The 56,706-nt window shown below is 72.2% G+C and carries 56 protein-coding genes (2 of these 56 cut by a window edge); 41 read left to right on the forward strand and 15 right to left on the reverse strand.

Annotation, left to right across the window (positions count from 1 at the left end; translation table 11 throughout):
* Positions 1-368 carry the 5' portion of a MerR family transcriptional regulator gene (locus ACH0A8_RS10840; protein ID WP_058728562.1) on the reverse strand. The gene continues 13 nt to the left of window position 1, outside the view, so only the first 368 of its 381 coding nucleotides appear in the window; its start codon is at positions 366-368; the stop codon falls past the left edge of the window.
* A gap of 187 nt (positions 369-555) precedes the next feature.
* Here ACH0A8_RS10840 and ACH0A8_RS10845 point away from each other — a divergent pair, with 187 nt between their 5' ends.
* The 3 genes from ACH0A8_RS10845 to ACH0A8_RS10855 all read left to right on the forward strand — a co-directional run bounded on the left by ACH0A8_RS10845 (position 556) and on the right by ACH0A8_RS10855 (position 3,034).
* Positions 556-2,076 carry a SulP family inorganic anion transporter gene (locus tag ACH0A8_RS10845; RefSeq protein WP_209682758.1) on the forward strand — a complete coding sequence of 507 codons (1,521 nt, stop codon included), beginning with the start codon at positions 556-558 and terminating at the stop codon, positions 2,074-2,076.
* A gap of 149 nt (positions 2,077-2,225) precedes the next feature.
* Positions 2,226-2,429 carry a LacI family DNA-binding transcriptional regulator gene (locus tag ACH0A8_RS10850; protein WP_066654131.1) on the forward strand — a complete coding sequence of 68 codons (204 nt, stop codon included), beginning with the start codon at positions 2,226-2,228 and terminating at the stop codon, positions 2,427-2,429.
* A 158-nt stretch (positions 2,430-2,587) separates the two neighbouring features.
* Positions 2,588-3,034: an N-acetyltransferase family protein gene (locus ACH0A8_RS10855; RefSeq protein WP_406907189.1), complete on the forward strand. Its 447-nt coding sequence runs from the start codon at positions 2,588-2,590 to the stop codon at positions 3,032-3,034.
* Positions 3,035-3,285: 251 nt separating this feature from the next.
* On the opposite strand, the gene ACH0A8_RS10860 is transcribed toward ACH0A8_RS10855, so the two are convergent.
* A complete protein-coding gene (locus tag ACH0A8_RS10860) occupies positions 3,286-3,828 on the reverse strand; it encodes an AAA family ATPase (protein ID WP_066654134.1) in 543 nt (180 codons plus the stop codon).
* A 104-nt stretch (positions 3,829-3,932) separates the two neighbouring features.
* Between ACH0A8_RS10860 and ACH0A8_RS10865 the strand changes: the two genes are divergently transcribed.
* Positions 3,933-4,955: an App1 family protein gene (locus ACH0A8_RS10865; RefSeq protein ID WP_406907190.1), complete on the forward strand. Its 1,023-nt coding sequence runs from the start codon at positions 3,933-3,935 to the stop codon at positions 4,953-4,955.
* Between the two features lie 123 nt (positions 4,956-5,078).
* Here ACH0A8_RS10865 and ACH0A8_RS10870 read toward each other — a convergent pair whose 3' ends face one another.
* Entirely contained in the window at positions 5,079-5,918 is an 840-nt protein-coding gene (locus ACH0A8_RS10870; protein ID WP_406907191.1) for a helix-turn-helix domain-containing protein, read from the reverse strand.
* Between the two features lie 158 nt (positions 5,919-6,076).
* Here ACH0A8_RS10870 and melA point away from each other — a divergent pair, with 158 nt between their 5' ends.
* From melA to ACH0A8_RS10920, 10 genes are all read left to right on the forward strand, one after another.
* Positions 6,077-7,501, forward strand: a complete 1,425-nt coding sequence (gene melA / locus ACH0A8_RS10875) for an alpha-galactosidase (RefSeq protein WP_406907192.1) — start codon at positions 6,077-6,079, stop codon at positions 7,499-7,501.
* 169 nt (positions 7,502-7,670) lie between these two features.
* Positions 7,671-8,975, forward strand: coding sequence for an ABC transporter substrate-binding protein (locus ACH0A8_RS10880; RefSeq protein WP_406907193.1), 1,305 nt, complete (start codon positions 7,671-7,673; stop codon positions 8,973-8,975).
* Between the two features lie 10 nt (positions 8,976-8,985).
* The gene (locus ACH0A8_RS10885; RefSeq protein ID WP_406907194.1) at positions 8,986-9,915 is read left to right on the forward strand and encodes a carbohydrate ABC transporter permease; all 930 of its coding nucleotides are present in this window, start codon (positions 8,986-8,988) and stop codon (positions 9,913-9,915) included.
* Positions 9,915-10,799 (forward strand): carbohydrate ABC transporter permease, encoded by an 885-nt coding sequence (locus tag ACH0A8_RS10890; RefSeq protein WP_235426586.1) that lies wholly within the window; start codon positions 9,915-9,917, stop codon positions 10,797-10,799. The genes ACH0A8_RS10885 and ACH0A8_RS10890 overlap by 1 nt, the downstream gene beginning before the upstream one ends.
* 147 nt (positions 10,800-10,946) lie before the next feature.
* Positions 10,947-11,828 (forward strand): MerR family transcriptional regulator, encoded by an 882-nt coding sequence (locus ACH0A8_RS10895; protein WP_066654141.1) that lies wholly within the window; start codon positions 10,947-10,949, stop codon positions 11,826-11,828.
* A gap of 92 nt (positions 11,829-11,920) precedes the next feature.
* Entirely contained in the window at positions 11,921-12,532 is a 612-nt protein-coding gene (locus ACH0A8_RS10900) for a helix-turn-helix domain-containing protein (protein WP_081984835.1), read from the forward strand.
* On the forward strand, positions 12,529-12,762 hold the full coding sequence (locus ACH0A8_RS10905; RefSeq protein WP_144411295.1) for a PLDc N-terminal domain-containing protein: 234 nt from the start codon (positions 12,529-12,531) through the stop codon (positions 12,760-12,762). Before ACH0A8_RS10900 ends, ACH0A8_RS10905 begins: the two co-directional genes overlap by 4 nt.
* Entirely contained in the window at positions 12,759-13,685 is a 927-nt protein-coding gene (locus tag ACH0A8_RS10910; protein ID WP_066654142.1) for an ABC transporter ATP-binding protein, read from the forward strand. The genes ACH0A8_RS10905 and ACH0A8_RS10910 overlap by 4 nt, the downstream gene beginning before the upstream one ends.
* Entirely contained in the window at positions 13,682-14,443 is a 762-nt protein-coding gene (locus ACH0A8_RS10915; protein WP_066654143.1) for a hypothetical protein, read from the forward strand. Before ACH0A8_RS10910 ends, ACH0A8_RS10915 begins: the two co-directional genes overlap by 4 nt.
* Positions 14,444-14,498: 55 nt before the next feature.
* Complete coding sequence (locus ACH0A8_RS10920; RefSeq protein WP_268746773.1) at positions 14,499-14,621, forward strand: hypothetical protein; 123 nt, start codon at positions 14,499-14,501, stop codon at positions 14,619-14,621.
* A gap of 84 nt (positions 14,622-14,705) precedes the next feature.
* Here ACH0A8_RS10920 and ACH0A8_RS10925 read toward each other — a convergent pair whose 3' ends face one another.
* Entirely contained in the window at positions 14,706-15,935 is a 1,230-nt protein-coding gene (locus ACH0A8_RS10925) for an MFS transporter (protein WP_066658183.1), read from the reverse strand.
* A 305-nt stretch (positions 15,936-16,240) separates the two neighbouring features.
* On the opposite strand from ACH0A8_RS10925, the gene ACH0A8_RS10930 reads away from it, so the two are divergent.
* The 4 genes from ACH0A8_RS10930 to ACH0A8_RS10945 all read left to right on the forward strand — a co-directional run bounded on the left by ACH0A8_RS10930 (position 16,241) and on the right by ACH0A8_RS10945 (position 22,176).
* Positions 16,241-17,599 (forward strand): glycosyltransferase, encoded by a 1,359-nt coding sequence (locus ACH0A8_RS10930; protein WP_406907195.1) that lies wholly within the window; start codon positions 16,241-16,243, stop codon positions 17,597-17,599.
* A complete protein-coding gene (locus ACH0A8_RS10935; RefSeq protein WP_271826170.1) occupies positions 17,596-19,509 on the forward strand; it encodes a right-handed parallel beta-helix repeat-containing protein in 1,914 nt (637 codons plus the stop codon). Before ACH0A8_RS10930 ends, ACH0A8_RS10935 begins: the two co-directional genes overlap by 4 nt.
* 3 nt (positions 19,510-19,512) lie before the next feature.
* Positions 19,513-20,682 carry a right-handed parallel beta-helix repeat-containing protein gene (locus tag ACH0A8_RS10940; protein ID WP_406907196.1) on the forward strand — a complete coding sequence of 390 codons (1,170 nt, stop codon included), beginning with the start codon at positions 19,513-19,515 and terminating at the stop codon, positions 20,680-20,682.
* Positions 20,683-20,745: 63 nt separating this feature from the next.
* Positions 20,746-22,176: a UDP-glucose/GDP-mannose dehydrogenase family protein gene (locus ACH0A8_RS10945; RefSeq protein ID WP_209682735.1), complete on the forward strand. Its 1,431-nt coding sequence runs from the start codon at positions 20,746-20,748 to the stop codon at positions 22,174-22,176.
* A 117-nt stretch (positions 22,177-22,293) separates the two neighbouring features.
* Here ACH0A8_RS10945 and ACH0A8_RS10950 read toward each other — a convergent pair whose 3' ends face one another.
* Positions 22,294-23,043: an inositol monophosphatase family protein gene (locus ACH0A8_RS10950; protein ID WP_406907197.1), complete on the reverse strand. Its 750-nt coding sequence runs from the start codon at positions 23,041-23,043 to the stop codon at positions 22,294-22,296.
* A 117-nt stretch (positions 23,044-23,160) separates the two neighbouring features.
* Here ACH0A8_RS10950 and ACH0A8_RS10955 point away from each other — a divergent pair, with 117 nt between their 5' ends.
* A complete protein-coding gene (locus tag ACH0A8_RS10955) occupies positions 23,161-23,742 on the forward strand; it encodes a DUF6611 family protein (protein ID WP_406907198.1) in 582 nt (193 codons plus the stop codon).
* A 66-nt stretch (positions 23,743-23,808) separates the two neighbouring features.
* Here the strand turns inward: ACH0A8_RS10955 and ACH0A8_RS10960 are convergent, their stop codons facing one another.
* From ACH0A8_RS10960 to ACH0A8_RS10970, 3 genes are all read right to left on the reverse strand, one after another.
* Positions 23,809-24,741, reverse strand: a complete 933-nt coding sequence (locus ACH0A8_RS10960; protein WP_251155443.1) for an acetamidase/formamidase family protein — start codon at positions 24,739-24,741, stop codon at positions 23,809-23,811.
* Positions 24,738-26,186: an APC family permease gene (locus ACH0A8_RS10965; RefSeq protein WP_406907199.1), complete on the reverse strand. Its 1,449-nt coding sequence runs from the start codon at positions 26,184-26,186 to the stop codon at positions 24,738-24,740. The genes ACH0A8_RS10960 and ACH0A8_RS10965 overlap by 4 nt, the downstream gene beginning before the upstream one ends.
* A 153-nt stretch (positions 26,187-26,339) precedes the next feature.
* Positions 26,340-27,254 (reverse strand): proline iminopeptidase-family hydrolase, encoded by a 915-nt coding sequence (locus tag ACH0A8_RS10970; protein WP_406907200.1) that lies wholly within the window; start codon positions 27,252-27,254, stop codon positions 26,340-26,342.
* An 84-nt stretch (positions 27,255-27,338) separates the two neighbouring features.
* Between ACH0A8_RS10970 and ACH0A8_RS10975 the strand changes: the two genes are divergently transcribed.
* From ACH0A8_RS10975 to ACH0A8_RS11000, 6 genes are all read left to right on the forward strand, one after another.
* Positions 27,339-28,070, forward strand: coding sequence for a FadR/GntR family transcriptional regulator (locus ACH0A8_RS10975; RefSeq protein ID WP_251155446.1), 732 nt, complete (start codon positions 27,339-27,341; stop codon positions 28,068-28,070).
* Positions 28,071-28,085: 15 nt separating this feature from the next.
* Positions 28,086-28,793, forward strand: a complete 708-nt coding sequence (locus tag ACH0A8_RS10980; RefSeq protein ID WP_066654164.1) for a response regulator transcription factor — start codon at positions 28,086-28,088, stop codon at positions 28,791-28,793.
* Between the two features lie 5 nt (positions 28,794-28,798).
* Positions 28,799-30,148 (forward strand): HAMP domain-containing sensor histidine kinase, encoded by a 1,350-nt coding sequence (locus ACH0A8_RS10985; RefSeq protein ID WP_245171351.1) that lies wholly within the window; start codon positions 28,799-28,801, stop codon positions 30,146-30,148.
* Positions 30,149-30,273: 125 nt separating this feature from the next.
* The gene (locus ACH0A8_RS10990) at positions 30,274-31,728 is read left to right on the forward strand and encodes a ferric reductase-like transmembrane domain-containing protein (protein WP_209682719.1); all 1,455 of its coding nucleotides are present in this window, start codon (positions 30,274-30,276) and stop codon (positions 31,726-31,728) included.
* Entirely contained in the window at positions 31,725-32,240 is a 516-nt protein-coding gene (locus tag ACH0A8_RS10995; RefSeq protein ID WP_209682717.1) for an FMN-binding protein, read from the forward strand. The genes ACH0A8_RS10990 and ACH0A8_RS10995 overlap by 4 nt, the downstream gene beginning before the upstream one ends.
* Positions 32,237-33,067, forward strand: a complete 831-nt coding sequence (locus ACH0A8_RS11000; RefSeq protein WP_251160253.1) for an FAD:protein FMN transferase — start codon at positions 32,237-32,239, stop codon at positions 33,065-33,067. Before ACH0A8_RS10995 ends, ACH0A8_RS11000 begins: the two co-directional genes overlap by 4 nt.
* Here ACH0A8_RS11000 and ACH0A8_RS11005 read toward each other — a convergent pair.
* Positions 33,022-34,602 carry a Na+/H+ antiporter gene (locus tag ACH0A8_RS11005; RefSeq protein WP_271826157.1) on the reverse strand — a complete coding sequence of 527 codons (1,581 nt, stop codon included), beginning with the start codon at positions 34,600-34,602 and terminating at the stop codon, positions 33,022-33,024. The genes ACH0A8_RS11000 and ACH0A8_RS11005 overlap by 46 nt on opposite strands.
* A gap of 107 nt (positions 34,603-34,709) precedes the next feature.
* On the opposite strand from ACH0A8_RS11005, the gene ACH0A8_RS11010 reads away from it, so the two are divergent.
* Both ACH0A8_RS11010 and ACH0A8_RS11015 read left to right on the forward strand, forming a co-directional pair.
* Positions 34,710-36,662 carry a hypothetical protein gene (locus ACH0A8_RS11010; protein WP_406907201.1) on the forward strand — a complete coding sequence of 651 codons (1,953 nt, stop codon included), beginning with the start codon at positions 34,710-34,712 and terminating at the stop codon, positions 36,660-36,662.
* Positions 36,653-37,387, forward strand: a complete 735-nt coding sequence (locus ACH0A8_RS11015; protein ID WP_066654178.1) for a hypothetical protein — start codon at positions 36,653-36,655, stop codon at positions 37,385-37,387. The genes ACH0A8_RS11010 and ACH0A8_RS11015 overlap by 10 nt, the downstream gene beginning before the upstream one ends.
* Positions 37,388-37,418: 31 nt before the next feature.
* Here ACH0A8_RS11015 and ACH0A8_RS11020 read toward each other — a convergent pair whose 3' ends face one another.
* The 3 genes from ACH0A8_RS11020 to ACH0A8_RS11030 form a co-directional block, all read right to left on the reverse strand.
* Positions 37,419-38,543 carry a DUF475 domain-containing protein gene (locus ACH0A8_RS11020; RefSeq protein ID WP_209682714.1) on the reverse strand — a complete coding sequence of 375 codons (1,125 nt, stop codon included), beginning with the start codon at positions 38,541-38,543 and terminating at the stop codon, positions 37,419-37,421.
* Positions 38,544-38,706: 163 nt separating this feature from the next.
* The gene (locus ACH0A8_RS11025; RefSeq protein WP_209682713.1) at positions 38,707-40,287 is read right to left on the reverse strand and encodes a UDP-N-acetylglucosamine 1-carboxyvinyltransferase; all 1,581 of its coding nucleotides are present in this window, start codon (positions 40,285-40,287) and stop codon (positions 38,707-38,709) included.
* A gap of 92 nt (positions 40,288-40,379) precedes the next feature.
* A complete protein-coding gene (locus ACH0A8_RS11030) occupies positions 40,380-41,573 on the reverse strand; it encodes a hypothetical protein (protein ID WP_209682711.1) in 1,194 nt (397 codons plus the stop codon).
* Between the two features lie 115 nt (positions 41,574-41,688).
* Here ACH0A8_RS11030 and ACH0A8_RS11035 point away from each other — a divergent pair, with 115 nt between their 5' ends.
* The 13 genes from ACH0A8_RS11035 (at position 41,689) to csrA (ending at position 52,456) form a co-directional block, all read left to right on the forward strand.
* The gene (locus ACH0A8_RS11035; RefSeq protein ID WP_066654183.1) at positions 41,689-41,991 is read left to right on the forward strand and encodes a flagellar FlbD family protein; all 303 of its coding nucleotides are present in this window, start codon (positions 41,689-41,691) and stop codon (positions 41,989-41,991) included.
* Between the two features lie 2 nt (positions 41,992-41,993).
* Entirely contained in the window at positions 41,994-42,809 is an 816-nt protein-coding gene (locus ACH0A8_RS11040) for a motility protein A (RefSeq protein WP_066654185.1), read from the forward strand.
* Positions 42,810-42,811: 2 nt separating this feature from the next.
* Complete coding sequence (locus ACH0A8_RS11045; protein WP_406907202.1) at positions 42,812-43,744, forward strand: flagellar motor protein MotB; 933 nt, start codon at positions 42,812-42,814, stop codon at positions 43,742-43,744.
* Between the two features lie 153 nt (positions 43,745-43,897).
* The gene (locus ACH0A8_RS11050) at positions 43,898-44,779 is read left to right on the forward strand and encodes a flagellar motor switch protein FliM (RefSeq protein ID WP_251155453.1); all 882 of its coding nucleotides are present in this window, start codon (positions 43,898-43,900) and stop codon (positions 44,777-44,779) included.
* Positions 44,776-45,483 carry a flagellar motor switch protein FliN gene (gene fliN / locus ACH0A8_RS11055; RefSeq protein WP_066654190.1) on the forward strand — a complete coding sequence of 236 codons (708 nt, stop codon included), beginning with the start codon at positions 44,776-44,778 and terminating at the stop codon, positions 45,481-45,483. The genes ACH0A8_RS11050 and fliN overlap by 4 nt, the downstream gene beginning before the upstream one ends.
* Before the next feature lie 3 nt (positions 45,484-45,486).
* On the forward strand, positions 45,487-46,107 hold the full coding sequence (locus tag ACH0A8_RS11060; protein ID WP_406907203.1) for a flagellar biosynthetic protein FliO: 621 nt from the start codon (positions 45,487-45,489) through the stop codon (positions 46,105-46,107).
* Positions 46,104-46,928, forward strand: a complete 825-nt coding sequence (fliP, locus tag ACH0A8_RS11065; protein ID WP_251160246.1) for a flagellar type III secretion system pore protein FliP — start codon at positions 46,104-46,106, stop codon at positions 46,926-46,928. The genes ACH0A8_RS11060 and fliP overlap by 4 nt, the downstream gene beginning before the upstream one ends.
* Positions 46,928-47,200 carry a flagellar biosynthetic protein FliQ gene (locus ACH0A8_RS11070; RefSeq protein ID WP_066654192.1) on the forward strand — a complete coding sequence of 91 codons (273 nt, stop codon included), beginning with the start codon at positions 46,928-46,930 and terminating at the stop codon, positions 47,198-47,200. The genes fliP and ACH0A8_RS11070 overlap by 1 nt, the downstream gene beginning before the upstream one ends.
* A 2-nt stretch (positions 47,201-47,202) precedes the next feature.
* Positions 47,203-47,979, forward strand: coding sequence for a flagellar biosynthetic protein FliR (locus ACH0A8_RS11075; protein ID WP_251155454.1), 777 nt, complete (start codon positions 47,203-47,205; stop codon positions 47,977-47,979).
* A gap of 6 nt (positions 47,980-47,985) precedes the next feature.
* Positions 47,986-49,176 (forward strand): flagellar biosynthesis protein FlhB, encoded by a 1,191-nt coding sequence (locus ACH0A8_RS11080; RefSeq protein WP_066654196.1) that lies wholly within the window; start codon positions 47,986-47,988, stop codon positions 49,174-49,176.
* Entirely contained in the window at positions 49,173-51,227 is a 2,055-nt protein-coding gene (locus ACH0A8_RS11085; RefSeq protein ID WP_066654198.1) for a flagellar biosynthesis protein FlhA, read from the forward strand. Before ACH0A8_RS11080 ends, ACH0A8_RS11085 begins: the two co-directional genes overlap by 4 nt.
* Complete coding sequence (locus ACH0A8_RS11090; RefSeq protein WP_251160245.1) at positions 51,202-52,176, forward strand: hypothetical protein; 975 nt, start codon at positions 51,202-51,204, stop codon at positions 52,174-52,176. The genes ACH0A8_RS11085 and ACH0A8_RS11090 overlap by 26 nt, the downstream gene beginning before the upstream one ends.
* Positions 52,177-52,180: 4 nt before the next feature.
* Positions 52,181-52,456, forward strand: coding sequence for a carbon storage regulator CsrA (gene csrA, locus ACH0A8_RS11095; RefSeq protein WP_066654202.1), 276 nt, complete (start codon positions 52,181-52,183; stop codon positions 52,454-52,456).
* A gap of 114 nt (positions 52,457-52,570) precedes the next feature.
* Here csrA and ACH0A8_RS11100 read toward each other — a convergent pair whose 3' ends face one another.
* The 3 genes from ACH0A8_RS11100 to ACH0A8_RS11110 all read right to left on the reverse strand — a co-directional run bounded on the left by ACH0A8_RS11100 (position 52,571) and on the right by ACH0A8_RS11110 (position 55,893).
* A complete protein-coding gene (locus ACH0A8_RS11100; RefSeq protein WP_066654204.1) occupies positions 52,571-53,134 on the reverse strand; it encodes a hypothetical protein in 564 nt (187 codons plus the stop codon).
* Positions 53,131-53,709 (reverse strand): DNA-binding protein, encoded by a 579-nt coding sequence (locus tag ACH0A8_RS11105; RefSeq protein WP_251160244.1) that lies wholly within the window; start codon positions 53,707-53,709, stop codon positions 53,131-53,133. Before ACH0A8_RS11105 ends, ACH0A8_RS11100 begins: the two co-directional genes overlap by 4 nt.
* 84 nt (positions 53,710-53,793) lie before the next feature.
* Entirely contained in the window at positions 53,794-55,893 is a 2,100-nt protein-coding gene (locus ACH0A8_RS11110) for an acyl-CoA dehydrogenase (RefSeq protein ID WP_400338078.1), read from the reverse strand.
* Positions 55,894-56,102: 209 nt separating this feature from the next.
* Between ACH0A8_RS11110 and ACH0A8_RS11115 the strand changes: the two genes are divergently transcribed.
* Positions 56,103-56,706 carry the 5' portion of a peptide MFS transporter gene (locus ACH0A8_RS11115; RefSeq protein ID WP_209682692.1) on the forward strand. It continues 860 nt past the right edge of the window, so 604 of the gene's 1,464 nt are visible here — the first part of the coding sequence; the start codon lies at positions 56,103-56,105; the stop codon falls past the right edge of the window.

Genomic DNA, 56,706 nt, shown 5'->3' on the forward strand with positions numbered 1-56,706 from the left:
AGTTCGTCGAGGAACTCGTCGACCATGTGCAGCTGCTCCTGGAGGCGCCCTCGTCGTGTCTCAGCGTCCCGGATGAACGCAGCGACCCGCGAACGGACCGCGGTCAGGTCGACGTCGGGCTGCGCTTCGTCGAGCATCTTCACCGCGTCCACCAGGATCCCGGCCTCCCCGAGGGAGAACCCGAGCGGTTTCATCCGCCGCACCATCAGGAGTCGGGCGACGTCGTCCTCGGAGTACAGGCGGAACCCGCCTTCGGTGCGGCCGGACGGGTGCAGCACCTCGGCGGCGTCGTAGTCGCGGATCGTCTTCACACTCAACCCGGTGCGCTCGGCGACCTCGCCGATGTGCATCAGGTACTCGTTCGACATCGTCACGTCGTCACCCTCCACTTGCGCAACAACCCTTCCGTTGCGTTAGAGTCGAACCACACCAACCTTCCCGCAACGGAAGGGTTGGGCCTGGCCGGACGCTCTGCCGCCGCCGGCCGTGCGCGATGACGCGCCCCACGACAGCTCTCGCGGGCGCAGCGCCCGCACCCCCATCCGAAGGAGACCCGTGACCACCGTCACGCAGTCGGTGCCCGTCCAGGTGCACCACAGCCCCACCGTCCTGTCCGCACTGCGGAACCCGAAGATCCTGCTCCGTGAGGTCCTGGCCGGCCTCGTCGTCGCCCTCGCCCTGATCCCCGAGGCGATCTCGTTCTCGATCATCGCCGGGGTCGACCCCCGCGTCGGCCTGTTCTCGGCGTTCGTGATGGCTGTCGTCATCTCCTTCGTCGGCGGCCGCGCCGCGATGATCACCGGCGCCACCGGAGCCATCGCCCTCGTCGTCGCCCCCGTCGTCGAGGAACACGGTCTCGACTACCTCATCGCCACCGTCCTCCTCGGCGGGATCTTCCAGCTCGTCCTCGGTGGGCTGGGCGCGGCGAAGCTCATGCGGTTCGTGCCCCGGTCCGTGATGGTCGGCTTCGTCAACGCGCTCGCGATCCTGATCTTCACCGCGCAGCTGCCGAACATCATCGGCGTCTCCTGGCTCGTCTGGCCGATCGCCGCGGCCGGTATCGCGATCATCGTCCTGCTGCCCCGACTCACGAAGGCGATCCCTGCACCCCTGGTCGCGATCGTCGTCCTGACCCTGGTGACCGTGTTCGCGTCGATAGCCGTCCCGACCGTCGGCGACGAGGGCAAGCTGCCCGACAGCCTCCCGAGCCTGTTCATCCCGAACGTCCCGGTGAACCTCGAGACGCTCACGATCATCGCCCCGTACGCCCTCGCCATGGCGCTCGTCGGGCTGCTCGAGTCGCTGATGACCGCGAAGCTCGTCGACGAGGTCACCGACACCGGTTCCCGCAAGACCCGCGAAGCCCTCGGGCAGGGCGTCGCGAACATCGCCTCGGGCCTCTTCGGCGGCATGGGCGGCTGCGCGATGATCGGCCAGACGATGATCAACGTCAAGGCCTCCGGCGCTCGGACCCGCATCTCGACGTTCCTGTCCGGCGTGTTCCTGCTGGTCCTCGTCGTCGGGCTCGGCGACGTCGTCGCGATCATCCCGATGGCAGCCCTCGTCGCCGTCATGGTGATGGTGTCGGTCGGGACCTTCGACTGGCACAGCATCAAGCCCTCCACGCTCAAGCGGATGCCGGTCGGCGAGACGATCGTCATGGTCCTCACCGTCGTGATCGTCGTCGCCACCGACAACCTCGCCATCGGTGTGATCATCGGTGTGATCGCCGCGATGGTCGTCTTCGCCCGCCGCGTCTCCCACTTCACCAACGTCTCGCGGAGCATCGAGACGCTCCCGACCGGTGAACAACACGCGCTGTACACCGTCGAGGGTGAGCTGTTCTTCGCCTCCTCCAACGACCTCATCACCCAGTTCGACTACTCGGACGACCCCGAGCTCGTGATCATCGACATGACCAGGTCGCACGTGTGGGACGCCTCCACCGTCGCCGCGCTCGACTCGATCGAGACGAAGTACCACCAGCACGGCAAGCGGGTCGAGATCCGCGGCATGAACGACGCCAGCCGGGCCTTCCACGGCCGCCTCGCCGGGAACCTCGGCGCCGGCCACTGAGGCCGCTCCGACCTCCGCCCGGCCCCGACCCGGGGCACCGAGTGAACGGGCGGAGCAGCGAGGCCGGTTCCTGATCCACCGGCTTCGCGGCGGGCACCGTCACGTCGTCCACGGACGGTGCCCGCACCTCACGTCCACGGGAGCCAGCTGTGCCGAAACCACCCACCATCCACGACGTCGCCGCCGCCGCGCACGTGTCACACCAGACCGTGTCCCGCGTCCTCAACGGCGCCACCAACGTCCGACCCACGACCCGCTCGCGCGTCGAACACGCGATCCAGGCGCTCGACTACACCCGCGATGACCAAGCCGCAGCACTCGCCCGCCGCCCGCGGCGACGGACGACCGACTGACGACGGTCCCCCCCCTGACGCCCACGGCCCCTCCGGCAACTCGCCGTCAGGGGCTGTTCGTGGCTCAGCACGGTGTCGTCCGGATCGACGCGTTGCTCGTTGACCGGCGAGACGTGCGGTGGGAGGCTCGCTCGATGCGAGGGAGTGAGCGAGCGCTGATGCTCCGGCCCACCACGCCTGACGACCTCCTCGAGGTGCGGGCACTGTTCCGCGATCCGGCGTTCGAGGGATGGGGCGGGCCTGGGTTCCGGTCCGACTCGCAGCTCCGGGAGAAGTACGTGGGCGCTCGTCTCCCGGACGTCGAGTGCTTCCTCGTCGAGGTCGACGACCGAGTGGTCGGCTTCACGCAGTTGTACGCGGATGGATCGGGCGCCGGTACGGACCTCATCCTGCTGCCCGCGGAGCGTGGTGCGGGTGTCGGTCGACAGGTGGTCGAGGCCCTGCTCGAGCGGGTCCGGGCGAGCGGCAGGACCCACTTCGTGGTCGACCCGTCACCCGAGGACCGCGATGCGGTCGCGTTCTGGCGCGCTGTCGGCTTCCGAGGCCGAGGCACCCTGGCGTACCCGCTCCAGGAGACGGACGAGCAGCAGAACGTGGTGAGCTGAGGTCGTGCGCATCCGATCAGTGGCAGTCGTCGTTCGTGACGAGCGGGTGCTCGTGATCGAGCGACGCAAGGACGGGCGGTGCTACTGCGTGCCTCGGAGCGCAACGAGTACGCCCCGACCTGGATCGCCGCGACGTCGCTCGACGAAGCGCACCTCGTGCCCGCTGAGGCGGTACAGGCGGTACGCCTCGTCCTGCGCGCCACCTCGCCATCGTCCGAGCCGCTTCGGTAGCCGACCGCCCAGCGGACGGTTCAGCCGTCGGGGCTGCGCCGGGCCAGGTCGTTGCGACGGGAGAAGTCCTCGAGGGCCGCACGGTCCGGCAGGAGGACCTTCGGTCGTCCGAACTCGTCGAAGGCGTGTCGGTACCGGAGCCGGTTCGTCCTGGCGGGTCCGAGCATGAACCGGATCATCTCCATGCGGAGACGGTCGCGAGTGCCCTCCAGGCTCCCGGCGCGGTCGGGTTCGAAGAGCGTCCGGCGGACGTACCGGACGACGCTCGCTGCCGGCGAGGCATCCAGGACCACCAGGCCCGTCGCCCGCCGGAGCCGCTCGGGAAGCCAGCGGGAGTAGTTGCCGTCGATGACCCACCGATCGGTGCGCACCACCTCGTCGTGCATCAGCTCGAACTCGTCGTCCGGGCGCTCGACCCACTGTGTCCCGGGCAGGTGCCGGTACTGGTCCAGATGGATCACCGGAAGGGAACGGACTCGGCCGACGGCCGCCGCGAGGGTCGACTTGCCGCTGTTCGACGGCCCCAGGATGCAGATCCGCTGGCCGAGGTCGTCGAGGTCCATGTCGCGAGTCTTCCACGGGCACGTCGACGGTCCGGCTGCCCTGGATCGTCGGTGATCACCCGTCGGGCAGTCCCCGGTCGACCCTGCCCCCGTACGGTGGACGGGTGTCATCGTCGCTCCGCAGCCCGGGGACCTCGCGTCCGAAGCTCCTCACCGTCACGTACGTCGTCGTGACCGGTGCCCGCAAGTGGCTCGCTCGCGGACTGACGCAGCTCGGCTGGCGCCCGGCCCTGCTGCCGTACTCCGGCTACGCCGACGCGCAGCAGGGCCGTGTCCTGGCCCGGGTGGTGCTCGCGCCGGCATCGGTCGACCCGGCCGCCCGACGTGGGATCGCCGCATGGCGTCGGCTGCTGACGGTGGAGCGCCCCGACGTCGAGGTCGAGGTCGAGCTCGGCGGCACGACCACGACGGCGATCAGCGACGAGCAAGGGCTCGTGGACGTGAGCGTGGCGCTCGAGCACTCGTCGGGGTCTGCTCCCGAGGACGCCGTCCTGCGGCTGCCGGGGCGAGCGCCGACCCGTGTGCCGATCCACGCCGTCGCAGGCGGGTCACACCGGGGCGTCGTCTGCGACATCGACGACACCGTGTGGGTCACGGGCATGTCGAACCCGCTCGCAGCCGCCCGACGGACGTTCTTCGGCAGGAGTGCGACGCGGAAGGCCGTCCCCGGCATGGCCGAGCTCGTGCAGGACGTCGTCCGTGGTCAAGGTCAGCCGACGGTCGTCTACGTCAGCAACGGTCCGTGGAACTTCGCGGGGATCGCCTCGCGGTTCCTGCAGCGCAACGGGTTCCCGGCCGGCACGCTGCTCATGACGGACTGGGGGATCACGCCGACGCACTGGTTCCGGGACGGGAAGGAACACAAGCGGTCCTCCCTCCTCCGGCTGCGCGAGGACCTGCCCGACGTCTCCTGGGTGCTCGTCGGCGACGACGGCGAACACGACCCCGAGCTCTACTCGGCCTTCGCCCGCGACCACCACGACGCGGTCGCAGCGATCGCCATCCGTGAGGTGCAGGAGTCCACGTCGGGGCGTGAGCAGGTGACGCTGGTGCACGGCGTGCCCGTCGTCCGGGGCCGCGACGGGAACGCGCTGCTGCCGTTGCTGCGCCGAGCGCTCGAGCAGTGACCGGCAGGACGGCGACGTGGACGACTCCACCCGGCTCCTGCGACTCCTGACCCCCGAGCAGTCGTGGACCGAGGTCGTCAGGGACGCAACACGACCGCCCGACCTGACGGGCCAGCGCGACCGTCAGTGCCTCGGGCCCTCGCGGAGTTGTGCCCGGTACGTGCCCGGTGCCGTTCCGCAGGCCCGGGTGAAGTGCGCGTAGAAGCTCGACTGCGACCCGAAGCCCGCCGCGTGCGCGATCTCCGAGATCGTCAACGAGGTGGTCGCGAGCAACCGCTGCGACTCGGCGACCCGGCAGCGCGTCAGGTACTCGAGGATCGTCGCGCCGACGTCCTGACGGAACACCGTCATCGCGTAGTGCGGGTGCAGGTGCGCCGCGGCAGCGACGTCGGCGACGTCGATCGGGTCCTGGAACCGGTCGACGACGAACCGCACCATGTCGATCACCCGGTGCATCGCGTCCGCTGTGCCGTGTCCGTCCTCGGCGCGCAGGGCGAGGGCGTCACGGTGGTGGCGGAGGAGCCGCCGGACGAGCGCCTGGGCCTCGAGGTTCGCGATCACCTCGGCGCCGTCGTCCGCGAAGTCCCGCTGCCACGACCCCAGCATCGACTCGACGTCCCGACCGGCGGCAGCCGTGGGCACGACGACGGGCCGGTTGAGGAGCATGGCGCCCAGGTCGTGGTCGGGCAGCCCCCACGCCAGGACCTCGCCGAGCGGGATGTGCACCCAGCGGAACTGCCCGGTCCCGGTCGCGTCGCCGACGAGCTGGTGGGGTGTCCACCCCCAGAAGAGTGCGATCTCCCCGGCGTGGACGCTCACGGGCGCACCGCCGAACCGGTAGTCCAGCCGCCCCTCGAGCACGAGGTTGATCTCGAGGTCGTCGTGCCGGTGCGACGACGCCATGAGCGGCGCCGGGCCGCGATGGCTCCAGTACGCCGCTTCCACCGTCTCCACGTCGAGCACACCGCGAGCCTACGACAGCGCACCGCCCGACCGGCAGGGCCGGCACCGCCCGCTCGGCCGGGCGGGCACCCGTCGGGGAGCAGCCCGTCCGAGGATCCTGGAACCCTCCCGTCCGAAGCCGGAGGACCCGGGGGAGCCTCGCTTCCTAGCGTGACGACATGACCAAGATCACCATCATCGGCGCCGGCGGCTTCGTCTTCCCCTTCCGGCTCATCGGCGACCTCGTCAGCTTCCCCGCGCTGCAGGACGCGACGCTGCACCTCATGGACCTCGACGCGGGCAGGGTCGCCCGTACTGCGACGGCCGCACGTGAACTCGTCGCCCACCACGGCCTCGGTGTCGAGGTGCTCGAGACCACCGACCGCCGCGAAGCGCTCGACGGCGCCGACGTCGTCATCATCACGTTCCAGGTGGGGGGCGTGGAGTCGTACCGGTGGGACGTCGAGATCCCGCGGCGGTACGGCATCGACCAGGCCGTCGGTGACACCGTCGGACCCGGCGGCGTCTTCCGGTTCCTCCGCTCGGTCCGCGCCTACGAGGACATCGCCGGCGACGCCCTCGAGCTCTGCCCGGACGCCCAGTTCATCAACTACGCGAACCCGATGGCGATGGCGACGGCGTTCCTCAACGCGAAGGGGCTCCGGACCGTCGGCCTCTGCCACAGCGTGCAGGGGACGACGCGGATGCTCGCCCGGACGCTCGGCGTGCCCTACGACGAGGTCGAGTTCGTCAGCGCCGGGATCAACCACCAGGCCTGGATCCTCGAGTTCCGGCGTCGGGGCGGCGAGGACCTGTACCCGCGCCTCCGCGAGGTCATGTCCGCGAAGCACCGACGGGGTGTCGCCGCGTCCGACCTGCACGACGACGACGGGGACCACAGCGAGGCCGCCGTCGCCGCGAGCAACTACGAGGGCGGGAACGAGCAGGTCCGCACCGAGCTGATGCGCTCCTTCGGGTACTTCGAGACCGAGTCGAGCCACCATGCGAGCGAGTACGTCCCGTACTTCCGCAAGGACCCCGAGACCGTGCGCGAGTACATCCCCGAACGCTGGGACTACTACGAGATCTGCCTCGCACACGACGAACAGGGCGACGTCGACGCGCAGCTCGAGAAGCTCAAGGCCGACCTGTCGCCGAGCGTCGAGTACGGCGCGAGCATCGTGAACGCGATCGTCACCGGCGTCCCCGCGGTCGTGTACGGCAACGTCCCGAACAGCACGGGCGTCATCCAGAACCTGCCGTCGGACGCCTGCGTCGAGGTCGCGTGCCTGGTCGACGGCAAGGGCGTGCAGCCGACGTCGTTCGGCGAGCTCCCGCCGCAGCTCGCCGCCCTGAACCGCACGAACACGAACGTGCAGACGCTCGCCGTGCGCGCGGCGCTGACCGGCGACGTGGCGCACGTGCACCACGCGGTCGCGCTCGACCCGCTGACCGCCGCCCACCTCACCCTCGACCGGATCGCCGAGATGACCGACGAGCTCCTGCACGCGCACGCGGCGCTGCTCCCCGAGTCCCTCCGCCCGGCGGACGCGTCCGGTGCGACCGCGGTGACCGACCGGGAGGCCCGCCCCGCGCTCGTCTGACCCCGCACGTCCGGTGCGGGGTCACCGTCCCCGCACCGGCGCGACCACCCGGCGGGTCGCGACCACAGAACCGGTCGCGACCCGTCCACGCGGGGCGCGACGACGCGCCCACGCGGGCCGCGCCTCCCGTCCGAACGTACCCGGCACCACGACCTCGAAGGAGAGGACCATGCCGACCCGACCATTCCCCCAGCTGGCCAGACGGGGGTTCCTCGCCCTCGCCGGCACATCCATGGCCGGCGCTCTCGCCGCCTGTGCGGGGCAGGGCACGACCGCCCACGGCGGCACGAAGCACATCCGCCTTTCGACGTGGAACATCCCGACCGACATCACCAGCTACCAGGCGATCGCCGACGAGTTCGTCGCGACGCACCCCGGCACGAGCGTCGCCGTCGAGGTCACGACCGGGCAGTTCCACCAGTGGTTCATCACCCGACTGGCGGCCGACCTCGCTCCCGACATCATCCGGATCACCCCGCAGCAGATCGGTCGGTACGCCGCGAACGGCAGCCTGGTCGACATCAGCGGGCAGATCCCCGCCGACTACCGAGCCGACTACACCGACCCGTTCTGGGCCATCGGCGCCCGGAACGACGGCGTGTACGGGGTGTTCCAGCACACCGACAACTTCATCACCTACTACGACCGCCGGGTGATGGAGCGGATCGGCGTCACCCCGCCGACCGCGCTCGCGGACGCCTGGACCTGGGACGAGTTCCTCGACGTCGCCCGCGAGGTCAAGCAGGTCACGGGAAAGTACGCCTTCGGCTACGGGTGGAGCGGACCGGAGACTGCCTACCGGTGGCTGCCCTTCGTGTACCAGAACGGCGGCGCCTTCCTGGGCGAGGACGGCGCGACCCCGTCCATGGACACCCCGGAGGCGATCGGCGCCCTGGAGTTCGGCCGGAAGTGGTACGCCGAGGGGCTCGCCACGACGGGCAACCTCAGCAAGACCGGCGGCGGCGACGTCGCCCGGAACCTGTTCACGACCGGGCAGATCGGCATGATGCTCAACAACCCTGAGCCGATGGCCCAGCTCGACCAGGAGATGCCGGACGAGTGGGGGACCGCGCCGATGATCCGCAACACCGGGGAGGCGAGCGACCTGGGCGGCAACGCCCTGGCAGTCACCAAGTCGAGCAGGCACCCCGAGCTCGCCGCCGAGCTCGTCGTCATGATCACGAGCCGGGCGAACGTCGAACGGTTCTGCCACGACGGCAACTGGCTCCCGGCTCGGAAGTCCCTCGACGCCGCCGACATCGGCTACGCCACCCACTCCGACACCATGCAGCAGTTCATCGACCAGGGATCGACGATCCCGCTGTCGATGGTGAAGGCCGAGAGCGGTCAGTACTTCGCGTCGCTCAACGCGGTCTTCGCCGACTACCTCGACCTGTGTCTCCTCGGGCAGCTCAGCCCGAAGGACGCAGCGAACCAGATGATGGGGGCGATGCGCAGTGTCACTGCGAACTGAGACCGCGCCGGTGCGAACGGCGACGACCACTCCGCCGGCCGGCGGCCTGCCCGCCAGCCGCGCCACCGGCACGCGACGGGGCCGATTCGTCCCGTACGTCTTCGTCGGGCCGGCCGGACTGCTCTTCCTGGCGTTCTCGCTCGTACCGATCGTCATAGCGGTCCTGTTGAGCCTGCGGGACAGCAGCACGTCCATCGGCGGCGGCGACTGGATCGGTGCCGGCAACTTCGCGACGATGGGCTCCGACCCGCTGATCGCCACCGCGCTCGGCAACACCCTCGTCTTCACGGTCGGGACGGTCCCGACCTCGATGGCGATCGGCCTGGCGCTCGCCGTGGCGCTCAACCGTCCGCTGCCCGGCCGCGGGGTGTTCCGGGCGCTGTTCTTCGTCCCGATGGTCGCCGCCGGAGTGGTCGTCGGTGTGGTCATGTCGTGGATCTTCAACGGTGACTACGGCGTGGTGAACAACCTCCTCGAGGCGCTCGGGCTCGGCCGGCTGCCCTGGCTGACCGCTCCCGGGTGGGCGATGGCGACGCTGGTGATCGTCGTGGTGTGGACCCGGATCGGGTTCTGCATGGTGATCTACCTCGGCGCACTGCAGTCCGTCCCCGCCGAGCTCAAGGAGGCGGCGGCGATCGACGGGGCGTCCCGCTGGGCGCGGTTCCGGACGATCACCTGGCCGCTCCTCCGACCGACGACGTCGATCCTGCTCATCCTCAACGTGGTGTTCTCGCTGCAGGCCTTCGACGTCATCTACGTGATGACCGGCGGCGGCCCCGGCTTCTGCACCACCGTGCTCATCCAGTACGTGTTCCGCTCCGCGTTCGTCGACGCCCGGATGGGCTACGCGGCGGCCCTCGGACTCGTCCTCGTCGCGATCCTGCTCGTGTTCACGCTGCTCCGGCAGCGAGCCGACCGCAAGGCGGAGGAGATGCTCTGATGGCCGTCCTCGAGACCCGTGGCCGTACCGCGCCCCGCTCCGCACCGACCCGCCTGCGCGTTCGGAACCGCCCCCGCCGGTGGCTGCTCGTCGCCGTCCTGACCGCCCTGGCGGTCATCATGGTGTTCCCGCTCTACTGGATGATCGTGTCGGCGCTCACGCCCGGCGGCCAGTCGCAGAGCGGCTCCTTCTACCTGTTCCCCGCGGACCCGTCCTTCGACAACTACGCTCAGGTGTTCAGCACCCAGCCGGTGTGGCGGTGGTTGGGCAACTCGGCGCTCATCACCAGCCTCGGCACCGCGCTGAGCGTCGGCGTGTCGCTGATGGCCGGGTACGCGCTCGCGAAGTTCCGGTTCCGCGGGCGCGGACTGCTCTACGCCGCGTTCCTCGTCACGATCATGATCCCGATCCAGGTGACCATCGTGCCGAGCTTCCTCGTCGTCGCGAAGATGGGGCTGGTCGACTCCCCGTGGGCGGTGATCCTGCCGACGGTGTTCGACGTGGTCGGGATCTTCATCGCCCGGCAGTTCATGCTCGGCGTCCCCGACGCGCTGATGGAGGCCGCCCGGCTCGACGGGGCAGGGGAGTTCCAGACGTTCTTCCGGGTCGTGCTGCCGTCGTGCGGGCCCCTCGTCGGCGTCCTCGTCATCCTGGGGTTCATGACGCGCTGGAACGACTTCCTCTGGCCGCTCGTCGTGCTGCAGGGGAACGAGAACCTGACCGTGCCGGTGGCACTGTCCACGCTGACGAACAACCCGGCGTTCAGCTCGCCGTGGGGCGCGGTGATGGCGATCGCGACCGTCACGGTGCTGCCGCTGCTCGTGGTCTTCCTGGCCTTCCAGCGGCAGTTCGTGCAGGGCATCGCGTCCACCGGCATCAAGTGAGGGGGTGCCGGTACGACCGAGTCGGACGGGAGGCGTGTGGCGGACACGCCACGCGCCTCCCCGTCCGACACGCCGTCCCCTTGCTCCTGCCGCAGCGTCATGTGGTCTGCTCGGGAGCACGTCCTGTCCCGAGCCGAGAGGCCTGCCGTGCACGCGTTCCCCGTCCCACCCCGCCACGTCCCGATCGGCGACGCCGCGGCGTTCGTCGGCACCACGCCGCGTGCGATCCGGCACTACCACCAGCTCGGCCTGCTCCCCGAGCAGGAGCGGGGGAGCGACGGCCGGCGCCGCTACGGCCCAGCGGACATCACACGGCTGCTCTGGATCCGCCGGATGGCCGAGGCGGGCGTCGCGCTCGAGGACGTCCGCGACGCCTTCGACGGCGCGGCTCCGAGCACCCTCGACGACGACGGGACGGTGGCCGACGTCCTCGGGCGCCTCGAGGACCGGCTGGCAGAACAGGAGGCCGAGCTCCGACGCAAGCGTGCCGCGGTCCGTCGGATGCGCGCTCGCGGGAGCCGCCTCGGCCTGCTCCACGACATCGTCGCGCACCGGCTCGAGGATGCGCCGGATGGTTCCCTGCGGTCGGACGACCTCGACACGCTGCTCGTCACCGAACGCATCCTCGGCCCGCTCGGCGCCTTCGCGCAGGCCGGCCGGTTCGTCGCCCTCGCTCGGGACCCGGCGCTGCGCGCAGCATCCGACCGCGTCGACGCAGCCGAGGAGGCGCTCGACGACAGCGTCGCGGTGGACGATCCGAGGGTGGCCCAGGTCGCCGCCGAACGGCACGCCTTCGAGAGCGCGCTGATGCGGGCCGTCGAAGAGTCCGGGCAGCTGCAGGAGGACGAGGCGGTCTTCGATGCCTGGAACCGTCAGGACCCCGGGGACGTCGACACGCCGACCGCAGCAGGAGGCCGGGGCACGGGGGCAGCGGCGGTGATCGCGCGCATGCCGTGGGACCTCTCGCCGGCTCGACTCCGGGCGGCGGAGCTGGCCCTGCAGCTCGCGTTCCCGTCGGACGACGCCTGAGTCGGAGCCGTCGGTCTCCTCCGGCGCCGTCCTCGATGCCCGGTCGGCAACCATGCAACCCTTTTCAGTATCGATACTGATATTGTTCGGGTATGCACTCCTCCGAAATCCTCCTGCACCCGGTCCGGCTGCGGATCGCCCAGGTCCTGCTGGGCACGCCGGGGCTGAGTCCCCACCGTCTGCACGAGCGGCTCCCCGACGTCCCCATCGCGACGCTCTACCGTCACGTCAACGCGCTCGAGCGGGCTGGGTTGCTCGAGGTCCTCGACGAACGCCGCGTCCGTGGCGCGACCGAGCGGTCGTACCGACTCGCACCGGGCATCAGCAACCCCACGGCGGAAGACCTCCGAGCGCTCAGCCGTGACCAGCTCGAACAGGTCTTCACGGTCTTCGTGTCCGGTGTGATCAGGGACTTCGGTCAGTACCTCGCGGTCGGGCAGCCAGACCTCGCGGACGACCGGGTGAGCTTCGGGCAGGCATCGTTCTGGGCAGACGACGCCGAGGTCGACGCGTTCGGCCAGGCGCTCGTGGGGCTGCTCGGTGGGCTGATGGCCAACGAGGCCACCTCGGGCCGCCGGCGGCGCACGCTCACCACGATCCTGATGCCGCGTGACGTCGACGTCGACGCCGACACCGACGTCGACGCCGACGACACGGCCGACCGGCCCGACGCCGCGGTGTCCGAGCGCGAGGACGAGCGGTGAACGGTCTGCCGATCGACCCCGCGCTGCTCGCACCGCTCGCCCCGGTCGCCGCCCTCGTGGTGGCACTGGTCGGATGGTCCCTCGTCAGCCTCGTGCGGAAGCCCGCGCAGTACCTGCCCAAGACCGTCTGGGCTGTCGTCATCGTGCTGGCCGTCCCGGCCGGGGCGGTGCTCTACCTCGTCCTCGGGCGCGGTCGGGGACCGGCGCTCGTCGACGGAGACGCCCGGTGACCGCGGCCCTCACCGTCGACGCGGTGACCCGCACCTTCCGCGGCGACGCGGGGGTGCGCGACGTGTCCTTCGTCGCGCAGGAGCGGTCGGTCACCGCCGTGATCGGACCCAACGGCGCCGGGAAGACCGTGCTGTTCGGGCTCCTCGCGGGCCTGGCGGACCCCGAGACCGGTTCCGTGGTCCGGGCGTCGCCGGACACCACGGTCGCGTACTGCCCCGACGTCCCGCAGTTCGAGTCCTTCCTCACGGCGGCCGAGGTCGTGCGGGTGTCCCTCGCAGCAGCGCGCGGACGGCGGCGAGGGTCCGGCCGGAGTTCACCAACCGGTGACGTTGCACTCGAGGCGCTCGACACCTGCGGCCTCCTCACGGTGGCGCACCGACGGGTGGCGGACTTCTCGCGCGGGATGCTGCAGCGCCTCGGCCTCGCGGCAGCCCTCGTGACGGACCCGGACGTCCTCGTCCTCGACGAACCGAACAGCGCCCTCGACCCGGTCGGCAGGGCCGACGTCCGCGACCTCGTCCGCGCTGAGCGGGAGCGCCGGTGCATCGTGCTGTCGAGCCACCTGCTGAGCGAGGTCGAGCAGCTTGCCGACCACGTCGTGGTGCTGCACGAGGGACGGGTCGTCCTGCAGGGAACGACCGACGACGTCCTCGGCCACGCACTCGAACCCGTGTGGTCGGTGCGACTCGCGCACCCGCCGGAGCGCAGCGTCGCGGAGCTCGCCGCGCTCGTCCCGGGCGCACGGTTCGACTTCCCGTCCGCTCAGGCCGCCAGCCTGCGGTTCCAGGGGTTCGACAGTGCGGCGACGTTGCTGGTCCCCGCACTCGTCGCCCTCGACACACCGGTCCTCGAGGTCACCCTGCGCGACCGCGACCTCGACGCGTCCTTCGCCCGCATCATCCGTCAGGAGCAGCGCCCGTGAACCTCGTCCTGACGTCCGCCCACGTGGAGTTCAAGCGCCTCACCAGGACGGGGCTGCTCACCGGTCTCGTCGCGGTGTTCGCGTTCTTCGGTGTGTCGAGTCCGGCGCTGGCACTGCTGCTGCCGGACCTCCTCCGGAGCGCGGCCAGCACCGAGCAACTCACCGTGCACGCGGCGACGGCAACCCCGGGTGACGCGCTCGCGCTCTACGTGCAGAGCGCCATGCAGCTCGGCCTCGTCCTCGCCGCGGCGGTCGCGGTCACCGCGCTCGGATGGGACGCGCGTCCGGGCTCCTCGGTCTTCTACCGCACGCGCTCCGTCAGCCTGGCGGCGCTCGTGCTCCCGCGCGTGCTCGTCGGCTGGGTCGTGGTCGTCGTGTGTCACCTCGCGGCGCTGACGGCCGCAGCGGTGTCGACGGCCGTGGTCATCGCGCCGGTCGAGTCCCAGGAGATCGTGCGTCTCGGCGCCGCGACGTCCGCCTACCTGGTGATGGCGATGGCGATCGGGCACGTGCTGATGGCGACGCTCCGACGCACCGCTGCGGCGTTGGCGACGACGACCCTGCTCATGCTGGTGCTCCCGCTCCTCAACAGCCTGCCGGGCGCCGTCGCCTGGGCGCCGACCGCGCTGCTCGCGGCTGCCACGGCCTCGTCCGGAGCCCTCGTGGTCCCGTACCTGACGACGATCGGCACGACGGCCGCGTGCCTCCTCGTCGCGGCGAGGGTCACGGCACAGCGGTCCATCCGCCGCGACGCCTGACAGCCGGTGCCGGCGGACAAGTAGCAGAGCCCGATCACCGCAGTACCGTGGCGGCGTGCAGCGCATCTCGAGCCGGAGGACACGCGCGGACGGCCGCGGGTCCGCGGTCCCCGCCCTCTGCGCGGTCCTGCTCGTCCTGGCCCCGGTCCTGCTCTGGTTCGGTCCCGTCTGGTCCTGACCCCGACGGCGCCCGGCCCGGTCGAGACGGACGGGAGGCGCGTGGCGGGCCGGCTGCGGGCCTCCCGTCCGGTCCCGTGTCGCGTCAGGAGCCGGTCGGCGGCCCTGCCACGTCGGCGTCGGTCCCCGTCGTGACCGGCACACCGGCGGCGTCCGAGCGCAGCGCGCGCCACCCGACCAAGCCGACCGCGGCGGTCGCGACCGCCGCGACCGCGATGGCCGCGGGCAGGCCCCACGCCGTCGCCACGGCGCCGACGAGCAGCGGCCCACCGGCGTCGCCGACCTCACGCCCGAGTTCCGCGTTGCCCATCGTCCGGCCCATCCGGTCGTCGGGGGTGGACGCGGCCAGGTGCGCGAACGCGAGCGGCGTGACCGTGCCGAGCATGCCGCCGACCGCCGCGGCCGCGACGAACAGCGTGACCGGGCCGGGCAGGGCTGCGAGGACCGCGAGTCCGGCGGCAGCGAGCAGCAGTCCACCCGTGCACCCGGCTCGGGCGTCGAGGCGACCCTGGTCGCGCAGCCGCCCGGTGAGCGGTTGCAGCACGGTGGACACGAGGGCGACCACGGCGATGGCGACCGCGCCGACGAGGGCGGGCAGGTCGAGCCGGACCGCCACGAGTGGGAGGAACCCGACCACGACCCCGAGCACGCCGGTCGTCGTCGCGAGCAGGAGCGTCGGGACGAGGAACGACCGGTCCGTGGTCTGCCGGACCAGGTCGGCGAGCGTCGTGCGGCGCCGCGCGTGCACGGGCAGGACCGGCATCGCGACCGCGACCCACGTGGCTGCGACGATCGCCAGGACCGTCAGCGCCACGTACAGCGCGCGCAGGCCGATGCCCTCGACGAGCACGATGCCGAGCACCGGGCCGAGCACGTAGCCGAGGCTCTTCCACGCGCCGTAGCGGCCGAAGTACCGGCCGAGCCGCTGGCGTCCGGCCAGCCGTGCGACCGCGGCGGACGACGCGGGGGAGAACGCCGACGCGGCGGCCCCCTGGCCGAGCCGAGCCAGCGCAAGGACCAGGACCGAGGGGACGGCGACCGCGAGCAGCGAGGCGACCGCGAAGCCGGTCAGGCCGCCGACGATCACGGGCTTGGCGCCGATGCGGTCGCTGAGGGCGCCCAACAGCGGCTTGAGCACGACCTCGGCGACGTCGTAGAGGGCGAGCACGGCACCGAGGGTGACGAGCGACAGCCCGAGGTCGTCGGTCTCGGCGCCGAGCACGCTCGCGACACCGTGGGCGCCGAAGGCCGTGGTGAAGCCGGCGAGGTACAGCGGGGCGAGGCCGCGGGCGGGCGGCTGGAGCGCAGTCGTCACCGCACCAGTGTTGCGGAACACCGTGCTTCGGATTCGCGCAAACCCGCATTGCGGTCTCCTGTGCTTGTGGTGCGACACACCCGAGAGTACGTTCAGGCCAACGCTCAGCGTCGGAGGCGGGACAACGCTCCCCAGACCGGCCTGGCGGTTCGCAGCGACGGGGGGATCCGGCGCTGTCCCGACCCTCTCTGCACCGCTGACCCAGGCCTCTCTCCGCGTCACCCTGCGCGGTGCGTCGTCGTGCGGTGCTGCCGAGTGTCGTGTTCCGTACCCGAAACCGAACACCGCACGAAGGACCCGACCTCATGCACCCGCTCGTCCTCTTCGCGTCGCAGACCTCGACCCAGGTCGTGCTCGACAACCTCGCCGCCTTCGGCCACGAAGCGCTCAAGTACTTCCCGATCGGCATCGCCGGCATCATCGTCTGGGCGCTCTGGCTCTACCGGGTCGTGCTCTCGGCACGGGCCCGTCCGGTCGAGAACGGCTTCCGCACGACGACCTCGGTCGTGGTGCCGTCCTTCCACGAGGACCCCGACATCCTGCTCCGCTGCCTGGACTCCTGGCGGGAGCAGCACCCGGACGAGATCATCATCGTGCTCGACGTCGCGGACACCGAGGCGTACCGCCGGATCGTGGCGGTGGGCGACCCCACCGTCAAGCCGGTGCTCTTCCACCACGTCGGCAAGCGCAGCGCGCTCGGCGAGGGCATCCGTCGCGCGAAGTACGACGTCCTGGTCCTCGTCGACTCGGACACCTCGTGGGAGCCCGGTCTCCTCGAGGCGGTGCAGATGCCATTCGTCGACGAGCGCGTCGGCGGCGTCGGCACGCAGCAGAACGTGTACCAGCGGAACTCCAGCATCTGGCGCATCATCGCGGACTGGCTGGTCAACCTGCGGTACTTCAACTACGTCCCCGCGATGGGTGCCGCCGGCGCCGTGCCGATCCTCTCCGGGCGCACCGCCGCGTACCGCCGCTCCGCCGTCCTGCCGGTGCTCGACAACCTCGAGAACGAGTTCTTCCTCGGCCGCCGGTGCATCGCGGGTGACGACGGTCGCCTGACGTGGCTCGTCATCGCGTCCGGCTACAAGACCGTGCACCAGTCGTCCGCGAAGGCGCTGTCGATGTTCCCCGCGAGCGGCAAGGCGTTCTTCAAGCAGCGCATCCGCTGGAGTCGCAACTCGTACCGCACGTACCTGACCGCGATCGCGAAGGGGTGGGTGTGGCGGGTGCCGTTCGTGACCAAGATCACCGTCCTGCAGATCATCCTGACCCCGGTCACCATGGGCATCACGATGTGGTACCTGCTCTTCAGCCGCCTGGAGCTCAGCACGGTCGGCGTGCTCTTCACCCTCGGCTGGCTGCTCTTCGGCCGCGCGGTCCGAGGCGTCTCGAACCTCAAGCGGCACCCGCTGGACCTGTTCGTGCTCCCGCTGCTCGCCCTCGTGGTGATCGCGGTCGCCCTGCCGATCAAGGTGTACTCGTTCGTCACGATGAACAAGCAGGGGTGGCTCACCCGGCACGCCGACCAGGTCGGTGGTGACGGGCAGCAGGCTCGGACCCTCCAGCCGGAGACGACGACCGGTCGCCGGGTGGCCTCACCCGGTGTCGTCCTGCCGCAGGGTGCCGTCGCGGCGACCTCCGACGACCAGGCGGTCGCGGCATGAGCGCGCTGACGAAGACGACGCCGCGGCTCGCCGCGGGGCTGCTCGTCGGTGCCGGGCTCCTGCTCACGGGTGTCCTCGGCGTGCCCACCGCCGCCGTCGCGGCGACGGCGTCCGCGGCCACGGCCCCGGTGACGGGACGACCCTACGGGGGCGACCCGGACAAGGAGGCCCGGCTGGTGACGGCCGAGAACGACCGCATCTACAACGTCCGTGCACTGGCCTCGGCGGCGCGGTGGAGCGGCCTCGCGGTCTCGCAGCCGTACCGGCTCGCCACGGGCTCGTCCTACACGCTCGTCCTCGTCGCCCGTGGTGCGGCGTACACCGTCGACGACCTCGCCCGGCTCGCACCGTCCACGTTCGTCAAGCAGCCGGACGGCTCCTGGTTGCTCAGCGAGAACATCGTCGTCGAGAACGGCGCGACCCTGCGACTCGCGAGCCCCGACGGCCTGCGCATCCACCTCGCGAGCAACCACGAGGGCTTCGTGTCGATCGTCACCCAGGCCGGCAGCCTGCAGGTCGTCGGTTCGGCGAAGGCTCCGGTCACGATCGACGCCTGGGACCCGCAGGCAGGGCGGGTCGACCAGCAGACCTCCGACGGACGAGCGTACGTCCGGGTCCAGGGCGGGACCGCGACCCTGCAGTACGCGGCGTTCTCGCACCTGGGCTTCTGGAGCGGAACGACCGGCGGGGTCTCCCTGACCGGGACGAACCTCTCCACCCTGGACCAGGCCTCCGGCGACCAGCAGGGCAAGACCGAACGGACCACGAAGGACGTCTTCGGCAACGCCATCCTGCCGACCGGCGAGCTCCCGAAGAGCGGCAGCGCCACGGCGAGCGCCGGTGGCTACAGCTACGTGTCCGCCCTCGTGCAGCACGTCGCCTTCGACGGGAACGCCTACGGCCTCTTCCTGACGAGCGCGGACGGCGTGACGATGTCGGACGCCACAGTGGAGCACTCGCTCATCGACGGCCTCGTGCTGCACCGCTACGTCACGAACTCGACGTTCACGTCGGTCCGGTCGACGGACAACGCGGTGGACGGCGTGAAGATGACGCGGGCGTCGACCGGCATCGTCCTCAGCCAGGTGACCGCCTCGGACAACGGTCGCAACGGGATCACGCTGAACGGCAGCGGGCTCGCGGCGGGGCCGAACGCGGCCGGCATGCCGACGACGACCTACGGCAACAACGCGCTCTCGGACAGCAACAGCTCGGGCAACGGGCGCTACGGCATCGAGGTGATCGGCGGGAAGAACGTCCGGATCAGCGGGTCGACGGTCGCACGCAACGAGATGGGCATCGTCGTCCGGCACGACGCCGACGACGTGGTCGTCCGCAACAACGTGGTCAAGGACTCGTCGCAGAACGGCATCGCCGTCCTCGACGGGCCCAGTCGCACCGAGGTCTCCGAGAACTCGGTCGACGGCGCGGACATCGGCGTGTACGTCCGGGACAGCGCGTCCTCGTCGGTGACGAACAACGCGATCGACGATGCCCGCGTGCACGGGGTCACGATGGTCGGGGCGGTGGGTGGCACGGCCGTCGAGAACAACACGGTGGACGGTCGCGGGCCGAGCGCGATCGACCTCGCCCGGTCCGACGGAGCCGCCCAGCAGGGCAACACGACCGTCGAGTGGCAGTCGACGAAACCGTTCCTCGTCACCCTGCGCGCGGTGTTCCAACCGTTGACGGTGCTGTGGCTCCTGCTGCTGACGGTGGTGCTGGTCGCGGCGATCGGCGGGACACGACGTCGACGTCGGGGACAGCGCGAGCTGCCGTACGCGAAGCAGGCACCGCTGTCCAGCTACACCCGCGGCGCGGTGGACCCGGCCTCGCTCGGTCTCCCGCCCGTGGCGGGCCGCGGCACGCACGCTGCCGAGCCGGGTGCGGTCGCACCCTCGGGGAGCTGACCGGTGACGCGACGACCCCGTCGCCTGCGGTCACACCTCGTCGTCGGCGCAGCGGGCCTGGCGGTCGGAGCGCTGGTGGTCGGCGGTGTGTGGGCCGCCACGAGCGGTGCGGACCGGGGGGACGAGCAGGCCGCTCGCCCCCGGCCGACGCCGAGCGTCGAGCAGACCCCGGCCGCGACGCCGAACGGTGTCCCGGACACCCGTGCGACGCCCGACGCGACCGCGACGGGATCGCCCGACGCCGGGACGGGACAGGCCTCCCCGGTCGACACGGCCCGGTGCGAGGCCGCCGCGACGACGACGGTCAGCACGGCGAAGGCGCTGGAGAAGGCACTCGACGACGCTCGAGCAGGGGCCGTGATCCGGCTCGCGTCCGGCACGTACACCGGCCGGTTCGAGGCCTCCGCGGCCGGGACGTCGGACGCACCCGTGACGCTGTGCGGCCCGCGTGACGCCGTGCTCGACGGCGGCGACGTGGAGGGCGGGTACGTCCTGCACCTCGACGGCGCGTCCTACTGGCGGCTCGAGGGGTTCACGGTCCGCAACGGGCAGAAGGGCGTCATGTTCGACGACGTCCAGCACTCGACGGTCGACGGCCTCACGGTCACCGACATCGGTGACGAGGGGATCCACCTGCGCGCCGACAGCAGCGACAACACCGTCCGCGGCAACAGCGTCAGCAGGACCGGTCTCCGGAAGCCGCAGTTCGGCGAGGGCATCTACATCGGCTCCTCGAAGAGCAACTGGTGCAAGGTCTCGGACTGCCGTGAGGACCGCAGCGACCGAAACGTCGTCACGGGCAACACCATCGCCGACACCGCTGCCGAGAACGTCGACATCAAGGAGGGGACGACCGGAGGCACCCTCTCCGACAACTCCTTCGACGGTGTCGGGATGCAGGGCGAGAACCACGCCGACTCGTGGGTGGACGTCAAGGGGAACGGGTGGACCGTCACCGGGAACCGGGGCGTCCGCTCACCGCTCGACGGCTTCCAGACCCACGAACTGCTGTCCGGCTGGGGGACCGACAACACCTTCACCGACAACCGCGTCGACCTCGGCAACACCGACGGCGTCGCGTTCGCCCTCCGACCCGTCGAGGGCAACACCGTCTCCTGCGACAACACCGTGGTCGGCTCGAACGAGTTCAGCACCACGGCCTGCACCGACTGACACCCGACGGCCACCGCGGTCCGTCACCACCCACCCTTCGCGACCCGAGAGCGAGCCCTTCCCATGTCTGCTTCCGTCACACCCATCCCCGACACCGCGATGCCGCCGGTCGCCCACCAGCCCCGCCTGACCGTCATCGGCACGGGGTACCTCGGCGCCACCCACGCCGTCTCGATGGCCGTCCTCGGGTACGAGGTCCTCGGCGTCGACGTCGACCCCGCCAAGGTCGAGGCGCTGATGTCCGGCCGGGTGCCCTTCCACGAGCCCGGCCTGCCCGAGCAGCTCGCGCAGGCCCTGGCGTCCGGTCGGCTGCGGTTCACCTCGTCACTGCGCGAGGCCGCCGAGTTCGGCGACGTCCACTTCGTCTGCGTGGGCACGCCCCAGCAGCGGGGGTCGCACGCCGCCGACATGACGTACGTCGACTCCGCCTTCCGCGAGCTCGCGATGCACATCGACCGCCGCGCGCTCGTCGTCGGGAAGTCGACCGTGCCGGTCGGGACCGCCGAACGGCTCGCCGCGCTCGTCGCGGAGGTCGCCCCCGCCGGGACCGAGGTCGAGGTCGCCTGGAACCCGGAGTTCCTCCGCGAGGGCTACGCCGTGCAGGACACGCTGCACCCCGACCGGCTCGTCTTCGGCGTGCAGACGGCGTGGGCCGAGGCGCAGCTGCGTGCAGCCTTCCGCCCGGTCCTCGACGAGGGGACGCCGCTGGTCGTGGCCGACCTGCCGACGGCGGAACTCGTCAAGGTGGCCGCCAACTCGTTCCTCGCGACGAAGATCTCCTTCATCAACGCGATGGCGGAAGTCTGCGAGGCGGCCGGTGCGGACGTCAGCGTCCTGGCGGGCGCCCTGTCCCACGACACCCGCATCGGCGGCCGCTTCCTCAAGCCCGGCCTCGGCTTCGGTGGCGGGTGCCTGCCGAAGGACATCCGCGCGTTCTCGGCCCGGGCGCAGGAGCTCGGTGTCGGCCAGGCGGTCCGCTTCCTCGACGAGGTCGACGCGATCAACCTGCGCCGCCGCCAGCGGACCGTCGACCTGGTCACGGAGATGGCGGAGGGGGACCTGGCGGGCAAGCGGATCGCGGCGCTCGGCGCGGCGTTCAAGCCGAACTCCGACGACATCCGCGATGCGCCGGCGCTCGACGTCGCACGGATGCTCGACGAGGCGGGTGCCGTCGTCACCGTGTACGACCCCGAGGCGATGGAGAACGCCGCGCGCGCCTACCCGACCCTGCGGTACGCGCCGTCGCTCACCGCGGCGGTGATCGATGCGGACGTGGTCGTGCTGCTGACCGAGTGGGAGCAGTTCCGCACGGTGGACCCGCACGACCTCGGCGCGCTCGTCCACCACCGACGCATCGTCGACGGCCGGCACGCGCTCGACGCGGACGCGTACCGCGCGGCCGGCTGGGAGCACCGTGCGCTCGGCCGACCGTCCGCGTCCGGCACGGTGGAGATCGCGGTCGACGAGCAGGACCGCCTGCAGGCCACGGCCTGACGGCCGGACGTCTCGGTGGGGGTACCACCGAGGACGCGCCCGGTGCACGACGACGTGCACCGGGCGGTGCGGAGGAGGCGGCTTCGGGCAGTGCCGCCCCTCCGCGCAGGGTGCTGCTCAGGCGCCGAGCAGCTCGGCGGCCTCGCGCACCGCGGTCGGGGCTCCGGCGAGGTGCCAGTCGTGCCCGTGGGCCCGGACGACGGTGGCCGCGCCACCGGCGCCGTCGACGAGCGCCCGCCCCGGGAGCCAGTCCCAGTCGGCGCAGTCGGTCTGCACCCAGAGGCCGATGCGGCCCGCTGCGACGTCCACCAGGTCGCAGGACCCCGACCCGCTGATCCGGACCGTTGCCGCCGCTGCCAGGAGCGCCGTCATGGGCGCCGCCTCGGCGGCGCGCAGGTGCGAGCTGTTGAGGAAGGTCGCCACGCTCGTCGCGGCGAGGGTCACGTCCTGCACCGGCGGCACGGCCTCGCCGTCACGGGTCGTCACCCCGTCCGACGCCACCCACGTCTCGTCGGCGAGCGGACGACGGACCGCACCGACCCGGAGCACGCCGTCGACCTCGAGCGACACCGCGCTGCACCACGCGGGCAGGCCGGCGACGTAGTTGAACGTCCCGTCGATCGGGTCGACGGTCCACCGGCGTCCGTGGGTCGCCTCGGACCGGGCGCCCTCCTCGCCGAGCACCCCGTCGTCCGGACGGTGCTCGAGCAGCATCCGACGGACCAGGTCCTCGGCGGCGCGGTCGGCGGCCGTGACGAGGTCGGCGGCCGAGGTCTTCCGCTCCGCGTCGGTCCCGTCCCGTCGCATGTCGGCCGCGAGGCGCGCGGCATCGGTCACGAGGGCGGCGGCGAGGGCGTGGTCGTCCATCCGGCAACGGTAGCGGGCGACGGGCAGCGTCAGGTCGGTGCACGGGAACCGGTCCGCAGCGTCAGGAGACCGTGAGGACCGGTGCGGTCCTGGTCGGTCCGTCGCAGGGTGGACGACGTGGACGAGCACCCGGACCGAGATCGAGACCGACACGCGCACCGCACCCGACGGACCGGCTGGCACCCCTGGGGGCGCTGCACCGTGCAGCCCGTCTCCCGCGCACTGTGGAGCGGCCGGACGCTCGAGGTGCACGCACCGGGGACCACCGCGGGCGAGCTCCTGCTGCTCCGAGCGCTCCAGGTCTGGGGTGCGGCCGGCGCACTCGTAGCGGTCGCACTCGTCGTGGCGCTGCACCGCGTGCCGGCGGTCGGCCTCGTCGTCGCCGTCCTGCTCTACGCCGCCGGTCCCGTCCTGCTCACCAGGGTGACCCGTCGCGTGCGTCCCGGGGTCAGACGCTTGACGATCACGGTGTTCCACGGCAACGGTCAGCCGGAGGTGCACGGCGACGTCCGGCTCCTCGAGGCCTCGCTCGACCTGCTCTGCCTGGTCGAGGACGCCGTCCGTCGCGGGCAGGTGTCCCGCGTCGAGTACGAGCAGGTCTGGGGACAGGTGTGGCGGGCGATGCCCGAGCCCGCGGCGCGGGCCGCAGGCCGACCGCGGTCCGGCGAGGTCGCCCAGCGGCGTGGGACCCACCGCTGATGCCGCGGGGACCACCGGACGGGAGGCCCGTGGCGGCCCCGCCCTGCGCCTCCCGTCCGTCGTCCGCTACAGGACCGCCTTCGGCACCCGGTGCAGGGTCACCGCCCCGACCGCTGCGAACGGGTGCAGCGGGTCCGGGTCGCCGGAACCGGTCGGCCCGCCGAGCTTCGAGTCGCCGACCGCGCTGAGCACCGCGTAGGCGTCCTCGGCCGTCCACCCGTGGTCCTCGACGAGGAACGCGAACGCGTCCTCGTAGCCGCGTCGGACACTCTCCTGCACGGGGTCGCCGAGCCCGACGAAGAGCCACTCGTCGGCGGTCTCGATGCGCGGCGCACGGATCGGCCGACCGCCCTGTACGAGGTCGACGGAGACGATCGCGGTGCCCTGCGCCTCGATCGCGACGAAGGACGACTCGCCCTCGGCCATGATCGCGTGGATGTCCCCGATCGACAGCAGGGCACCGGGCACCCGGACCGGCAGGTACACGGTCGAGCCGGGACGCGCCTCGGTGACGTCCATGTTCCCGCCCTCGGCGTACGCCGGCATGATCGTCGAGTTCGTCCCCGATGCCGGTGCGACGCCGATGCAGCCGATCATCGGTCGGACCGGGAAGGCGTGCCGGTCGGTGACGTGCACCACGCCGTCCTCGATCGGGCAGCGGCGGGCGAAGACGCCCTCGGGCATGACGTGCTGGAGCGCGCCCGATCCCGGGAGCGACACCGACCACCCGTGGGTCGTGAGCTGGATGTCGTGGATGTGCACCGCGAGCACGTCACCGGGCTCGGCACCCTCGACCCAGACGGGGCCGGTGACCGGGTTGATCGGTGCCTGCAGCTGCGCCAGGTCGTGGTGCTCGTCGAGTTCGGCGTAGACGGCGTCCGTGGTCTCGAAGCCGATCGTCTCGCCGGTGCCCGGGGTGATCCGGAGCACGGGCTCCCGGTCGGCGGCGAACCCGGGCCGCCCCAGGGTGCTCGGCAGGAAGTGGTCGGGGGTGGTCATCGCTGGCCCTTCTCCGTGGTGGTGGTGTCGAGGCCGCCGACGGACCCCTCGCCCAGTGTGCCGGGCTCCTCCGACCCGACCTCGGTCGAGCGGCCGGTCCGCCGGTAGTAGAGGAACACCGCGGCGCCGACGACGAGCCAGACGATGCCGCCCACCTTCGCCTCGACGGCGGCGTTGAGCAGGACGTACCCGATGATCAGGAAGCCGACGAGCGGCACGACGAGGTGCAGTAGCCAGTTGCGGGACCTCCCCTTCACGACGTGGTGCACGAAGACCGACACGTGCAGGAGCATGAAGCCGAACAGCGCGCCGAAGTTCACGAGCGACGAGATGGTGTCGATCTGCCCGACGAAGAACAGCACGAGGATCGCGGAGAGCACGGAGACGACGATGATCGCGTTCTGCGGAACGAGCCTGCCGTTCAGCTTGTGCAGGAACGCGGGCAGCTGCCGGTCGCGGCTCATCGAGAAGAGCAGGCGACTCGTCGCGGCCTGGGCGGCCATGGCGTTCGCGATGCCGACGGCGAGCACGTTGACGGCGAAGAACGCGGTGGCCCACCCGCTCGAGGAGGCCTGCTCGACGATGGTGAAGAACGCGTTCCCGGCCTCGCCCTCCGGGAACGAGGCACGACCGCCCGCCAGCGCTGACGCGAGCCACGTCTGCAGCACGAACAGGAACGCGACGATGACGAGTGCCAGGACCATCGCGAGTCCGGCGCCACCGCGGCGACCGGTCGACTCCTCGGACAGCGTCGAGATGCCGTCGAAGCCGAGGAAGCTCAGCACGGCGATCGACAGGGCGCTCGCGATGAGCGGTGCGGACACCTTCGACGGGTCCCACACCTGGTCGGTGCTGAACGAGGCGCCGGGCACGGTCCCGCCGGTCAACGCGACGATCGCGATGACGACGAAGATCGCCACGAAGACGAGCTCGATGAGCAGGAAGATGCGGTTCGCGAGCTTGAGGGACGAGACACCGAGCAGGTTGATCACGGTGTTGATCGCGACGAACACGAGCGCCCAGAGCCAGCGTGGCGTGCCGGGGAAGATGCCGACCATGCTCTCGGCCGCGAACACGTAGAGCAGCGTCGGGACGAGCAGGTAGTCGAGCAGGATCGCCCAGCCCGCGAAGAACCCGGCGGTGGGGTGGATGCCGCGACCGACGTACGAGAACACGCTGCCGGCGAGGGGGATCGACTTCGCCATCTGCGCGTACGCGAGCGCGGTGAAGATCATCGCGACGAGGCCGACCAGGTAGACGAGCGGCACCATGCCGCTCGAGGCGTTGTAGACGGTGCCGAAGATCGCCCACGGGGCGATCGGCACCATGAAGACGAGCCCGTAGACGAGCAGGTCGGTGGTGGAGACGGAGCGCTTGAGCTCCTGCTTGTAGCCGTAGGCCTCGAGCTGCTGCTGTGCAGAGAGCTCGCTGTGCTGCTGCGACATCGTGGTTCCGTTCGGGGAGACGGTGCGTGGGAGGGGGATGACGGACGCCGGGCGTGTGGCTGGGTGGGCACGCCGGTCGGGTCCGGTGGAGTGTCGGCCGGGAGGCGCGTGGCGGGGTTGGGTGCGCGCCTCCCGGCCGGCTGGCTGGTCGCCTCAGCCGGTGGGCTGGTCGTCGTGCTCGGCGAGGAACGCCGCGACCACGCGGCGGAACTCCTCGGGCTGCTCCAGGTGCGAGCAGTGGCTCGCACCGGGGAAGACGTGCTGGCGGACGTCGGCGATGCGCTCGACGAAGGGCTGCCACGTGGCGGGCGTCGCCTCGTCGTGCTCGCCGGCGACGACGAGGGTCGGGACCGCCACGCGGTCGAGCCGGTCGACGACGGTCCAGTCGCGCATCGTGCCGACGACGTGGAACTCGTTCGGCCCGTTCATGGTGTGGTACACCGTCGGCTCCTGCTCCATCTGGGTCTCGGAGTCGACGAAGTCCTGGGGCATGGGGACGACGCGGCACACGTGGCGCTCGTAGAACACCTGCGTGGCGGCGAGGTACTCAGGGTCGTCGACGGTGCCGGCATGCTCGTGCCGCGTCAGGGCCGCCTGCACGTCCTCGGGCAGCTGCGCGCGGAGTTCGGCGGCGCCCTCGACCCAGAGCTGCATCGACGCGGGGGAGTTGCAGACGGCCAGGGAGCGGAGCCCCTCCGGCTGCCGGACCGCGATCTCGGATCCGAGCATGCCGCCCCACGACTGGCCGAGCACGTGGTGGTCGCCGAGACCGAGGTGGTCCACGAGGGCCGCGTACTCGTCCACGAAGAGCTGCGGGGTCCAGTACTCCGTCGGGGCGTCGGGTCGGTGGGAGCTGCGGCCGCAGCCGAACTGGTCGTGGTGCAGGACGGTGCGACCGGTCTCGTCGGCCAGCGCCCCGAGGTTCCGGAGGTAGTCGTGCGCCATGCCGGGGCCGCCGTGCAGGACCACGAGCGGGAGCGCACCGGGGGTCGGGGCGTCGGGTTCGGTGACGCGGTACCAGGTCTCGCCGTCCTGGAACGGCATCGTGCCTTCGGTGATGCGGGACATGACGCACAGCATGGACCGGGCAAAGGTTCTCTGCAATACCTTTTCTCGTCCTTTAACGTGGACGAAACGCAAGGAGGGGGCCGAGTGCCAGATCGCGCGACGGAGACCCGTGTCGACGAGGTCGAGGACCGGCTCGTCACCGCCGTGGCCGTCGGGGAGTACCTGCCCGCCTCCCGGCTGCCGCCCGAGCGTGAGCTCGCCGTGCTCCTCGGTGTCGGACGCGTGACCGTCCGCGCGGCCCTCGCGCGACTGGTCGACCGCGGCCTGCTCGAGACACGTCGAGGACGGGGCGGCGGGACCTTCGTCCGTTCGCAGTGGCCGGACTCGTCCTCCGACGCCGTCGCCCGGACCCTGCTCGCCCGCTGGGCAGGCATCCGCGACACCACCGACGCGATCGCCCTGCTGCACGGCGCACTCGCCACCGCAGCGGCCGAGCGGATCACCGACGACGGCCGGACGACGCTGCGCACCCGGCTCGAGGACTTCCGCGCCGCCGCGTCCGGGCTCGAGAAGCAGCAGGCGGACGCGGTGCTGCACCGAGCGATCATCGACGCCGCCGGCAACGCCGTGCTCGCAGCGGCGCTCGCCGACCTCGAGTCGCAGGTGTCGATCGCGGCGCCCGCACACCTCTGGGGCACCGCCGAGGGCATGGCCGAGATGGAGCACCGTGCCCTGCTCGAGCACGAGGGGCTCGTCGACGCCGTCTGCGCCGGGCGGTCGGTCGACGCGGGGGTGCTCGCACGTCGGCACGTCGGCATCGACCTCGAACTGCTCGAGCGCGCGATGCTCCGGGCAGGGCAGGTCCCGACCTCCTGACGGCGTCCGTCGTGCATGATCGTCGCAACGGAGGTGCACGTGGCGGAGATCCTGGTGGTCGAGGACGACCCGGCGATGGGCGCGCTCGTCGAGCGTGGACTGGTCGGCGAGGGGCACGCGGTCACGGTGGTCACCGACGGCGTCGCCGCGCTCGTGGCTGCGGCCGCGCGGTCGTTCGACGCGGCGGCGATCGACGTCATGCTCCCCGAGATGACCGGGTTCGAGGTGTGTCGTCGGTTGCGCGAGACGGGCCAGGACTTCCCGGTGATCCTCGTCACCGCGCGGGATGCCGTCGACGACCGGGTCTTCGGGCTCGACGCCGGCGCGGACGACTACCTCACGAAGCCCTTCGCGATCGCCGAGCTCAACGCCCGGATCCGGGCGCAGCTCCGCCGCAGGTCCGCCGGTGCCGTGACCGTCGTGCAGGCCGGCGCCGTCCGACTCGACACCGTGACCGTCCGGGCGACCGTGGCGGGCCGGGACCTGCCCCTCAGCGTGAAGGAGTTCTCGCTGTTGCGGTACCTGGTGCAGGGGGCGCCGGAGACCCGGTCCCGGGCGGAGGTGCTGCGTGAGGTGTGGGGGAGCGCCGAGCACTTCGACCCCACGATCGTCGACCAGTACGTCAGCTACGTGCGGAAGAAGCTGCACGCCTCGGGCGCCGACGTGGCCATCCGGACCGTGCGGGGCGTCGGCTACGCGCTCGACGTCGTGTCCCGTCCGTGAGGCTCATGCGGCGGCTGTCCGTCCGCGCGCGCATCACGATCGGGAGCGTGCTCGTCGGCGCGGTCGTGCTCTCCCTGGTCGCGCTCGTGCTGCACGCCGAGGTGCGGCAGGCCACGCTGGAGACCGACCGGTCCCTCGCCGTCGGCGACGCGGCGCCGTTCGTCGCCGACCTCCGGGACAACCCGGGTGAGGCGCCCGACCGACCGGCCGACGGCGTCCTCGTGGGGATCCGCTCCTCGACCGGCGAGTGGATCGTCGACACGCTGCCGGACGACCTCCGCCGGTCGCTCCCGGACGGCGTCCCACGATCGACCACGACGCTCCGGCTCGGCGACGGGCACCGCAGCGCGACGCTCGTCGGCACACCGGTCGCGAGCGCCGACGGACGGTTCGTCGTGTGGGCTGCGCAGGACGGCCGTGCCGGGCACGAGACGGTCGAACGCGTCGACCGCTCGCTCGTCGTGGGGACCCTGCTCGCGCTCGTCGCATCGGGCCTCGCCGCCTGGCTGCTCTCGACCGTCGCGCTCCGACCCGTCGCGCGGATGCGTCGGACCGCCGAGGCGCTCAGCGGCGGGGACGCGACCGGGCACCTGCCCGTCGGCCCGTCGGAGGACGAGCTCGCCGACCTCGCGAGGACCCTCAACGCCTTCATCGACCGGCAACGCGAGAACGCGGTCCGCGAACGACGGATGGTGTCCGACGCCAGCCACGAACTCCGGACGCCGCTCGCGGCACTGACGGCACGACTCGAGCTCGCGCACCGGTCGTCCGGTGACGCCGCCGCGCTCGAGCGGGAGCTGGCGGCCGCCGAGTCCGACGCCGCGCGTCTCACCGCACTCGCCGACACCATGCTCGAGCTGAGCCGGCTCGACGAGACGCAGGCCACGCCGTCGACCACCGCAGCGGAGCTCGTGACGGAGCTGATGGGCAGTGTCGACCGGGCTCGGGCGCTCGGGGGGACCAGCGGGGTCGACTTCACCGTGGACGTGCCCGACGGTGCCGAACGGTACGGCATCACCCCCGCGGCGTTCGGACGGGTCGTCGACAACCTCGTCGCGAACGCGATCGCCGCGGGCGCTCCGGACGTCGAGGTCGGCATCACGTTGGTCCGGCAGGAGGACCGCGCACTGCAGCTGGTCGTCCGTGACGACGGTCCCGGTGTGCCGGAGGACTTCCTCCCGCGTGCGTTCGACCGCTTCACCCGTGCCGACGACGCACGGCGGGCCGTCCTCGGTGGCAGCGGACTGGGCCTGGCGCTCGTCCGAGGGCTCGCCGAGCGGGCGGGCGGGGAGGCCACGCTTGCGAACGCACCCGGCGGCGGCGCCGTCGCGGTGGTGCGACTGCCCGCGCGCTGAGGCCCGGGGACGGCCCTGCTTCGTTCGAGGTCTCGAACGAAGCAGGGCCGTCGTTCCGGGCTGCTTCATGGGACCGGTGTCGATGCTGAACGTCACCCGATCACCTGCTGGAGAGGAACGAGACGATGATCGACACCGCTCGCCCCACCCGACGTGCCGCGGCGGCTCCGCCGCGGCACTTCCCGGCACCGCCCGCGGAGCCCCTCGAGGTCGCCGCCCGGCGCCGTCGCCGATCCGGTCGCGGCCGTGCTGCGGTCACCGACCTGCTCGGTGTCCTCGCGTGGGCGTCCGCCGCCGTCGCCGTCGCGCTCTGGCTGGCCTCGCCGGGATCGCACTCGGTCTCGGGCGTCGGCGGCGTGCTCACCGACACCGGGATCGTCGCCGGTCTGGTCGCGACCGACCTGGTGCTCGTGATGCTCGTGCTCGCCGCGCGCGTGCCGCTGATCGACCGCGTGTTCGGCCAGGACAAGGCGATCGCGGTGCACCGGTCGCTCGGCGAGCCCGTGCTGTACCTGCTGCTGGCACACGGCGTGCTGCTGACGCTGGGCTACGGCGCGTCGTCGGGTACCGGCCCGATCGCCGAGACCGTCTCGCTCTTCTCCACGCCGGACATGCCGCTCGCGTACCTCGCCCTGGGGCTGTTCGTCGCGGTCGTGGTGTCGTCCCTCGTCGCGGTCCGGCGTCGACTGCCGTACGAGGCGTGGCACGTCGTCCACCTGCTCAGCTACGCCGCCGTCCTCGTCGCGTTGCCGCACATGCTCAGCGTCGGCAGCGTGCTCGGGCAGGGCACCTGGCAGCGGGTGTACTGGATCGCCGCGTACGCCGTCGCGCTCGGTCTCGTCGTCGTCCACCGCTTCGTCCGACCGGTGGTCGTGAGCCTGCGGCACCGCATCCGGGTGGTGGCGGTGGAGCCGATCGCTCCCGGAGTCGTGTCGATCCACCTGGCGGGCCGCGACCTCGACCGGCTGGGTGCCCGCGGCGGCCAGTACGGCGTCTGGCGGTTCTGGTCCGCGCGGACCTGGTGGCACGCCCACCCGGTGTCGTTCTCGGCCGTGCCCGGACGAGAGCGTGCCCGGATCACCGTGCGCGACCTCGGAGCGGGGTCCGCGCGCCTCGGGCGGATCCGGCCGGGTACCGCGGTGTCCCTCGAGGGCCCCTACGGCCTGTTCACGACCCGGGCCCGCACGGCCCCGTACCTCGCCCTCGTCGCATCGGGCATCGGGATCACGCCGGTCCGCGCGCTGCTCGAGGACACCGACCTGCGTCCCGGCGAGGCCACGGTGCTCCTGCGGGGGACCGACGCCGAGCAGCAGTACCTGTGGCAGGAGACCGCGGAGCTCGCTGCGGCGACCGGGAGCACCCTCTTCGCCGTGGTCGGGCACCGCGCGAGGTCGCAGGAGAGCTGGATGACGGAGGACGACCTCCGTCGTGGGGTCAGCCTGCGGTCGGTGTTCCCGCGGTTGCTCGAGTCCGACCTCTACGTCTGCGGGCCGCAGGCGTGGTCCGACCTGGTGGTGCGGGAGGCCCGGCTCGCCGGCGTCCCGGAGCACCAGATCCACCAGGAACGGTTCGGGTCGTGAGGGCCCGGGTGGTCGTCGGCGGCGTCCTGTCCTCGGTGGCGGTGCTCGCCATCGGGTGGCAGCTCGGCGGACAGCCGGCCGTGACGACACCGGCGCAGGGCACGACGTCGGGGAGCGGGTCGTCCGGCAGCGCCGGCTCGGGCGGGACCTCCGGCTCGTCGGCGTCGCCGGGACCGTCCGGCACCGGCTCGTCGGCGTCCGGCTCGTCTGCATCCGGCTCGTCCGGCGCGTCCGACTCCGGGACCTTCACCGGTGCCGCGGCGCAGACGCAGTACGGCGAGGTCCAGGTGCAGATCACCGTCGCCGACGGGAAGATCACCGACGTGACCCCCCTGCACCTGACCGACCGGGACGGCCGCTCCGTCGCGATCAGCCAGCAGGCCGCCCCGATCCTCCGGCAGGAGGCCCTGCAGACCCAGTCGGCGCAGATCCAGGCGGTGAGCGGCGCGACGTTCACGAGCGGGGGCTACACCACGTCGTTGCAGTCCGCGATCGACCAGGCCGGCCTGTGAGCGTCCTGACGTTCGAGACGATGGGGACCGTCGTGAGCCTCCGCGGTGCCACTCCGGAGGCCGCGTCCGCGGTCCGCGCCGTGTTCGCCGGGTACGACCACCGCTACAGCCTCTGGGACCCCGCTTCGGTGCTGAGCCGCATCGCCGCCGGGTCGCTCCGGCTGTCCGATGCGCCGACCGCGGTCCGGGACGTCTACGCGCTCGCCCTGTCGTGGCGGGACCGGACCGGTGGTGCCTTCACGCCCCACCGCCCGGACGGGGTGATCGACCTGTCCGGCGTCGTCAAAGCACTCGCGATCCGTGACGCCGGGGAGGTCCTCGACACCGGCACGGACGCCTGGATGCTCAGCGCCGGCGGCGACGTACTCGTCCGCGGCACCCACCGACCCGACGAGCCGTGGTCGGTCGGTGTCGTCGATCCCGGACGTCGGGACACCGTCGTCGGGGTCGTGCGGCTCGGCGGCAGCCGACGTGCGGTCGCGACCTCGGGAACCGCGGAGCGCGGGGAGCACATCTGGCGGCGGAGCGCGCCCGTGTTCGTGCAGGCGACCGTCGTCGCCGACGACGTCCTGACGGCGGACGTCCTCGCGACGGCCGTCGTCGCCGGGGACGAGGACGACCTCCGGCGACTGACCGCCGACGGGGACGTCGACGTGCTCGCCTTCACTGCCGACGGCCTCGTCTGGGCGACGCCCGGTGCGGCTCCCTGGGTGTCGTCAGCGCTCGGGCCGGGCGCTGTGCCCGTGGCGGGGCCGCTCGAGCAACCGCCCACGGGGCGGGCTCAGCTCGGCGTCGATCCCTCGAGCCGCGCCTCCTCGGCGTCGTAGCCCGCGCGCACCTGCCGGAGCACCAGGTCGTCGATCTCGTCGTCGTCCCGCAGCCGCAGCAGGGTGGCGGCCTTGTGCCGGACCAGGGCGAGCTCGAGCGCGACCGTCGCGTCGTGCCGCTGCAGCGTCGGGTGGTCCTCGTCGTCCTCCTCCCGAGCCTGGATCATGTCGAGGTGGGCCTCCAGGTCGCGTCGGACGCGGTCGATCGTCGCCCGGTCGGCACCTGCCCTGCGCGCCAGGCGGGGGAGCGCGTCGAGCGCTTCCTCGACCGCCGTGCGCTCGGCGTAGCGGCGTTCCTCGCCGACGGACTCGTCCTCGGGGAGCGCCGCGCGCCGCAGGACGGCGGGGAGCACGAGTGCCTGGCCGACGATGGTCACGACGACGACGCCGGCGGTGACGAACACGATGAGGTCGCGGTCGGGGAAGGCGCCCCCGGACTCGAGCGTGCGCGGCACCGCCACCGCCATCGCCAGGGAGACCGCACCGCGGAACCCGGCGAAGCCGCTCACCAGTCGGTCGCGTCGACCCTCCCGCGGCTCGCCGCCGAACCGCCGGGTGACGAGCCAGACGGTTCCTCCGATCGTGCCCTCGAAGGCGAACCGCACGAGCACGAGCACGACGGAGACCGCGAGCACGAGACCGACGCCGCTCCACAGCTCACGGGCGGCGAGGGCACGGGCAGCGACCATCGCCTCGATGCCGACGAGCACGAACAGCGCACCGTTGAGCAGGTACGTGAGGAACGACCAGAAGGCGCGGACCTGCTGGCGGGTCTCCGCCCGGTCGAGCTTCGGAGCGACCTGGCTCACGACGATGCCCGCGGCGACGACGGCGAGCACCCCGGACGCGCCGACGGCCTCGGCGCCGAGGAACGCCGCGAACGGCACGAGCAGCGTGACGAGGTTCTCGAGCACGACCGTGTCGACCCGTCGGAGCACGAGCGAGCCGAGCCACGCGGCGAGGAGTCCGGCCGCGACCCCGCCGACGTACGACAGGACGAGCATGCCGGAGACGTTCCAGAACGTGAGCTCCTGCGTCCCGACGGTCACGGCGACCGCGATGCCGTACACGACCAGGGTGGTGCCGTCGTTCACCAGGCTCTCCGCGCGGAGGACCGTGACGTTCCGGCGGGGCAGCATCTTCGTGAGCACACCCACGGCCGTGGCGTCGGTCGGGGCGACCGCTGCGCCGAGCACCCAGGCCGGCCCCCAGGGCATGCCCAGCAGGTGCAGGAGCGTCGCCACGACGCCGGCGGTCACGACGACGAGCAGCGTGCCCATCAACACGATGCCGCGCAGGTTCTTGCGGATCTCCCGGAGCGACGTGGTGAGGCTCTCCCAGTAGAGCAGTGCGGGGAGGAACAGCAGCAGCACGGCCTCGGCGGGCAGTTCGACCCGACCGAAGGTGGGGACGAAGGCGAGCAGCGCGCCGATGACGAGCAGGAGCACGGGCGGCGCGATCCTGATGCGGTCCGCGACGGCAGCCGTCACGGCGATGGCGAGCCCGAGGGCCACCACCAGTTCTGGACCGAGCACGTGTCTCCTCAGGATTCGTTGCGACGCGTCAGTCAACGCCGGACGTGCTGCACGTCCTTCCCGATCGGTCCGGCACGGATGGTGGAGGGCGGCTATGCTCCACCTGTATGGGGGTACAGTTCGACGACGGCGCCGCGCAGGGACTCGTGACGGCAGCATCACACGCAGACCGGGTCCTCGCTGAGCAGGGGGCAGGGAGACGCAGCTCGGCAGAGTCGGCGTCGCAGGAGTTCCGGGGCGCGTACGCACGCCTCTTCCAACAGGCGTGCGCGACCGAGGCCCAGGATCGAGCCCGCTTGGCGTCGGTGCTCGACGACCTGGCGCGGCAGGTCCGGCTCGCCACGCAGCTGGCCGCCGAGGAGCGCGCTCGGCTCGCCGACGTCGCGGCCTGGGACGCGCGTGAGGCGGACCGCGCTGAACGACGGGACGACGACGCGGTGCAGTGGATCGCCTCGGGGGTGGAGGGGCTCTTCGACCCGCGGCCGACCGCGCCGCCCGTGCAGCCCCCGACGGTCGCCGTCGCGTTCTCGCCCACGCAGCGCATCAGGACCTCGACCGGCTCCGGATCCGCGACGAGCAGCGCCGACCCGACCGACCTCCGGAGCTTCGTGACGCACGCCCGAGCGGCCGACACCGCGCTCCGCGCCGAGGTGGACCGGGTCGGGACCGCGTGGTCGCGCTTCGTTGCCTCGTGTTCGTGGGTGCCGACCGGCGGCCCGGGGTTCGTCGACGGCGCTCGGCGCCTCGTGGACGAGAACGACGCGGACGCAGGATGGATCGAGCACGTCGCTGGCGCCTTCGAGCAGGCGGGCAACGGCACCCTCACCGACCGGGTCCTCGACCTCGTCGTCGCCGCCGCCCTCTCCGCCGAGGGTGTCGACCCCCTCGAGGTCCTGTCGCACATGGATCCGGAGGTCGGAGCGGCATGGCTGGCGGCGAACCCGGACGTCCTCGACCGGCTCGTCGCGGATCCACCCGCGTGGGGGACGTCGTCGACGGTGCTGTCGGCGATCGTCGGAGCGGCCCGCGCCGCCGACCTGCCGCCGACCCGGTACGCCGACGTGCTGCAACGCATGTACGTGACCCGTGCGGCCGAGAAGGTCGGCATCGACATGGCGACGTGGCAGCTGGACCGTGGAGCTCCCGCACTGATGCCGCAGGTCGCCGGCTCGTACGAGTACTACGCGAGCCTGTACCTCGACGATCCCGCCTTCACGTGGGCCGGCATGGCGAACATGGTCGGCCCGGACTTCGCCGCGGGCTTCCTCGACCTGCACTCGTTCCGCGACCACATCCAGACGGCACGTCCGCTGGCACCTCCGACGGTCCGACCGCTCATCGACCAGCTGGCCGGGATGGGCGACGACGAGATCGCCTTCTACGAACGCACGTTCCTCGGCATGCAGAAGGACATCTTCCTGGACGCTTCGACGATGCACGAGGCCTACCTCGACGGCGGCATGACGAGCATCGACGAGCTCCGTGCCGCGGGGCTCCTCCGCGGTGCGAACGACGACCCGGTCGACGCCGCGCTGTCGGAGCGGCAGACGTACTCCGCCTGGCAGGACATCGACGCCGGCAGGCGCACGGGGGACCAGGACCGCATCGCACAGGGCAACGAGACCCTGCTGCTCCGCGAGCAGCGCGACACCATCCAGGGCGCCTACCAGCAGATGCACGACCGCGAGCCGACCGGTGAGGCCCTCACGACGATGTTGGGGATCGTCGGCGACGCGTCCATCCCCGGAACCAAGACGCTCGGCCAGTTCGAGGGCGGCATCGACGTACCGGTCGACGTGAACCCCTTCAGCCCCGGCACACAGGGCTGGGTGGACCACTGGTACATCCCCCAGGGGAACATCTCGGAGTTCGATACCCGGTGGGACTACATCGAGGGCGACACACTGCCCGCGTGGCAGCAGCTCGTCCAGGACGACCCCGACCGCGCCCGCGAACTCGTGGGTGGGTCGGTCCCCGATCGGATCCGGCAACGTCGGCTCGACAACCGCATCCCGGAACTCCTCGACAACCTCCACGACTCGGAGCTCGCATGGCACTGAACGCTCGTCGCCCAGGGATCGCGGCAGCGGTCGTCGCCACCGCGGTCGTCGCCCTGCTGTCGGGCTGCGCCGGCCCGCCACCGGGGGCCCAGTCCGACCCCTCCACCCGTCCCGACCGAAGCGAGACCGACGTGCAGCACAACGGCCCCACCCCGACCGCCATGCGCCTCGAGGACGGCGTGGAGGTCTGGGACCTCACCGGCACGCCGAGCGTGGAGGCGTTCGGCGTCGACACCGACGGCGAGTCGCCGGTCCGGAACGCGGTCGCCGCCTACAGCTCCACCGATGATCGACCGGCACGCTTCGTCCTCCCGGGCGACCGGGTCGTCGACCTGCCGGTCGGCGAGGTGATCGTCACCGTCGACGACTACCCGGACGGGCTCACCGACTCCTCCGGCGAGGTCATCACCCCGGCAGGTCGGTCGTTCGTCCTGCAGGTCGAGGGACCGACGACCTCCGGTGCGGCCGCAGGGGTCGCGGCCTACCGGGACGCGCTCGAGTCGGCCGACCTCCCGACGAACGGAGCGGACGAGCTGCAGGAGAAGGTCGAGTCGGTCCCCTCGATCGACGGGACGGAGACGAGCGGGCGGCTGGGCGCGAGCACCGACGTGCCCGTGCCGGACGGGATGTCCGCGGCGCTCAGCTCGCGGTTCCGTCCGTCGGACACGACGCCGACGTTCCGGATGCAGCTCTTCGTCTCCTGGGAGCCGGTGCCGATCCCCTGAACGGTGAGGGGCGGCACGGACCGCGATCGCGTCAGCCCGCCAGGGTCCTCCGCCGGGACCGTCGCGCCCATGCCCGCCACGGCAGCGAGCTGGCCAGCGCGAGACCGATGACGACGGTGCCGAACCAGGCGACGACCACCCCGGGGACCGGCACGAGCAGGCTCGTCCAGAGCAGCACCGCGAGGACCCCGAGGACGTACGCGGCCCCGGCCTTCAGGTACCGGAGGCGCTTGAGCGTCGCCGCCTGGTCCAGGCGCGACGTCGTCCGGGCGAGGAACACCGCGCCGACGGCGATGGCTGCGACCGCGAGTGCGGCCTGCTCGAGCGCACCGAGTCCGTCCACGCCGAGCACGCCCGACCCCGACAGGCTGTACACGCCGTCGAGGATCTCGAACAGCATGAAGACGACGAGCCCGCGTTCGAAGACCACCGTCGAGGCGTAGGCGTGGACCCGCCACGCGCCGCTCGTTCCGACCGCTCCGGTGTCCGTGCCGTCCACGCCCCGCAGCGCCCACCGGGCGATCCGCTTCGACACGAGGTACGCGCCGACGCCGGCCGCGCCGCAGACGGCGACCGGCAGCACCGTGTCAGGGGCCGACGCGTCGTGGCGTCCGACCAGGACGGTCGTGACGAGCACGCCGGTCGCAGCGGTGACCACGGACCAGACGCGCGGCCGCGCGACCCGGGCGAGCCGTGCCTCCAGACCGCCCAGCCAGGACCGCCGTGACAGGCGGTCGGTGTTGAACAGGTACTCGGCGAAGACCAACCAGATGAAGGCCGCGCCGAAGGCAGCCAGTGCGGGACGGACCTCGGCGAGGTGCGCCGAGAAGGACCCGGGGGCGAAGACGGCCTCGTCGACGGCGGACGCGGGGTCCGCCGCTCCGCCGACGGCGACGGCCGCGGGTGGCAGGAGCAGGCGCATCGCGAGCACTCCGGCGACGATGCCGAGCGACAGGAAGAGCCGTCGTGCGGGGGAGTGCAGCCGACCGGCGATGCCCGCCATCGGGACCGACGAGTCCGCGGCCATCGCGATCTCGAGCAGGGCGAGTGCGGCGAAGGCCAGGGCGGCTGCCGGGCCGAGGGTGACCCACGCGGCGGCGGCGGCGGCCGCCACGGTGAGGACGAGGGGGACGGTCAGGAGCGATCTCGTGGCCATGTCCCCATGCAGCACCTGTCGGCTGGATCGCGCATCCGTCCCGTCTGGCAGACGCGTCGGAGGCACCGGTGCGTTCTCCGGAACGGGTGACGGCCCGTCCCCACTTGCGGGGACGGGCCGTCGGGTGCGGTGACCGGAGAGGTCGCCCGGGCGGTGCTGAGGGTCAGTCGTGGAACGTCTCGATGGACGCGCCGAGCGAGTTGAGGCGCTCCTGCAGCTGCTCGTAGCCGCGGGCGATGATGCCGACGTTGCGCAGGACGCTCTCGCCCTTCGCGGCGAGCATCGCCAGCAGGATGACGACCGCGGGCCGCAGGGCGGGCGGGCAGCTGACCTCGGCGCCGGAGAAGTGCGTCGGGCCGGTCACGTCGAGGCGGTGCGGGTCGCGCAGGGTGACGCTCGCGCCGAGGCGGGTGAGGTCGAGCAGGTGGATCGCCCGGCCCTCGTACACCCAGTCGTGCACGAGCGTCGTGCCCTCGGCCATCGCTGCGATGACGACGAAGAACGGCAGGTTGTCGATGTTGAGGCCCGGGAACGGCATCGCGTGGATCTTGTCGATCGGCGCGTGCAGCTCGGACGGGTGCACCGTGATGTCGACCAGGCGCGTGCGACCGTTGGCGGCGGCGTACTCCTCGCTGACGTCGAACCGCAGGCCCATCTCGGCGAGGGTCGCGAGCTCGATCTCGAGGAACTCGATCGGCGCTCGGGTCACCGTGAGGGTGGACGCGGTGACGATCCCCGCGGTCAGGAGGCTCATCGCCTCGACCGGGTCCTCGCTCGGCCAGTAGTCCACGACCTCGTCGATACGGCTCTTCCCGGTGATGCGGAGCGTCGTCGAACCGATGCCCTCGACCTGCACGCCGAGCAGTTCGAGGAAGAAGCAGAGGTCCTGCACCATGTAGTTGGGGCTGGCGTTGCGGATCGTGGTGACGCCGTCGCGGGCGGCCGCGGCGAGGATCGCGTTCTCCGTGACGGTGTCACCGCGCTCGGTCAGCACGACCGACTTCGTCGGCACCTCGGTGTTCGCCACGTCGACCTCGTACCAGCCGGAGGTCGCCTCGACGTCGACGCCGAACGGCCGCAGGGCGATGAGGTGCGGTTCGACCGTGCGGGTGCCGAGGTCGCAGCCGCCGGCGTAGGGCAGACGGAACGAGCCGTAGCGACCGCTGAGCGGGCCGAGGAACATGAGCACGCTCCGGGTGCGCCGGGCGGCGTCGGCGTCGATCGCGTCCAGTCGCAGGTCCGACGGGGCGACGATCTCGAGGACCTCGCCGTCCTCCGACCACGTGACGGTGGCCCCGAGGCTGCGGAGCACGTCGATGATGCGGTCGACCTCGACGATGCGGGCCACCTTGTGCAGCCGGGTGACCCCGCGGTTGAGCAGCGACGCGCAGAGCAGTGCGACGGCGGCGTTCTTGCTCGAGTTCACGGCGATGGAGCCGCTGAGCTTCCGACCGCCCTGCACCCGGAGGTGGGCGCGCTGCGGGGCGCCGCCGATCGAGACGATCTGCTGGTCGAGCGCGTCGCTGATGCGCGTGAGCATCTCGAGCGACAGGTTCTGTCCGCCCTGCTCGATGCGGTTGATCGCGCTCTGGCTCGTGCCGACGCGTTCGGCGAGCTGGGTCTGGGTCATGCTGCGGCCCTTGCGGGCGCCCCGGATGAGGGCGCCGACCTCGCGCAGCGGAGCGGCGGCGGGCGCGGTGCCGGTCGGCTCGGCGGGCGTGACGACGGTGGTGGTGTCGGACATGGTCGCCACGGTAACACGCTCATGAGATAAAACAGGGGACATCGCCCGGCGATCATCCAGGATCGGATCGGGAATAACTCGTCCATGAGAGTTCAGGCCGGCAACCAGCCGCGGTCCTCGCCGCTCCACCGCCACATCGTCGAGGGGCCGAGGGCGGGTCGGGGGTCGCGCAGCCAGACCGTCGTGTCGGGGGTCCACCCGGCGATGACGCTCGCCGGGGTGCCGTCAGCCGAGTGCAGGGTGCCCTCTGCCGAGTCCAGGGTGCCGTCGGCAGAGTCCGCGGTGCCGTCGGCCGAGTCCGCGGTGCCGTCGGCCGAGTCCGCGTCGACCGGGATCGCGGTACCGGAGGCGCGAAGCCATCCCCGCAGGGTCAGGTGCACTGCGTCGTACCGCTCGGCGATCGCGGCCCAGTCCGGCACGACCCAGGCGCCGTCGCGACCGGTCGCCCGGTACCAGTCGTGGCGACGGGTCGTGGCCGTGACGTCGATCGGTGCCGCACGGCAGAGCGCGGCCCAGTCCTCGGCGTCGTCGACCACCACGATGCGCGCTGATGGATCGACCGCAACGGGGGCGACCGCAGCGCGCTCCCACCCGGTGTGGTCCTCGACCGCCCACAACCCGAGTGGCCCGCGGCCGTCGCGTTCGGTGGTGGTGTCGAGGAGCCCGCCGGGAGGGGTCGTCCACCACGTCCCGCTGATCGGCGCGGTGACCGGGTCGCCCAGGCCGTGGGAGCGTTCGTCCAGCAGCTCGCGCCGCCACTCGGCGAGCACCGCTGCGGCACGGCGAACGGCGCCGCCGTACCCGGACGTGTCCGGGGTGACGGTCCACTGTCGCGGAGCCGGAGCCGGAGCCGCAGCCGGGGCCGTGGCGAACAGCGCCTGCACGCCTGGGGCAGCCGCCACCGCCGTGGCGATCCGCTCGTGCAGCGACCGCGGGACGACGGTCCCGAGCAGGACGTCCTCGGCGTCCGGCTCCTGCCACCACATCGCCGATTCCGCTACGCGACCGAGGGCCGCGAGCACCTGGTCGAGCGTGGCCGACGCGGGGTCGGCAGCGTCGAACAGGGCCTCGACGGCGGTGACCACGTCGTCGTCCGACGGAGCCGGACGCGGCTCGGACGCTCCGGGTCCGAACAGCGAGACGCCGTCACCGCGGTGGACGGAGGTCCAGTAGGACGCCCAGAAGAGCGTGTCGTCGTCCGGCTGGTCGCCGACGGTACCGAGCACGACCTCCCAGCAGAGGCGCCGCCCCCGCGGCCCGGCGAGCAGGTCCTCGACGATGGTCACCACGCCAGGCTAACGGGGGTGCGACCGTCGCCGATAACGACCGGTGCACACCCACGGACGGGTCTGCATCCCGCCCCACGGACGGCGGCGGGACGATCGAGAACCAGGACGGGCCATGATCGTCGTCACACGACTCAACGGCAGCGCATTCGCTGTCAACCCCGACCTCGTGGAGCGCATCCAGGAGACGCCGGACACGACGCTCATCATGGTCGACGGCGCCAAGTACATCGTGCGCGAGTCCATGGCCGACGTCATCGGCCTCGTCGCCGCCTACCGCGCGCGGATCGTCGGCATGGCCTACGGCACCGACACCGCGGTGGACGCGACCGGACCGCAGCCGGTCCTCGCGCCCGTCGCGCCGCTCGTCACCAACGGACGACGCGACGCCGTCCGGAGCCAGGACGGGGGGCGCTGACCGTGGACATCGCAACGATCGTCGGCATCCTGCTCGCCTTCGGCGCCCTGTTCGGGATGGCGCAGATGGAGCACGTCGAGATGGCGGGACTCTTCCTGCCCGCGCCGATGCTCCTCGTCTTCGTCGCCACCATCGGCTGCGGCGTCGCGAGCACCACCATGAAGGACGCCCTCGCCGCGTTCAAGACCGTCCCGAAGGCGTTCACCGGCAAGGTCACCCCACCGCAGACGGTCATCGACGACGTGGTCGGGTTGGCCGAGACGGCCCGCGCCAACGGCCTGCTCGCGCTCGAGCAGGAGGCCGACAAGCACGACGACCCGTTCATGAAGAAGGCCCTGCAGAACATCGCGGACGGCACCGACGGCGACGAGCTCCGGATCCTGCTCGAGGACGAGATCGAGTCGAACGCCGCACCGATGCGGAGCGCCAGTGCGTTCTTCATGGGCCTGGGCGGCTTCGCCCCGACCGTCGGCATCATCGGCACCGTGGTGTCCCTGACCCACGTGCTGGCGAACCTCGGCAAGCCCGACGAGCTCGGCCCGCTCATCGCGAGCGCGTTCGTCGCGACGCTCTGGGGCCTGCTCACCGCGAACTTCCTCTGGCTGCCCTTCGGCGGCAAGCTCCGGAAGCTCGCGCAGCTCGAGGCCGACCGGCAGACCCTGCTGATGGAGGGCCTGCTCGCCGTGCAGGCCGGCAGCCAACCCCGACTGCTCGGTGAGCGCCTCACCGCGATGGTCCCGCCCGCAGCGCGCGGTGCCGGCGGCAAGGACGGGAAGACCGCGAAGGCCACCGCCGACGACCAGCAGCTGGCGGCCTGACCGTGAGCGCGAACCCCCGCGGGCGCGGGCGCGGCCGGAAGAAGGGCGGCCACGACGAGGCCGAGCACCCGGACGAGCGCTGGATGGCGTCGTACATGGACATGATCACGGTGCTCATGTGCATGTTCCTCGTGCTCTTCGCCATGTCGTCGGTCGACCAGGAGAAGTACATCGCGCTGAAGAACTCGCTCGCGACGGGGTTCGGCGAGGTGAAGTCCGGCAAGGTCGACACCGCCTCGGGCACGATCGTGTCGAAGTCCCAGGTGACGAAGGACGGCAAGGGGTACGCGACGGACGAGTCCGACGCCGACCACTCGACCGCCGCGTCCGGCGCCGACGACACGAACGTCGACCCGGCGTCGACGGCGGTGCCGCCGGTCGCGTCGAAGGCCGACCTGGCGGCGGCCCAGCGGGAGCTCGACGACCTCAAGGCGATCGAGGCGGCCATCCAGGGCAACCTCGAGCAGGCGGGGGAGTCGTCGAAGGTGCAGTTCGCCGTCGACGACCGCGGCCTGACGGTCCGGCTCGTCGGGAGCGAGACCTACTTCGCGACGAACAGCGCCGACCTGTCCGACCAGGCCCGCCGCATCATGGACGCGATCGCGCCGGTCCTGAAGACCAGCGGACACGACGTCAGCGTCGAGGGCCACGCCGACCAGCGGAACTCGACCGCCCCGTACGCGACGAACTGGGAGCTCAGCGCCGCACGCGCGACCGGGGTGCTCCGCGACCTGGTCGAACGGGGCGGGATGCCGGCGGACCACGTGCAGAGCGTCGGCTTCGGGTCGAGCCGCCCGCTCGCGAAGGGCGCGAGCGACGCGGACAACACCCTCAACCGCCGGGTCGACATCGTCGTGCTCTCGAACCAGGACCAGGACGTCAGCGAGCTGATGCCCGCCCTCGCCACGGCGCAGGACGGAGCGCGACAGGGGTAGACCCCGGCGGGCAGGGCCCGCACCACAGCGCGGACCGGACCGCAGGACGAGCGCCGACGAGCGGCCACGGGTCGCCCCGACGCCGGGTCCGCCGCCGCCCCAGAACGGGGCACAGCGCTGACGCCTGCCCGTCGCCGGTCGACAGACGCACCCGTGACCGAGACCCTGCCCGCGCCCGAGGTGTACGACTTCGCGCGCCCGTCGACGCTCGCCCGCGAGCACGCACGGGTGCTCGAGCTCGCCTTCGAGACGTTCGCGCGGCAGTGGGGGACGCAGCTCACCGCGAAGGTGCGTGCCGTCAGCCAGGTGACCTGCGAGCAGGTCTCGATGACGACGTACGACGAGTACGCCGCGTCGCTGCCCGCCCTCACCGGCATGGTGCTGCTGCCGATCGCCGACACCGCGCCGAAGGGCGTGCTGCAGGTCCCGCTCGACGCGGCCCTGACGTGGGTGTCGCACGCGCTCGGCGCGTCGAAGCCGCTGCCGACACCGGAGCGCACCTTCACGCCGATCGAGCAGGCGCTGGTGCGGAAGATCGTCGAGGACGCCCTCGACGACCTCCGCTACTCGTTCGGCGGGCTCCTCGCGCACGAGGTCACCACCGGTGGCTTCCAGTTCAACAGCCAGTTCGCCCAGGCCGCGCAGAAGGGCGACCTGATGATCGTCGCCGCGTTCTCGATCCGGGTCGGCGACCGCGTCGCCCCCGGCACGCTCGCCCTGCCGGCGGAGGCCGTGCTGCCGCAACTCGGCGAGGACACCACGAGCGTCTCGGCCGCCGACGCCCGCGCCCTGCTCGACGCCCAGCTCGCGAACGTCCCGGTCGGCGTCAGCCTGCACTTCGCGCCCGCCGCCGTGCTGCCCACGCAGGTGCTCCGGCTGGCCGTCGGCGACGTCCTGCCGCTGCCGCACCCGCAGCACCGCCCCCTGACCATCGCGGTCGACGGCGAACCCGTCGGCACCGCCGCCGTCGGCGCCAACGGCTCGCGCCTGGCCGGCATCGTCGTCACCACCACCGATCCGGAGCAGCACGCATGAGCGCCACCACCACCCTCCACGCCACCGCGGCCGAGTCGCTCGCGGCGCAGCTCCCGACGGCGGCACCCCTGACCGCCGTGCCCCTGCCGGGAGGCGCGACCCCGGTCGTCCTCGAGGCCGCCGTCGACGGTGTGGTCGCGTCCTTCGTCGGCGGACTCTCCGCGGACCTCGCGCTGGTCCTCACCGACCTCGGCGCGGTCGTCGCCGCGGGCGGCGCCGACGCCGGCCTGGTCGACGTCACCGACGTGCTCCGCCCGTCGCTCGAGGCCGCTGCCTCCGTGCTCGGCGTCGGTGTGCTCGGTGACGCCCGTCGCGAGTCGGCAGCCTCGCTGTTCGCCGACCCGGAGACGGTCGTCTTCGAGCTCACCGCGGGCGGGGTCCCCGGCGGCTGGTTCGCGCTGCGCGTCCGTGAGAACGGCACGGTCTCGGCACCGCTCGCCGCCGGCGCCGTCCCCGCCGGGAACCTCGGTCGCATCAACAACGTCGAGATGACGCTGACCGTCGAGATCGGTCGGACCCGGATGTCGGTGCGCGACGTGCTCGGCATGGAGCCGGGCGCCGTGGTCGAGCTCGACCGCAGCGCCGGAGCACCCGCTGACGTGCTGCTCAACGGCCGGTTGATCGCCCACGGCGAGGTCGTCGTCGTCGACCAGGACTACGCCGTCCGCATCACCAGGATCCTCGACGTCGCCGAAGCGGTCTGACCCGTGGACACCCTCTGGATGGCGCTCCGGGTCGCCGTGTCGCTCAGCGTCGTGCTCGCGCTGATGTGGGTGCTGCACCGCCGTGCGACGAAGGGCGGTCTCGGAGCCGCGGTGAAGGCCCGGAGCCGCCGTTCCGCCGCGGTCGAGGTCGTCGGTCGCCAGGGCATCGGCGGCAAGGCGAGCGTCGTCGTCGTCGACGTCGAGGGGGAGCGTCTCGTGCTCGGTGTGTCCGAGCAGAGCGTCTCGCTGCTCCGGAGTGGTGCGACCCCCGCGCCGGAGCTCACCGTCGTCGCCGGGCCGGTCGCACTGCCGACCGCCCCGCGCGCCGTCGTGTCAGCACCCGAGTCCGCCGAGCCGACCTCCGCCGAGCCGACCTCCGCCGGGCCGACCACGGTGGCGGCCCCGTCCGCCGACGCGTTCCGTGCGGAACTCGAGCGACAGGACCACGCCGCCACGGGCCTCCCGGCCGACGCCGCGCCCGTGCTCCCGATGCGTCCACGCGGTCCCGCGCGTCGTCCGTCCCGGACCGTCGTGCCGACCGCGCAGCAGCTCCAGGGCTCCGTGCTCTCCGCGGACACGTGGCGGCAGGCCGCCGCCGCGCTCCGAGGCCGGCGGGCCGGGTGACGGCCGCGCTCCGGACCGGCCGCACCGCCACCCTCGTCGTCCTGGGACTGGCGACGGTCGCCGGTCTCGTCCTCCTGACCACCACCGGCGCGCACGCCGTCGGCGTCACCGGGCCGACCGCGCCGGCGGCCCCGACCCCACCCGCGAGCGGTGACTTCAGCGTCAGCGTGAACGGGCCCGACGGCGCGCCGTCCTCGGCGATCGTCACGCTCCTCGGCATCACGCTGCTCAGCGTCGCACCGGCCCTGCTGCTCATGATGACGTCGTTCACGAAGATCTTCGTGGTGCTCGCCATGACCCGGAACGCCCTCGGGCTGCAGGGGATCCCGCCGAACCAGGTCATCGCCGGGCTCGCGCTCTTCCTGTCCCTGTTCGTGATGGCCCCGGTGCTCGGGCACATCAACGACGACGCCCTGCAGCCCTACCTCGCCGGCCACATCGACTTCGCGAAGGCGGTCGAGGTGGGCACGAAGCCACTGCGGACGTTCATGCTGCACCAGACGCGCGAGGAGGACGTCGCGCTCATCACGCGCGCCGCCGGCCAGGCGAACCCGACGGACCTCGACGCCGTGCCCATGACGACCGTGATCCCGGCGTTCGTCATCTCGGAGCTGCGGAGCGCCTTCATCATCGGCTTCGTCATCTTCATCCCGTTCCTGGTCATCGACCTCGTCGTCTCCGCCGCGCTCATGTCGATGGGCATGATGATGCTGCCGCCGGTGATGATCTCGCTGCCCTTCAAGATCCTGCTGTTCGTCCTCGTCGACGGCTGGGGGCTCATCATCACGTCCCTCATCGAGAGCTACCAGGTGGTGCGCTGATGAACCAGCAGGCGGTCATCGACCTGACCCTCCAGGCACTCCTGGTGGCCGGCAAGCTCGCGGCCCCCGTGCTCGTGACCTCGCTCGTGGTCGGCTTCGCGATCTCGCTCTTCCAGTCGGTGACGCAGATCCAGGAGGTCACGCTCTCGTTCGTGCCGAAGGCGGTCGCCGTCGCGATCGCGCTCGTCGTCTGCGGCAACTGGATGATCGCCGAGATGGTGGCGTTCACCCACGTCGCGTTCGACATGATCCCGAAGCTCCTCGGGACGTAGCCGTGGACCTCGCCATCGACGCCGACCGGCTCGAAGCCACCATGCTCGCCGGGGTCCGGCTCGTCGCCTTCCTCGTGATCGCGCCGCCGTTCGCCTACAAGGCGTTCCCCGGCACGGTGAAGGTGATCCTCGGGCTCGGTCTGGCGATCGGTGTCGCACCGCGGGTCGGCCTCGGGTACACCGCGCTCGACACCGGTGGGTTCCTGCTCGCCCTGCTCACCCAGCTGGTCGTCGGGCTGGGCCTCGGCTTCCTCGTGTACCTCGTGTTCGCCGCGGTGCAGTCCGCCGGCGGGCTCATCGACCTGTTCGGCGGCTTCACCCTCGCCCAGGCGTACGACCCGCAGTCCCAGGTCAACGGCGCGCAGTTCACCCGGCTGTTCCAGATGGCGTCGCTCGCGCTGCTCTTCGCCAGCGGCGGGTACCAGCTCATCGTCGCGGGGCTCGTGCGGTCGTTCGACGCGGTGCCGCTCGTCACGGCCGACGGTTCGCCGGGCACCTTCGCCGTCGGCGGCTTCGCCTCGGTGCTCGTCGCGGCGGCCGGGCAGATGTTCCTCGCCGCACTGCAGATCGCGGGGCCGCTCGTCGTCGTCCTGTTCCTGGCCGACGTCGGCCTCGGGCTGCTCACGCGCGTCGCCCCGGCGCTCAACGCGTTCCAGATGGGCTTCCCGATCAAGATCGGGCTGACCGTCGTGTTCGCCGGTGCGCTCTTCATGGCGCTGCCGGCCGTCGTGTCGTCCCTGACCGGCGACGCCGTCGCCGCGATCACCGGGCGGGGGTGAGGCGACGTGTCCGACGGAGGGAGCGGCGAACGCTCCGAGAAGGCCACCCAGAAGCGGATGCAGGAGGTGCACCGCAAGGGGCAGCTCGGCCGCTCGCAGGACCTCGGCGCCTGGGTCGGCATCGCGACGGCCGCGCTGGTCATGCCCGCCGCGATCGGGAACGCCGCGGGTGCGGGGGAGCAGCAGCTCCACGCCGTGCAGCGCGTCATCGCGGACCCGACCGTCCCCGCGGTCCGGCAGGCACTGTCCGAGGCGCTCGGCTCCGTGGCCGGCACCGTCGGCCCGATGCTCGCCGTCGTCGCGGTCGCCGTCGCGGCGGTCTCCGTCGCGCAGGGCGGCGTGCACTTCCGGCGGATGGCCCCGCAGCCGGACCACTTCGACCCGGTCGCCGGGTTCAAGCGGGTCTTCGGCGTCCAGGCGCTCTGGAACGGCGTGAAGGCACTGCTGAAGACCGCCGTCGTCGGGCTCGTCCTGTGGTTCGCCGTGCAGTCGCTCGTCCCCGTCCTCATGACGAGCGGTTCGCTGCCGCTGTCGTCCGTGCTCGACGCGGCGGAGGAGGGCACCGGGACCCTGCTCCGTGCCGCCGTCGCCGCGGGTCTGGTGCTCGCCGCGGTCGACGTGCTCGTCGTCGTGCGCCGCAACCGCAAGCGCACGATGATGACCAAGCAGGAGGTCAAGGACGAGTCGAAGCGCACCGACGGCGACCCGCTCGTGAAGGGCCAGCGCCGGTCCCGACAGCTCGCGATGAGCCGGAACCGGATGATCGCCGCGGTCGGGGACGCCGACGTCGTCATGACCAACCCCACGCACTACGCGGTCGCGCTCCGCTACGAGCCCGGGAAGTCCGCACCCCGTGTCGTCGCGAAGGGTGCCGGGCCGGTCGCCGACGTCATCCGGTCGACCGCCGAGGAGTCGCGCGTGCCGATCGTCCGCGACGTCCCGCTCACCCGGGCGCTGCACGCGGCGTGCGAGCTCGGGCAGGAGGTCCCGGTCGACCTCTACACGCCGGTCGCCCGGGTGCTCTCGTTCGTCATGGCGCTCAAGGCCCGCGGCGCCGCCGCCGGGACGCACGCCGCGCCGACGCCGACCACGGCCGACGAGGTCGCGACCGTCCTCGACCCCACCACGCTCACCGGCGACGCCCGACCACGGCGCCTCCGCACTCGTCCGTCCACCACCGAAGGGGCACCCGCATGAACCGCAAGGACCTGCCCAAGCTCGCCGTCCCGGTCTTCATCGTCGGCATCGTCCTGCTGCTGATCCTGCCGGTGCCGTCGTTCCTGCTCGACGTGCTCATCATCCTGAACATCCTGCTGGCGCTGGTGATCCTGCTCACGACGCTGTTCGTGAAGAAGCCGCTCGACTTCTCGGTGTTCCCGTCGCTGCTCCTCGTCGCGACGCTGTTCCGCCTCGGCCTCAACGTCGCCTCGACGCGACTGGTGCTCGGCGAGGGCTTCGCGGGCGACGTCATCCAGGCCTTCGGGCACGTCGCGGTGTCCGGCTCGATCATCATCGGCGCCGTCGTCTTCCTCATCCTCGTCGTCATCCAGTTCGTCGTCGTGACGAAGGGTGCCGAGCGCGTCGCCGAGGTCGGCGCCCGCTTCACCCTCGACGCGATGCCCGGCAAGCAGATGGCGATCGACGCCGACCTGAACGCCGGACTCATCACCGATGCCGAGGCGAAGGAACGCCGTGCGGCGGTCTCCGCCGAGGCCGACTTCTACGGGGCGATGGACGGCGCGTCGAAGTTCGTCAAGGGCGACGCGATCGCCGGCATCCTGATCCTCGTCATCAACATGCTCGGTGGCGTCGCGATCGGCATGCTGCAGAACGGGCTCTCCGTCACCGACGCGCTGTCGAAGTACGGCATCCTGACCATCGGCGACGGCCTGGTCTCGCAGATCCCCGCACTGCTCATGGCCGTGTCGACCGGCATGATCGTGACCCGGTCGGGTGCGGAGACCGAGATCGGCGCGTCGGCGACGACGCAGCTGACGCAGTCGCGGAACGCGCTGGTGATCGCCGGGGTCGCTGCGATCGCGATGGGGTTCATCCCCGGCATGCCCATCGTGCCGTTCCTGCTCATCGGCGCCGGGCTGCTGTTCGCCGGCTGGCGGCTCTCGCGGCAGGCGGCGCAGCAGGCGGCAGCGGCCGAGCAGCAGCAGGCACTCGAGGCCGCGGCCCCCTCGGCGGACAGCCCCGAGGACCTGCTCGAGCAGATGCGTGTCCACGCCCTCGAGATCCTGCTCGCACCGGACCTGGTCGACATGGTGTCCGGGTCGTCCGACGACCTGCTCGGTCGCGTGCGCGCGCTCCGTCGGAAGATCGCCGTCGACATGGGCATCGTCGTGCCGCCCGTCCGCACCCGGGACAGCATCGAGCTGCCCCCGTCGACCTACGCGATCCGCATCGCCGGGGTCGAGGCCGGTCGCGGGACCGCCCCGTCCCGCAGCGTGCTCGCACTCGGCGACCAGCTCGACGGGCTCCCGGGCACCACGACGGTCGAGCCGGTGTTCGGTCTGGCCGGCAAGTGGGTCCCCGCCGAGCTCCGGCACGCGGCCGAGATGACCGGCGCGACCGTCATCGACCGGGTCTCCGTGCTCGTCACGCACCTGCAGGCCGTGATCGGCGACAACGCGGCCCGGCTGCTCACCCGCGAGGACGTCAAGGTGCTCACCGAGGGTGTCAAGCAGGTGAACCCCGCGGCGGTCGAGGAGCTCGTGCCCGGCATGCTGTCCCTGGCCGAGGTGCAGCGCGTGCTCCAGGGCCTGCTCGCCGAGCGCGTGCCGATAAACGACCTCGGCCGCATCTGCGAGGCGCTGACGCTCCGCGCGAAGGTGTCGACCGACCCCGAGGGCCTGGTCGAGGCCGCCCGCGCAGCCCTCGGCCCAGCCCTGCCCGCCCGCCACGCCGAGGCCGGCACGCTCCGCGTCATCATGATCGACCCGCTGCTCGAGCAGTCGATGCTCGAGGGGCTCCGCCCGTCCGAGCAGGGCACCCAGATCGTGCTCGACGCCCACCGCATCGAGCAGGTCCTCGGGTCCCTGCGCGACGCCGTGCGCAGCGTCGAGGAGCAGGGCCTGTCCGCCGTGCTCGTCTGCGCCCCGCAGCTCCGACCGGCCGTGCACCGCATGGTGTCCGCGCAGGCGAACGGCCTGCCCGTGCTGTCCTACCAGGAGGCCACCGCCGCGGGCTCCACCATCGAGACCGTGGGAGTGGTCCGTGCCGCCGACCCGATCGCTGCGTAGCGGCCCGACGCTCGAGGCGGTCCGCGACGCCCTCCGCACCGAGTTCGGTGCGGGCGCCCGGATCGTCTCGGCCGAACGCGTGTCCACGCCCGGGATCGGTGGGCTCTTCCGCCGCACGCACGTCGAGGCCGTCGTCGAGGTGCCGGACCCGCTCGACCCGCCGACCGCCCGGGTGGCGATCGCCGACGGCCCGGCCACCCGCATCGGGATCGCCGCGCTCCTCGCCGACGCCGAGGCCGCCGAGGCCCGCATCGCCGCCGGCGACGGCACCGCGTCGACGCGGGCGGATGCGTTCGCCTCGGTGCTCGACGGCTTCGCGGCCGACGGGATCGCCGCGGGCGCCCCGCGCCCGGGCCGCCCCGGGACGGACGTGGGTCGGGTCGACCCGGCCGTGCCGCGCCTCCAGGACGGCCCGTCGCCGGCCGTACCGGGCACGGACGAGGACCACGGTCGGCCGGGAGGCCCCCTGCCGGTCGTGGGACCGGCTCCCGTCGTCCCGCTGGTCACTGCGGTGTCCGCCCCGGCGTCCGTCCGTCCGGTGCTGCCGGTCCCGGCCGTGCGGTCGGCCGACGGCGACCTCGTGCTGCTCGTCGGGCGTGCCACCGACGTCGACGCGGCGGCGGGGGTGTTCGCCGGACGGTACGCACTGCGCCCGACCGACGCGGCCGACCGTCGGGCGGGGATCCTCGCGCGCGCCGAGGGCGTGCGGAACGGCCATGCGCTGCTGGGCGTCTCCGCGTGGGACGACGCGGCGACGATCGAGGGACTCGCCGCCGACCAGGTGTGGGTCGTGGTCGACGTCGGTCGGAAGACCGAGGACGCCCGGGCCGTCGTGGCCGCGGTCGCCGGGCGGGTACCCGTCGCGGGTGTGGTGGCCATCGGTGCGGGGGAGACCGCCACGCCGGAGTCCGTCCACCAGCTGGGCCTGCCGGTGGTGTCGCTAGGCTGACGGGGTGCTGGTACTCACGCGGAAGGTCGGCGAGCGGATCCTCGTCGGTGACGACGTCGTCATCACGGTCCTCGACAGCCGCGGCGACGGCGTCCGGATCGGCATCGACGCACCGCGCGGGGTCAAGATCCAGCGCGAGGAGGTCGTGCGCGCCGTGATCGAGGCGAACGCGGAGGCGGCTGCGGCGGCCGCTGCGTCCGGTGCCGAGGGCGCCGACGACGCCGAGGCGCGACTGCGCGCTGCGCTCGGCGACCGGGGACGGGCGTCGGACCAGGGCTGAGTGCCGCGGTGGCGTCCGGTCGGGCGGTGTCCGCCCGCTCGTGCGCACGCTCGTGCGGCTCTGTGGCTGTGCGTCTGTGCGGCGGTGCGTCTGTGCGGCCGTGTGGCTGTGCGGTCAGCCCGGCAGGCCGATCGCGGTCCAGGCGGCGAGTCCGGCCCAGCACGTGCTCGTGAGCGTCCCGACGATGAACCGCTCTCGCGCCTCGGCGGAGTCGAGCTCCGAGAAGCGACCGAGGCCCTTCACCGCGACGACCGCCGCGACGATCTCGAGCCGGCCCACCAGCACCGCGCCGATCACCGCGAACCGTTCGAGGAACCCGATCGCCGCCCCGCCCCGGAGCACCTCCGGGCGTCGACGCTCGACGGCGGGTTCGTCGGCGCGCGAGACCAGGATGCCGCCGTGCCGACCCCGCTCGACGCCCTCGCGCATGGCGAAGCCGAGCACGGTCCCCGTGACGGCACTCCCGGCGAGGACGCCGACGGCGACGACCGCGGTGGTGCCGAGCACGCGGAGCGCGGTCGTCGGTGCGGCGGGTGCCAGGTCGAGGAGCTCGGCGGCGAGGACGACCGCGACGACCACGACCGCCGGCACCGCGCGGGCGAGTGGCGGGACGCGGTGCACGGCGCTGAGCGCGGCCACCGCGAGCAGCACGACCGCACCGACCAGCCAGACCGTCATGCCGGGGTGTCCGCTTCGGTGAGGAGCCGCGCGAGTGCCGCGTGCACGGCGTCGTCGGAGCGCAGGTCGGCCGCGAGCCAGCGCTTCGCCACCGCCTGCCGGGTCACGCCGAGCAGCTCGGCGGCCTCGGTGCGCGAGTGGCCGGCGCGGAGGAGGTCCGCGAGCTCCCAGCCCTCCCGCGACCGGCGGCGACGGGCCCGGACGGTCTGGGCGACGAGGGGCTCGACGTCCGCGGTACCGAGCCGGCGACCCGGGGCGACCTCGAGGGCGAGGTGCTCGGGGACGTCCTTCGCGCGGTCGACCGCGGCGCGTGCCTGCACGAAGGCGTCGCCGCGCGCGGCCCGGGTCGAGCTCGGCACCGGTTCCTCGACGTCACCGATGCCGATGCCGATGCTCCAGCCGTCCGTCCGGGCGAGGGCGAACACCACGTCGAGCAGGGTCTCCGCGTCGTCGAGCAGGAACTGGAACTCGTCGCCGGCGGTCCGCTCCGGTGGGAGCACCACGTGCCCCTCGGACGCGGTCCGGACGACGTCGATGGCCTGCTCGACCCGGTCGTCGTCCGAACGACTGCCCACCTGGTCCACCGTCACCGCGTACATCGCACCTCCGCTGTCAACCCTACAAGGTTGATTCTCCCGATATCAACCCTGCAGGGTTGATCACGGACGCGGCTTCTTCTCCTGCTCCGGCAGCCGTCCCGCAGCGGCCTCGGCGGCGAACCACGCTGCCGCCTCCTCCTGCCGCGCGCGCTCCTCGCCCAGGGCGATCGGCGCGCGGACGAGCTCGGGGTCGTAGCCGAACGACTCGACGAGCTGCGGGACCACCGGGCGGAGCCGGGCCACGAGCCGGTCGACGTACGCCGACACCGCCCGGGCACGCTGCGCCGACAGGCGTCCGTGCACCAGGTGCCAGTCGAGGTGCTGCTCGACGAGCCCGAGGGCGAAGAGGTCGCGGAGCCAGACGAGCACGCGGCGGGTGTCACCGGGCGCCACGGCCTCGATGGCATCGGTGAACGCGTCCCACTGCATGAGCTCGGCGTGCGCCTTCGCGGCCTCGATGAGCTCGTGCTGCGAGCGGTTGAGGAGCTTCGCGGCCCGCGCCCGGTCCTTGCCGGCCGAGGCGAGACGCACCCCGATCTCGGACACCATCGTGTCGACACGACCGGCCAGCAGCGCGCGCTGGGTGCGCGGGTCCTGCAGGTCCGTGACGCTCGCCGCGAGCGATCCCCGGTCGACGACCGTCTGCCCGAGTCGACGGATGCCGGACGCGTCGGCCAGCTTCGTCGCTGCCTGCGCAGCGACGAACCGGGCGGTCGAGGCGGCGTCGCGCGGCGCCTTCGCGCGGAAGTCGGTGAGCAGGCGCTTGCCCACGAGCTGCAGCAGGATCGTGTTGTCACCCTCGAAGGTGACGTAGACGTCGAGGTCCGCGCGGAGGCTCGTCAGCCGGTTCTCGGCGAGGAACCCGGCGCCGCCGCACGCCTCGCGGCACTCCTGCAGCGTGTCGAGCGCCGACCAGGTGGACATCGCCTTGAAGGCCGCCGCCTGCGTCTCGAGGTCCTCGCGGCGCTGCGGGGTGTCCTCGCGCCCGCTGAAGACGTCGTCGAAGGTCTGCAGCAGCTTCTCGTGCGCGAACGACTGGGCGAAGACCGTCGCGAGCCGGGGGATCAGTCGGCGCTGGTGACGGCCGTAGTCGAGCAGCACGCCCTCGTCGCCGCCGCCCGTCGGGAACTGCCGGCGTTCGGCGGCGTAGGTCAGCGCGATCTGCAGGCCGACCTTCTGCGCGACCACGGCGGCGCCGTCGAGCGAGACCCGGCCCTGCACGAGGGTGCCGAGCATGGTGAAGAACCGTCGGCCCGGCGACGCGATGGGGGAGGTGTACGTGCCGTCCTCGGCCACGTCGCCGTACCGGTTGAGCAGGTTCGTGCGGGGCACCCGGACGTGGTCGAACCAGAGGCGCCCGTTGTCGATGCCGTTCAGGCCGCCCTTGACGCCGTCGTCCTCGCCACCCACGCCGGGCAGGAACGCACCGTCGCCGTCGCGCAGCGGCACGTAGAACGCGTGCACACCGTGGTCGACGCCCTGCGTCACGAGCTTCGCGAACACCACGGCCGCCCGCCCGTGCAGCGCCGCGTTGCCGATGTAGTCCTTCCAGGCGCCCCGGAACGGCGTGTGCACGACGAACTCCTGCGTGTCCGGGTCGTAGGTCGCCGTCGTCGCGATGCTCTGCACGTCCGAGCCGTGCCCGGTCTCGGTCATCGCGAAGCAGCCGGGCACGTCGAAGCGGATGATCCCCGGCAGGAACTCGCGGTGGTTGCGCTCGGTGCCGAGGTGGTGCACCGCGGAGCCGAACAGGCCCCACTGCACGCCGGCCTTGATCTGCAGGGACGGGTCCGCCGTCGTGAGCTCCTCGAACGCCGCGAGGTTCCCGCCGTGGTTCTCCTGGCCGCCGAACTCGGTCGGGTACGGACGCTGGATCGCACCGGCGTCGACGAGCACCCGGAGCTGCTCGAGGACGCGGGCCCGGTGCTCCGCGATCGGCTGCCCCTCGATCTTGTGCAGCCCGGGGTCGCGGGACAGGCGCCGTGAGATGCGCCGGTCCTCGGCCCAGCGGCCGAGCAGGAGCTCCCCGAGCAGCGTGGTGTCGATGCGGACGTCGGTGTCCGTCCCGCCCGTCGGCGTGCCGGCCGCCGGGTCGCCCGTGGCGTCGGCGTTCGGGGCCTCGGTCGTCGAGGTGGGGCGTGCGGGGGCGGTGTCGACCATGGGGGAGCCTTCCTGAACTGCTCTGTCCGTGTTGCGCTCCACACGTTAGGCACCTCGGCCGAGTGTTGCTCGAACGCCGTGCGGGCGCACAACGGCAGACCGCGGGGCCGGACACGGGTGGTGGGAATCCTCCAAGGCCCGCCCGCGGAAGTTTGTACGCGCCCCGCTCCGATTCGGACGAGCGGGGTGCCCGGGGGCACAGTGGACGGATGTCTCGCACCACCCCACCCAGCGCTCCGGCGCAGCAACGCACCTTCTTCGGGCAGCCCTTCGAGCTGTCCACGCCCTTCGCGGTGGAGCTCTGGGAGCGGTTCTCGTTCTACGGCATGCAGGGCATCGTCCTGATCTACATGTACTACACCGTCACGCGCGGCGGCCTCGGCATCGACGAGGGCATCGCCAACGGGATCATGGGCGCGTACGGCGGCGCCGTCTACCTGTTCACGATCATCGGCGCCTGGGTGGCGGACCGGCTCATCGGCGCCGACCGCACCCTCTTCACCAGCGCGGTCGTCGTCATGCTCGGCCACATCGGGCTCGCGCTGATCCCGGGGGTCGCGGGCGTCGGGGTCGGCCTCGTGCTCATCGCCCTCGGCTCCGGCGGGCTCAAGGCCACCGCCACGACGATCGTCGGCGGGCTGTACAGCCGCGACGACCCTCGTCGCGACGCCGGGTTCTCGCTCTACTACCTCGGGGTGAACCTCGGGGCGTTCTTCGGTCCGCTGCTGACCGGGCTGCTGCAGTCCTCGCTCGGGTTCCACTACGGCTTCGGACTCGCCGCGGTCGGCATGGCCGCCGGGCTCGTGCAGTACG

Source organism: Curtobacterium sp. 179-B 9B NHS, from assembly GCF_045370965.1.
GTDB lineage: Bacteria > Actinomycetota > Actinomycetes > Actinomycetales > Microbacteriaceae > Curtobacterium.

What these genes read in the sequence shown, in the direction of transcription:
- ACH0A8_RS10985 (WP_245171351.1), top strand. Translation starts at nt 28,799, where the DNA reads ATGCGGCGGCTGTCCGTCCGCGCGCGCATCACGATCGGGAGCGTGCTC.
- melA (WP_406907192.1), top strand. Translation starts at nt 6,077, where the DNA reads ATGACCAAGATCACCATCATCGGCGCCGGCGGCTTCGTCTTCCCCTTC.
- ACH0A8_RS10945 (WP_209682735.1), top strand. Translation starts at nt 20,746, where the DNA reads ATGTCTGCTTCCGTCACACCCATCCCCGACACCGCGATGCCGCCGGTC.
- ACH0A8_RS11010 (WP_406907201.1), top strand. Translation starts at nt 34,710, where the DNA reads ATGGGGGTACAGTTCGACGACGGCGCCGCGCAGGGACTCGTGACGGCA.
- ACH0A8_RS10930 (WP_406907195.1), top strand. Translation starts at nt 16,241, where the DNA reads ATGCACCCGCTCGTCCTCTTCGCGTCGCAGACCTCGACCCAGGTCGTG.
- ACH0A8_RS11100 (WP_066654204.1), bottom strand. Translation starts at nt 53,134, where the DNA reads ATGACGGTCTGGCTGGTCGGTGCGGTCGTGCTGCTCGCGGTGGCCGCG.
- ACH0A8_RS10970 (WP_406907200.1), bottom strand. Translation starts at nt 27,254, where the DNA reads ATGTCCCGCATCACCGAAGGCACGATGCCGTTCCAGGACGGCGAGACC.
- ACH0A8_RS10980 (WP_066654164.1), top strand. Translation starts at nt 28,086, where the DNA reads ATGATCGTCGCAACGGAGGTGCACGTGGCGGAGATCCTGGTGGTCGAG.
- ACH0A8_RS11020 (WP_209682714.1), bottom strand. Translation starts at nt 38,543, where the DNA reads ATGGCCACGAGATCGCTCCTGACCGTCCCCCTCGTCCTCACCGTGGCG.
- ACH0A8_RS11015 (WP_066654178.1), top strand. Translation starts at nt 36,653, where the DNA reads ATGGCACTGAACGCTCGTCGCCCAGGGATCGCGGCAGCGGTCGTCGCC.
- ACH0A8_RS10890 (WP_235426586.1), top strand. Translation starts at nt 9,915, where the DNA reads ATGGCCGTCCTCGAGACCCGTGGCCGTACCGCGCCCCGCTCCGCACCG.
- ACH0A8_RS10880 (WP_406907193.1), top strand. Translation starts at nt 7,671, where the DNA reads ATGCCGACCCGACCATTCCCCCAGCTGGCCAGACGGGGGTTCCTCGCC.
- ACH0A8_RS11035 (WP_066654183.1), top strand. Translation starts at nt 41,689, where the DNA reads ATGATCGTCGTCACACGACTCAACGGCAGCGCATTCGCTGTCAACCCC.
- ACH0A8_RS10900 (WP_081984835.1), top strand. Translation starts at nt 11,921, where the DNA reads ATGCACTCCTCCGAAATCCTCCTGCACCCGGTCCGGCTGCGGATCGCC.
- ACH0A8_RS10855 (WP_406907189.1), top strand. Translation starts at nt 2,588, where the DNA reads ATGCTCCGGCCCACCACGCCTGACGACCTCCTCGAGGTGCGGGCACTG.
- ACH0A8_RS11085 (WP_066654198.1), top strand. Translation starts at nt 49,173, where the DNA reads ATGAACCGCAAGGACCTGCCCAAGCTCGCCGTCCCGGTCTTCATCGTC.
- ACH0A8_RS10965 (WP_406907199.1), bottom strand. Translation starts at nt 26,186, where the DNA reads ATGTCGCAGCAGCACAGCGAGCTCTCTGCACAGCAGCAGCTCGAGGCC.
- ACH0A8_RS11110 (WP_400338078.1), bottom strand. Translation starts at nt 55,893, where the DNA reads ATGGTCGACACCGCCCCCGCACGCCCCACCTCGACGACCGAGGCCCCG.
- fliN (WP_066654190.1), top strand. Translation starts at nt 44,776, where the DNA reads ATGAGCGCCACCACCACCCTCCACGCCACCGCGGCCGAGTCGCTCGCG.
- ACH0A8_RS10950 (WP_406907197.1), bottom strand. Translation starts at nt 23,043, where the DNA reads ATGGACGACCACGCCCTCGCCGCCGCCCTCGTGACCGATGCCGCGCGC.
- ACH0A8_RS10860 (WP_066654134.1), bottom strand. Translation starts at nt 3,828, where the DNA reads ATGGACCTCGACGACCTCGGCCAGCGGATCTGCATCCTGGGGCCGTCG.
- ACH0A8_RS11025 (WP_209682713.1), bottom strand. Translation starts at nt 40,287, where the DNA reads ATGTCCGACACCACCACCGTCGTCACGCCCGCCGAGCCGACCGGCACC.
- ACH0A8_RS10990 (WP_209682719.1), top strand. Translation starts at nt 30,274, where the DNA reads ATGATCGACACCGCTCGCCCCACCCGACGTGCCGCGGCGGCTCCGCCG.
- ACH0A8_RS10935 (WP_271826170.1), top strand. Translation starts at nt 17,596, where the DNA reads ATGAGCGCGCTGACGAAGACGACGCCGCGGCTCGCCGCGGGGCTGCTC.
- ACH0A8_RS11070 (WP_066654192.1), top strand. Translation starts at nt 46,928, where the DNA reads ATGAACCAGCAGGCGGTCATCGACCTGACCCTCCAGGCACTCCTGGTG.
- ACH0A8_RS10960 (WP_251155443.1), bottom strand. Translation starts at nt 24,741, where the DNA reads ATGACCACCCCCGACCACTTCCTGCCGAGCACCCTGGGGCGGCCCGGG.